Genomic DNA, 57083 nt, shown 5'->3' with positions numbered 1-57083 from the left:
CAACCGGGCATTGTCGGGCACTTATGACGACTATNCAGCGATACGGCTCGGGTCGGTGATTGGGTGATCGCGATGGGCAATCCGCTGGGGCAGGGGTTCTCGGTCTCGGCGGGCATCGTGTCAGCGCGCAACCGGGCATTGTCGGGCACTTATGACGACTATATCCAGACCGACGCGGCGATCAATCGGGGCAATTCCGGCGGGCCGCTGTTCAACATGGATGGCCAGGTGGTGGGGGTGAACACCGCCATCCTGTCACCCAATGGCGGTTCGATCGGCATCGGATTCTCGATGGCGTCCAACGTGGTGACCCGCGTCGTCGATCAGCTCAAGGAATTTGGCGAGACCCGGCGCGGATGGCTGGGCGTGCGCATCCAGGACGTGACCGACGAAATCGCCGAGGCGATGGGCCTGGAAAAGGCCGCCGGTGCCCTGATCACCGATGTCCCGGACGGCCCGGCGAAAGAGGCCGGCCTGCTGTCGGGCGATGTCATCGTCAGCTTTGATGGCGTCGAAGTCGCCGATACCCGGGCGTTGGTGCGTCAGGTTGGCAATACGGCCGTCGGCAAGGCGGTGCGCGTGGTGGTTCGCCGCGAAGGCAGCTCGCAGACCGTGCTGGTGACCCTGGGCCGGCGCGAAGAGGCCGAGGGTGCGGTCCCTGCCGCCGTGGACAAACCCGAGGCGGATCGACCGGAAAAGACCGTTCTGGGCATGACCCTCAGCGGATTGACGGCCAAGCTGCGCAAAGAACTAAACCTGCCTGACAATCAGACTGGGCTGGTGGTTCTGGCGGTGGACGAGACCTCCGAAGCCTTTGACAAAGGACTGCGCGCGGGCGACCTGATCACCGAGGCCGGTCAACAGAGCGTCGCTTCGCTGGGCGAACTGGACAAGCGGATTGCCGAGGCCAAGGAGGCGGGCCGCAAGTCGCTGCTGTTGCTGGTGCGGCGTGGCAGTGATCCGCGCTTTGTGGCGCTCAGCCTGACCGAATAGCACGCTTTCCAGCCCGCAACTGGGGCCGCCGGCCGAGGGCAGCGGATGCAACCGCAGACAAAGAAAGAGCCATGTGCGCGGCACATGGCTCTTTTCCTTGGGCCGGATCAGGAAGAGACACAACGGCGCCGGCCCTTGGAACCGATAGGCTGCGGCCTTGGGGCCGCAAGCCGGACAAGTTCAGCGCCGCTCCGGCCACGACACGTGTTACCGATGGCCGCCGATCGGCCAGGGGAGGAGACCTGACGGCTTTGCGAACCGGCCAGAAGGGGGGAGAACCGGATCGGGTGCAGCGTGTCAGGGGACGGCGGCTTGTGCTGGTTTAAACTTGCCGGGGCGTCGCTGAACTTGTGCTCTTAATCTGGTGCATCTTGCGGCGCTTGTATGTGAACAAGAACACAGAGGCGAAAAAATCTGTGCCCGACCCCGGGGTTGTTTCACCGTGCCGGCAGGTTCGAAAGCATGGGCCTGCGTCAGATCTGGTCCGGCTCCGCCAGCAGAGACAGGGCGTCCCAGTCCAGGATCACCACGCCGCCGCGGGCGCTCTGGATGACCCCGTCGCGTTTCCAGCTGGACAGGATCTTGGAAACCGCCTCGCGGGTGGCGCCGACGAATTCCGCCAGTTCCGCCTGCGACAGGCTCAGCCTGAAGGGGCTGGGCTGGTCGGCGGGAGCCAGATGCTGGACCTTGCGCGCCAGCCGGGTCGGCAATGGCAGAAAGACCTGTTCGTTCAACTGCCGTCCCATCCAGCGCATCCGTTGCCCGGCCAGATGAATCATGTCGACCGCCAGGTCCGGGCGCTGGCGGATCTGCGTCAGCACGTCGGAATGGCGGATCCGCCACAGGGTCGTGTCCTGGACGGCGGTGGCCGTGGCCGTGCGCATGCCGGGATCGAACAGCGTGATCTCTCCGAACAGCGCGCCGGGGCGCATCATGTCCAGTGTCAGCTTGCGCCCGTCCATCGCCAGCACGCTGAATTCCACCGCGCCTTTGATGATCGCATAAAGTGCGTCGCCCTCGTCGCCCTGTTCGAACAGCACATCGCCCGGGGTGAGGGTGATTTCGGTCGCCAGGTCGATCAGCACCTTTTTCAGATCCGCGGAAACATCGGACAAAAAGCCGATCTCGGGCAAGCTGCGCGTTGCCATCTGTGTCTGTCTCCCGCATTGGTCCTGTCGGCGGCAAGCTAGCAAATTTCCTCGGCCGGGCAACAGCGGTATTTTGGTGCATGCGATGAATTGCGCTCAACCAGAGGGGGCGGGCTGCAGCAGACGGTCCGGCATTGGCGAGATATCCTCGATCTGTTCGGCGATCACATGGGTCACGGAATGCGCCCGCGGCAACCGCCCTGTGACCCGCAACAGCCAGCCGGCGATCACAGCACGGCGGAACCGTTCGTAGATCTTGCGCCAGACGATCACGTTGACGATGCCGGTCTGATCCTCGAGCGTGACAAAGATCACGCCCTTGGCGGTGCCCGGGCGCTGGCGCAGGATGACCGGACCAGCAACGCAGAAGCGCGCGCCTTCGGGCGGATCCGGCAGTCGCTCGGCGGTCAGGCAGGCCGGCGGGCGCGGCCAGAGGGGGCGTTCTGAGGCGCGCGGGGGCGGTATGAGAACAAGTATGGAACATCGGCGATTTTTTTCCAGACCCGCCGAAAGCGGCCAGAATGGGCTGGCATGGCCTGCGGGGCTTGGCTAGAGACAAGTCCGAGTCACGCAAGGGAACCGGACAATGGCAAAAATCACCTATATCGAGCATGACGGCACGCAGCATCAGGTTGAGGTTGCCAACGGGCTGACCGTGATGGAAGGCGCACGCGACAACAACATTCCCGGTATCGAGGCGGATTGCGGCGGCGCCTGCGCCTGTTCGACCTGTCATGTCTATGTCGATCCGGCCTGGATCGAAAAGCTGCCGGCCAAGGATGACATGGAAATGGACATGCTGGATTTCGCCTATGAGCCCGATCCCGAACGGTCGCGTCTGACCTGCCAGATCAAGGTCAGCGATGCGTTGGACGGGCTGATCGTACAGATGCCGGAAAAGCAGATCTGATCCGCCGCTGCGGGGGCGCGGCGTCGGCCGCCCCGCATATGGCGCGGTCCCGCCCGCCGCGCGAGGCCCGTGTTGCGCCCCTGTGGCCGGCGCGGTCGGACCCCGCCCGATCAACCCTGCCTCGGGTCACTTGGCGAAATAGCGCCAGAAATAGTTCAGCGGAATATCCTGCTTCACCCTTTGCGACACGCTGCTGGTGACCCCGTCACCGGTGTTGCAGATGTTGAAATGCTTGACATATTCCGACGGCACCCATTCCAGCGTCCAGATCGGAATGCGGGTGCCGCGTGGCAGGTCGGCGGTGGCCCAGGGGTCGCGCACAACGGTAAAGCCATCCAGCCGCAACCGCAGCATCAGCCCCTTGGTTTCCTTGAACACGGCACTGCACTGGCCGAAATCCATCGGCGGAATGACCCGGACATATTCCTGCCAGCGACGGTTATAACGGGGAATGAACGGGCTGCGCAATTTCAGCCAGAAGCCCCGGGTGATGGTTTTCGGGATCTGTGCCGGTGTCAGGATGTGACCGGTCTGCTCGTCCAGCACCGGGGCCAGCTGTGCGCAAATGCCACTCACCAAACTGTCGCCGACCCCGCACAGCGCGGTGTATTCCCCCAGCGCCGCGGCGACGTCCTCGATTTCCTCCAGGTGAAACTTCAGATCCGCCGCCAGCCCGGCCTGGGCCGGGCACGACTTGAGGCGCATCCTGTGGGCCAGGGCGGCGGTCACACGGGCCGCCGTCGCACTGATCACCTTGTTGGCTGACAGTGACCGGCCGGCGATGTCCAGTTCGCGCTGGCTGATGTCCGGACCGTAGAGTTCGCGGGCTTCGTCCAGGCTTTGCGGTATCTTCGACGGCAGCGGTCTTGTGCCGCCGTAGACCAGCCCGAGGGTCAGATCCAGCGCCGTCGCGACGGTCGGACAATTGTCGCCGGTTTCAAGAATCTCGACCAACTGGCCGATACGGGTTTCCATGCTGGCGAATTCGGGGGCCACGGGGCCGGTATCCGCCGCCTGTTGCGCGGCGACAGGGGCGGTCAGGGCAAGGGCCAGCAAGGCAGGGGCCACCAGATGGCAGGCGGCGTCGTGAAGTCGTGCAGATTTTCGTGCAGACATGGGTCGGTCCTCCGGAACACAAAGGACGCGCCCGCCAGCGCCGCCTGGCCGACCAGGACAGACGCTAAGCCAGCGCGCAAATTTCAACCGATGCATGCAAAGAGGACATGATTATACACCGAATCGGCGAAAAATGCCATTCCCGAGGGGCCAAGCCCCGGGTTTCTAGGATCGTTCCAGTTCGCGCCACCCGATATCGCCGCGGCAAAACCCCTCCGGCCAGTCCAGCGCGTGGACCATCTCGTAGGCCCGGGCGCGGGCCTGGGCCAGGCTGTCGCCGCGCGCGGTCAGGTTCAGAACCCGGCCGCCAGTGGCAACGATCCGGCCGTCGCGCTCGTCCGTGCCAGCGTGAAAACACATCGCAAAACTGGTCTCGGGCAGATCGTCCAGCCCGCCGATGACGCTGCCCTTTTCATAGGAGCCAGGATAGCCCTGCGCCGCCATTACCACGGTCATCGCATGGTCATCGGCCCAGTTCACCCGCGCCTCGCTCAGGCGGCCTTCGGCGGCGGCGTGCATCAGGTCCATCGCCTGCGCCCCCAGGCGCATCATCAGCACCTGGCATTCGGGGTCGCCGAAGCGGACATTGTATTCCACCAGCCGCGGTTCGCCGTCGCGGATCATCAGCCCGACATACAGCACCCCCTGATAGGGCATGCCGCGCCGCGCCATTTCCGCCATGGTCGGACGCACGATCCGGTCCAGCGCCTTTTCCGCGATGTCGGCGCTGAGCACCGGCGCCGGCGAATAGGCGCCCATGCCGCCGGTGTTCGGGCCGGTATCGCCTTCGCCGACGCGCTTGTGGTCCTGCGCGGTGCCGATCGGCAGCACCGTCTCGCCGTCGCAGAGGACAAAGAATGAAGCCTCTTCGCCCTCCATGAATTCCTCGATCACCACTTCGGCACCGGCTCCGCCAAAGGCACCGCCGAACATGTCGTCGATGGCGGCCAGCGCCTCTGCTTCGGTCATCGCCACGATCACACCCTTGCCGGCGGCCAGCCCGTCGGCCTTGACGACGATCGGCGCGCCCTTGGCGCTGACATGGGCGCGGGCCGCGGCGGCATCGGTGAAATGTCCGTATTCCGCCGTCGGGGCCTTGGCAGCGTCGCAGATCTCCTTGGTAAAGCTTTTCGACGCCTCCAGCCGCGCCGCCGCCGCCGAGGGACCAAACACCAGCAGCCCGGCATCGCGCAATCGGTCGGCCACGCCGGCCGCCAGCGGCGCCTCGGGGCCGATGATCACGAAATCGATGGCGTTTTCCTCGGCAAAGGCGACGACCGCGCCGCCATCCTCGATATCCAGCGCCGCGCAGGTGGCGATCTGGGCGATTCCGGCATTGCCCGGCGCGACGATCAGCTTGTCGCATTTGGGGTTCTGCATCACCGCCCATGCGAGGCTGTGTTCGCGCCCGCCGCCGCCGAGAATGAGGATGTTCATGAAATGCGCTCCGATCTGCTTGGCCTTGCCTGGCCCGCGTTCTAAGCTGCGCGCGAAGACGAAACAAGGCACCCTCATGTCCGATCTGATCGACGACCCGCTGCCGGGACAGAACCTGCCGGAATACTCGGTGACCGAACTGTCGGGCGCGGTGAAACGCAGCCTCGAGGAAGAGTTCGGGCGCATCCGGGTGCGCGGCGAGGTCGGGCGCGTGTTCCGGGCCCGGTCGGGGCATCTGTATTTCGATGTCAAGGACGACCGCTCGGTGCTGGCCTGCACCACCTGGAAGGGCCAGATCGCCGGGCTGTCGGTGGTGCCCGAAGAGGGGCTGGAGGTTGTTGTCACAGGGCGCATGACCGCCTTTGGCGGCCAGTCCAAATACAACCTGAATGTCGATGACGTTGCCGTGGCCGGGCAGGGCGCGCTGATGGCGCTGCTGGAAAAGCGCAAGAAACTGCTGGCCGCCGAGGGTCTGTTCGAGGCGACGCGCAAACGCCCCTTGCCCTATTTGCCGGGCGTCATCGGGGTTGTCACTTCGCCCAGCGGCGCGGTGATCCGCGATATCCTGCACCGGTTGCGCGACCGGTTTCCGCGCAAGGTGCTGATCTGGCCGGTGGCCGTTCAGGGATCGAACTGCGCGCCCGAGGTCGCCCGCGCCATCGCGGGGTTCAACGCATTGACACCGGGCGGCGCCTTACCGCGCCCGGATCTGCTGATCGTGGCCCGGGGCGGCGGGTCGGTCGAGGATCTGTGGGGGTTCAACGAAGAGATCGTCGCCCGTGCCGCAGCGGCCTCGCGCATCCCGCTGATTTCCGCCGTCGGGCACGAGACCGACACCACGCTGATCGACTATGTGTCGGACCGGCGCGCGCCCACCCCGACCGCCGCTGCCGAACTAGCGGTGCCCGTGCGGCTGGAACTGATGGCGCAGGTCGAGGCGCAGGGCGCGCGCGTCAGCCGCGCGATCAGCCATGGCGTTGCCCGGCGGCGGCAGCGCCTGGCCGATCTGTCGCGCGCTTTGCCGCGCCCGCAGGGGCTGCTCGAGGGGCCGCGCCAGCGCTTGGACCTGGTGGCCGAGAGACTGCCGATGGTGCTGATGCGCGGGGTCCAGACGCGCCGGGTTCATCTGGCGGATCTGTCCGGCAGCCTGAAACCGGCCGTTTTGCGCCGCCGGATCCGGGGCGACCGGGACCGACTGGCGACAGCGGCGCGACGTCTGGCACCCGGGCTGGTCCGCAGCCTGCGACACCGGCGCGCGGAGCTGGATCGACGGGCCGGCAGCCTGAAACCAGTGGTATTGCGCCGCCGGATCCGGGGCGATCGGGACAGGCTGGCCATGCTGGCGCAGCGTCTGGCGCCCGGGTTCACCCGCAGCCTGCGGCCCTGGCGCGCCGAACTGGATCGACGGGCCGGCCTGTTGCAGCCGCAGCGGCTGCAGTCCCGCCTGGCCCTGAAACGAACCGAATTCGCCAGCCTGCACCGTCGTCTGTCCATGGCCGCGTCCGGAAGGATCGAGCATCTGCAGAAACAGCTTGCCGCCACCGACCGGCTGCTGACCTCGCTGGGGTATCAGGCCACGCTGGCGCGGGGCTTTGCGGTGGTCAGGTCGGGGGAAACGGTCGTAACCACGCGCGCGGTGGCAGCAAAGAGCGAAGCGCTGGAAATCGAGTTTGCCGATGGCCTGTTGGATGTGCGCCACGGTGCAGGGCAGGTTTCCGAGGCGCCGGCCGGGAAACCCGCCCGCAAAGCCGCGTCAAAAGGCGCAAGGAAACCGGACAAGCCCGAGCAGGGCAGCCTGTTCTGACACCATCGGACCGGCCGCGCCCCTGATGCCGGTCAGACGCCGGTATCCGGGCCGTAACACAACATCTCCTGGCCGATATCCTGGGCCTCGTACAGTTCGGTTGCATCCGGGTTGTCTTCGAACCGGGCGATCAGGCCACCGCCGGATTGCACAAACGTCCAGCACTGCGGGTCCAGCCGGTCTTCGTAGATGAAACAGATCTGGCCGGCCTCTTCATACCAGATGCCCTCCTTGCACTGGCCATCCAGAAACGACCAGATCACCCGCCGCCCGTCGAGATAGCGCTCGACCCCATAGGCTTCGCCGTCAAAGCCATAAAACAGCGTCTTGCCGCGCGTATAGGCGTCAAAGGCGTCGGCTGACATCGGGCTCTGGGCCGCAGCCGGAGCCGTCAGCAGCAGGAGGAGAATCGTGAAAGGGCGAGTCATGCTGTCACAATGGCAGATCGGTGGCGGCCGATCCATGTTTGCGCGGGCCAAGCGCTGCGTCTGCATTGATCCGCCTCTGCCAGCGCGCCGCCAGGGAATCCATCCGGCGCCGCCACAGCGGCGGGCACAGCGCCAGAGCCGCCATGACCGGCATCGCATGCGGCCAGACCGGCATGGTTCGCGCATCCAGACGCAGCGCCGGGAAACGCCGGGCCGGATTGTCGTGGTGATCGGAGTGGCGCGGCGCATTCAGCATCATCGCCGACGAATACCAGTGCGGCGCATTCCAGGAATGCTGTGGGCCTGCTGGCTGCAAGCGCCCGTCCGGGCGCCGCACCCGGCGCAACCCGTAATGCTGGATGTAGTCGGCCAGCAGCAATTGCATCTGCGCATAGCCCGCCAGAGCGATCAGCACCGCAACTCCGGCTGCGCCCGCCAGGGCATGGCTGACCGCAAGAGTTGCCAGCGCGCCGCCGCAATAGACCAGATAGGGGTGGGACAGGACCGACGGGCGCGGCATCTGCCGGGCCCGTGCCGCCGTTTCCGCCCGCCAGCCGGCGCAAAACGATCCGGTCCAGGCGCGCGGCCAGAACCGGTAGAAACCCTGGCCCAGCCGGGCCGAATTGGGATCACCGTCGCTGGCCACATGAACATGATGCACTTTTGGATGCGCCGAGGCGTGATGGCCGAACAGCAGCGAGACAAAGACCGCCTTGCCCAACCGCCGGGACCAGCGGTCCGGCGCGTGGATCAGCTCATGGGCGTTGGAATTGCCGACCTGACCCAGATACAGACCCAAGGCGAGGCCAAGTGCCAGTTTCTGACCGACGTCCAGCGGTCCCGCGCCTGCCAGGGACCAGACCCCCAGCGCCAGCAGCGGAAAATGCAACCCGCCCAGAACCAGCGTCAGCCGGTGGCCAAAGGCCTGGCAGGCCGGGGTGTCGTACTCGGGCAGAACGTATGGCCACCAGCGGTCCAATGCCCAGACGACCAGCGTCACATGAACCAGTGCCAGCGCCGGCCAGATGCCCCCCGACAGGCAGGCGGCAACCAGAAGGGCGACGGGGCTGAGGCTGGCCATTGCGAACCGGAACATGGTCTTTATCAATACCTTTTCGGGGCCGTTCGCCGGTCGTTGCGGGGCGCGCTGCCGGCCACGCAACATCGCGCCGCGCCCGCCGCCTGTCAAACGCCCAACGACGCTGGCAGCGCCGATGGTATTCCGGTCATCCGTCGAACCGAGGCTGCCGCCATGGCCAGACCCTTTCAAACCCGCGCAAACCGCATTAGGTGAGGGCAACGATCCGTTCGGAGACCAGCATGGCGTTTTTCAAGAAGCTCAAGAACAAGCTGTTCAAATCCTCGTCCAAGATTGAAGAGGGGCTGGACGCGATTGTCGAGGATGGCGGCGAAGAGGATGTGCTGGCCGCCGACCCGGACCCGGTCGTCCCGGACCCGGAGCCGGCGCCGCAGGAAACCCCTCCGCACGAGACACCGCCACAGCCGGACACGGACCCGCCTTTGCCGCCCGCCGAGGTGCCCGCGCCGCAGCCTGAACCCCGGCCCGAACCGGCGCCTGTGCCGGTGCCGCAACCCGACCCGGTGCCGCAACCCGACCCGGTCCCGCAACCCGACCCTGTGCCCGAGCCGGTTCCGGCCGACCCGATTCCCACCGATCCGATCCCCGTGCCGATGCCGCCGGAACAGCCGGCGCCGACCCCGGTGGAACTGCCCCAGACCGAAATCCAGACCGAAATCCAGAACGAACCACAGACTCCGGGGTTTTTGGGCCGGCTGATGGGGCGTGGCAAGGCCCGCGCGGTGATCCGCCGCACGCTGGACGACGATATGCTCGAACAGCTCGAAGAGTTGTTGATCAGTGCCGACATGGGCGTGGACACCGCCCTGCGGGTCAGCGCCAACATGGCCGAGGGCCGGTTCGGCAAGAAACTGTCGACCGACGAGATCAAGTCGCTGCTGTCCGGCGAGATCGCCCGCATCATGGAACCGGTTGCCAAGCCAATGCCGATCTATCCGAAACGCCCGCAGGTGGTGCTGGTGGTCGGGGTCAACGGCTCGGGCAAGACCACCACCATCGGCAAGCTGGCCAGCCAGTTCAAGGCCGCCGGAAAATCGGTGGTAATCGCCGCCGGAGACACGTTCCGCGCCGCCGCCGTGGAGCAGCTGCAGGTCTGGGGCGACCGGGCCGGGGTGCCTGTCCTGACCGCGCCCGAAGGCACCGACCCCGCCAGCCTGGCCTTTGACGCAATGACCAAGGCGCAGCAGGATGGCGCCGATCTGTTGATGATCGACACCGCCGGTCGGCTGCAGAACCGCGCCGACCTGATGGAGGAACTGGCCAAGATCGTCCGGGTCATCCGCAAAAAGGATGAGACGGCGCCGCACAACACGCTGCTGGTGCTGGACGCCACCACCGGGCAGAACGCGCTGAACCAGGTCGAGACCTTTCGCAAGATATCGGATGTGTCCGGGCTGGTCATGACCAAGCTGGACGGCACCGCCAAGGGCGGTGTCCTGGTGGCGCTGGCGGACCGGTTCGGTCTGCCGATTCACGCCATCGGTGTCGGCGAGCAGATCGACGATCTGGCACCGTTCGATCCCGAGGAATTCGCTGCTGCCCTGACCGGGCTGGACGCGACCTGACCGCTGCAGGGACAGGCGTATGGGGAGAGTGTGAGCACCTGGCTGACCTCGCTGCAGGGCACCGAGGCCGGGCATGATCTGGCCCTTTGGCTGGCCCTGATGGCAGCGTTTCTGCATGCGGTCTTCGGGGCGCTGCAAAAGGGGCGGCACGACCCCTGGCTGTCTCGCGGCGCAATCGACGCGTCCTATGGGCTGATGGCGGCGCCGTTCGCGCTGTTTGTCGTGCCCTGGCCAGAGCCGCATATGTGGCCGATTTTCGCCACGGTCTTTTTCATTCACATCGTCTACAAGGTGCTGCAGGCGCAGGCCTATTCCAAGGGGTCCTATACCGTGGTCTATCCGGTGGTGCGTGGCACCGGGCCATTGTTCACGGTGATCGGCGCCTATCTGTTGTTCGGCGAGGTATTTACGGCGGTTCAGTGGCTGGGCGTGGCGGTGCTGCTGGCGGGAATTTTCGGTTTGGCGGCCTATAATCTGAGATATTTGCAGGCGCAGCGCAGCACGTTGAAGATTGCGCTGATTCTGGCGGTCGCGACCGGGCTGACCGTGGCGCTCTATACAACCTATGACGCCTATGGCATCCGGGCCACCGCCGACCCGTTCACCTTTCTGGCCTGGTTTTTCATGCTGGACGGGCTGGTCATGCCGGTCGTGGCGATGCTGCGCTGGCGCGCCATGACCGTTCGGCCGGAACCTCTGCCGCTGATGCTGCGCGGGGTGATCGGCGGGTTCGTGGCCTTTTTCAGTTTCGGTGCGGTGATGCTGGCAACCCGGCTGGACAAGGTCGGCGAAGCGGCGGTACTGCGGGAAACCTCGACCGTCTTTGCCGCGCTGATCGGCTGGCTGGTGCTGAAAGAGACCGTTGGACCGCGGCGAATAGGCTTAATGGCCTTGATCGCAGCAGGAGCGGTGATAGTTGAGATGGGCGGATAGGAGACCACATGGCCGAGCCGAAAGAGATCAACATGGTGCTGAAACAGGTGCTGGAACTGGGGCCCACCGTGGCCTTTTTCCTGCTCTACCTGCGCATTCAGGACGAGACCTATACATTTGCCGGCACTGCCTATTCCGGGTTCATCGTCGCCGCGGTGGTGTTCGTGCCAATTCTGCTGGTGTCGATGGCGATCCTGTGGCGTCTGACCGGGCATCTCAGCCGGATGCAGGTGTTTACCGCGTTCATGGTGGTTTTCTTTGGCGGTCTCACCGCCTGGTTCAACGATGAAAAGTTCTTCAAGATGAAAACCACCATCGTCTATGGCTGCTTTTCCGCCCTGTTGGGGATCGGGCTTTTGCAAGGCAAATCCTATCTGGCCTATGTCATGGGCGAACTGATTCCGATGCGCGACGAAGGTTGGATGATCCTGACCCGCCGGCTGTTCCTGTTCTTCATTCTGCTGGCGATCGGCAACGAGCTTGTGTGGCGCAACATGTCCGATGCGGCCTGGGTCAAGATCGAGACCTTTGCCTTTCCGGCTGCGCTGTTCGGTTTCCTGTGGTGGCAGATCCTGGCGCTGCAAAAGCACATGATCGACCCCGAGGACGCCGCCGACACCGACGCCAAGGCTTAGCGGAACGGTTTCGATCTGCGGGTTTGTCCCGTTGGGTACTTTTGCGCGCTGGGCCAGTTACAGGGGGTCCTGCACCAGTCGGAGGCGCCGGGTCGTGGCCCGGCGCGGCAGCAGGCGCGACCAGCGGCGCGCTGGCTGGCGCGGCAGGCCTGCGCGCAGGCGGTTCAGCGTCAGCGTCTCGGGCTGGCGCAGGAGGTCGCGATAGAACTGCAGGATACCGGGGCGCAGATAGGCGGACCAATGGCAGATGCGGCGCGCCGGGGGGGCGACCCTGGCGCCCAGGCGGCGCAGGTGATCCAGTGTCGTCAGGCAATCCAGCTGCAGCGTCACCGCGTTGGGCATGTCCAGTCCCTGGCCCAACGCCCGGTCGGCGCGGGCCGGCGGGGCGATCAGGCGTTCGTAGAGACAGTCAAACAGGTCGTTCTCGCGGCTGGTGACATTGACAAAGGTGGCGTCGCACCCTGCCGGCGTGCCCAGAGCTGCCGCCACGCGCGAGCGATAGCTGGCGCCGGTCAGCGAGAGAATCCGGTCCACCGAACCCGCCGGCAGGTGGTGCAGCGCTTCGGCGGCCACTTCGATTCCCATGGAATGCGCCACGATATGTACATTGCGGCGCGGTGCGTGTCGCCGCAGCTGTGTCACCACCGAGGCCAGCGCCCGCCCGGCGGCGATGGCGCGTCCCCGCGCACGCCAGATCGAACCGCGCGCAGACCAGCCAAAGGCGATGGCCAGACCTTCGGCCGGATCGGTGCCATCGAAACCCAGCCCGCGCGGCCAACTGGGAGCCGCCCAGGGCAGGGGCTGCGGATCGAGCGCCAGAATGTGGCGATGTGGGCAATGCACCGGATGGCCGGGCTGATACGAGTATCCGTGGATCATGATGACCGCCGGTCCCGGGGCGGATGCGTATTGCCGCAGGCAGGCGGCAAGGTCCTGTTCTGATCCGTGCAGGCAGCAGTTTTCGCCTGTCGCATTCACTCTGATGATCGCCATCGGCCTGGCCTCACACAAGATGATGTGGTGTCCTGGTGCATCGAGCCTATGAAACCTGCGTGAACGGTCGGTGACGGGTGCGTGACGGTGCGTTAACCTGTGCTTGACGAAACCGGTCTGACCGGGGTATTGCCCGGGCAGACGACGTGGCGATTTGTTACCGGATTGCGGGCCACGCTAAACACACCGCTAAAAGGTCAGGATGAAAGCCCCCTTTCGCTTGACCGCGTCTGGGGTTTTTTCTTGTGCCCGACAAGGGGCCGGAGGTTGACATGAGCAAAACTTGGAACAAACGTACCACCGCCGTGCATGGCGGCACGCGCCGCAGCCACTATGGCGAGGTCAGCGAAGCCATCTTTCTGACCCAGGGGTTCGTCTATGACACGGCCGAGGCGGCCGAGGCGCGGTTCATCGAGGCCGGCGCGGACGAGTTCATCTATGCCCGCTATGGCAACCCGACGGTGCGGATGTTCGAGGACCGCATCGCCGCGCTGGAGGGCGCCGAAGACGCCTTTGCCACCGCATCGGGCATGGCGGCCGTGTCTGGCGCGCTGATGGCGATGCTGAAAGCCGGCGATCATGTCGTCGCGGCCCGTGCGTTGTTCGGTTCGTGCCTCTACGTGCTCGAGGATGTACTGTGCCGGTATGGGGTCGAGGTCACCTTTGTCGACGGCACCGATCTGGCGCAGTGGCGCGACGCCCTGCGCCCGGACACCCGTGCGGTGTTCTTTGAATCCGTGTCCAACCCGACGCTGGAAGTGGTCGACATCCGTGGCGTCAGCGACCTGGCGCATGCGGTCGGGGCTCAGGTCGTGGTGGACAATGTCTTTGCCACCCCGGTCTACTCGGATGCCATTGGCCAGGGCGCCGATGTGGTGATCTATTCCGCCACCAAACATATCGACGGTCAGGGCCGTACCCTGGGCGGGGTGATCCTGGGGCGCCGCGACTTCATCCGCCAGACCGTCGAACCCTATATGAAGCATACCGGTGGCTCGATGAGCCCGTTCACCGCCTGGGTGATGCTGAAGGGGCTGGAAACCATGGCGCTGCGGGTCAATGCTCAGACCGCCAGTGCGCTGGCCCTGGCCGAGGCGCTACAGGGGCATGACGGGCTGGTGCGGGTGCTGTATCCCGGCCATCCCAGCCATGCCGACCATGCGCTTTGCATGGCGCAGATGGGCAAGGGCGGCACCGTGGTCTCGCTGGATCTGAAGGGCGGGCAGGCGGCGGCGTTCCGCTTCCTGAACGCGCTGCAGATCGCCAAGATTTCGAACAATCTGGGCGATGCCAAATCGATCATCACACACCCGGCCACCACCACCCATCAACGCTTGCCTGACGATCAGAAGGCACAGCTGGGGATCACGCCGGGGCTGGTGCGGCTGTCTGTCGGGATCGAGGATACCGCGGACCTGATCGCCGACGTGAAACAGGCGCTGGAGGTGGCCGCCGGACGCTGACAGCGCCGTCATCGCGGAACCGCCCGCGAGCGGGGCGGGGCACCCCCATGCAAAATCTGCCCGAAAAGGCGGCGAATGCCGGCCGGGCATGCTCAAATTTGTGCGAACAATATTAGAACCGGCATGTCGCTTTTCACGTAACTATGAACGGGAATGGCAATACAGGCCGGACAACCTATGTTAAGGACGGCATTTGGACCGGGCTGGGAACCGCCTAGTCGAAAGGGGAGCGTAACATGAACATTCAGCTACCGGACCTGGGCCGGTCCGCGGATCGCAGTGAAGCCGAGGTCGCCCTTCAGGTTCTGCGATCATGGGCCGAGACGGCCTCCGAGGCCGAGATCACGGCGCTGGACCCGGCGCTGGCGCGTCTGCTGTCGGACACGCACAACCCCTATCCGGCCCTGTCGCGGACCTACCCGCAGGATTTTCAGGCCGATGCCGCCTACAAGGCCGGTCTGCCGGATCTTCAGAACGGCCCGGCCAGCCTGATTCGGGGCGCGAAACAGCAGATCCAGCATGTCGGAATTTCGAATTTCCGCCTGCCGATTCAGTTCCACACCCGCGACAGTGGCGATCTGACCCTGGAGACCTCGGTGACCGGCACCGTCAGCCTGGAGGCCGACAAGAAGGGTATCAACATGTCGCGCATCATGCGCAGCTTTTACCGCCACGCCGAGCGTACGTTCAGCTTTGAAGTGATCGAAGCGGCGCTGGACGATTACAAGAGCGATCTCGACAGCTTTGATGCGCGCATTCAGATGCGGTTTTCCTTTCCGATGCGCGTGGACAGTCTGCGCTCGGGCCTGTCGGGGTATCAGTATTACGAGATCGCGCTGGAACTGGTGGAAACCGACGGCGTCCGGCAAAAGATCATGCATCTGGACTATGTCTATTCATCGACCTGCCCCTGTTCGCTGGAGTTGTCCGAACATGCGCGCGCGACCCGGGGCCAGTTGGCCACCCCGCATTCGCAACGTTCAGTTGCGCGGATTTCCGTGGAACTGGATTGCCAGGCGGGTTGTTTGTGGTTCGAGGATCTGATCGACGCCTGCCGCCGGGCGGTTCCGACGGAAACGCAGGTGATGGTTAAGCGCGAGGATGAACAGGCCTTTGCCGAGCTCAATGCCGCCAATCCGATCTTTGTCGAAGATGCCGCCCGGCTGTTCTGCGAGCAATTGCTGGCCGATCACCGCATCGGCGATTTCCGTGTCATCGCCAGCCATCAGGAAAGCCTGCACAGTCACGATGCGGTCAGCATTCTGATCGAGGGCGAGACCTTTGCCGGTCCCAGCCTCGATCCAAGGCTTTTCGGCTCGCTGGTCCATGGCGGGTGATACGATCACGACATAACTTCTGGTTGAGCAGCCTCGCCTTGTCCGGAGCGTCACAAATCTGCAACTGTTTGTCCGCGCCGGCGGCGGAATCCCGCGAAAATGCTGCACCGCAGCAAAAGTTGCTGCACATGTTCGGCTTCCGTGTTAGCAAGGCACAAAGCGAGCGTTTGCCGGTACGGATCCTCCGATGCGGTGCGTCGCTCCGGAGAATTGGAATGATGCAAGACACCATTGACCGCGTCAGCGATTTCGTTAATACATGTGTAACGATTGCACAACTGGCGGTAGATTCCCACTCGGTGATGACAATGCGTATTCTCGGGCTGACCGGTGCCTGGTCGGTGCCCGAAAGCGAAAGCGGCGATATGATCCAGGAAAAGGCGCCCGCTTTCACCGAGGCACTGGTCGCCGGTACCCTGACCGCCCTGTCGGGCCGGGGGCCGGACAGGGTCATGAAGGCAATTGTCGAACCGATCTCGGAAAAGGCCAGCGCCAACCGCGTTCGCCTGACCGACTATGGCCCGCGCTTTTTCGGAAATCCGAACAGCACGATGAGCAGCTATTGACACGTTTCTAAGACGGAGCAAGCCGAAATGACCCCGATCCCCAACCCGCTTGATATCCAGGTCGCTTATATGCGCATGGCCGGGTTTGCGTTCACCACCAACCTGAAGATCATGCAGATCGTGACCAATTCGGCGCTGCAGGCGCCGAACCTGCCGGTCCGGGCCCTGCAATCGGCTGTGGCGCGGCATTCGGTGGCCGCTCGCACGGCTGCCAAGCCGGTGGCGAAACCGGTGACCAAGATTGCCAAACCCGTGACCAAACCGGTGGCCAAGGCAAAAGCCGAAACTGCCGGCATTGCGGTTGCCAAACCTGCCGCAAAAGCCGCGCCCAAGGCTGCGGAAAAAACGGTGCTCAAGGCCGTGGCGAAACCAGCCGCAAAGCCTGCAGCGAAGCCGGCCCCCAAGGCGGCAGCGAAGCCGGCCCCCAAGGCGGCAGCGAAGCCGGCTCCTAAGGCGGCAGCGAAGCCGGCCCCCAAGGCGGCAGCGAAGCCGACTGCCCCCAAGGTGGCAGAGAAGCCGACTGCTCGCAAAGCGGTGACGCAACCGGCCCCAAAAGCAGCGGCAAAACCGACCCCCGAGGCAGCGACCAAGACTGCCGTCCAGCCGTCCGCCAATACCACCGTCAAACCGGCGGCAAAGCAGACCTCGCAGGCCGCTGAAAAGCCGATGCCTTCGGCCACCGCGCCCGCCACGGCCGTCAAAACCACCACGCCGAAACCGGTGGTGGACGTCGCGGCCAAGCCTGCCAAAACCGCTGCCGCACCGGCCAAGCCCGCTGCAACGGCCGCGGTCAAGTCGCCTGCGCCCGAGGCTGTCAAACCCCGCGCGACGCGGGGCAAGCGTACACCGTCCATGCCGCCGGCACTGCCCGAATCCCTGAGCGTTGCGGGCAAGCCCACCGAAAAACTCGGCTCCAAGTAAGTCGTCGATGCGATGGAAAACGGCGCGCCCTGCAGGCTTTGCAGGGCGCCTTTTCGTCATGTCGGCTGCTTTGCCGTGTCGGTTGCCTGACCGGCGGGTAACGGCGGTGCCGTGGGGTGCTTGACACTGTGACGCCGGCACGCCAACGCTGCTGCCCATGATTGATCTGCGTCCCGTTGGATATGTGATCGGCCTTTTGGTCGCCATTCTCGGCCTTACCATGGTGCTGCCGATGCTGGCGGACATCGCCGAGGGGCGCGAACACTGGCCGGTCTTTTTCGAAAGCAGTGTACTCACCACGTTGGCTGGTGGCCTGATCGCGCTGAGCTGTGCCAACGGCGTCAAGGACCGCCTGTCGATTCAACAGACCTTCTTGCTGACCACCGGAGTCTGGTTGGCGTTGCCGGTTTTCGGCGCGTTGCCGTTCATGTTGGGCGATACCGGGTTGAATTTCACCGATGCATTCTTTGAGGCGATGTCTGGGCTGACCACGACCGGTTCTACCGTTCTGAGCGGGTTGCAGGATCTGCCCCGTGGATTACAATTGTGGCGCGGTCTGCTGCAGTGGCTGGGCGGCGTCGGCATCATCGTTGTCGCCATGGTGTTCCTGCCCGAACTGCGCGTCGGCGGCATGCAGATTTTCCGGTCCGAAGGCTTTGATACTTTCGGAAAGATCCTGCCCCGTGCCACCGAAATCGCCAGCCGGATATCGGTGGTCTACGTGGCGTTGACCATGGCCTGCGCCCTAGCCTATGTCGCCACAGGGATGAACGCTTTTGATGGCACGGTGCATGCCATGACGACAGTGGCCACCGGCGGTTTTGCCAATTACGACAGTTCGTTCGGCGGATTCGGGGCGGGCACGGAATATGTCGCCGTGGTCTTCATGATGCTGGCGGCGCTGCCCTTTGTGCGGTTTGTTCAGATGATGGCCGGGCAAACCGATGCCTTGCTGCGGGATTCGCAGATTCGCGCCTTTTTCGGCACGGCACTGGTTCTGGTTCTTGTGTTGACCGGCTGGCAGATGCTGCATGCCGGTGTCAGCACCGAAGAGAGTTTTCGCAAGACCCTGTTCAACACCGTGTCGCTGCTGACCGGCACTGGCTATGCCAGCGCTGATTACATGCACTGGGGGCCGTTTCCGATCACTCTGCTGTTCCTCACCGGGTTGATCGGGGGGTGCGCCGGCTCGACCGCCTGTTCGATCAAGATCTTCCGCTATCAGTTGCTTTTTGCGTCGATCCGGGTCCAGCTACAGCGCATCCGCTCGCCGCATGGCGTGTTCACACCGCGATACGAAGGCCGGGTAGTCGGCGCTGATGTGCTCAACTCGGTGATGTCGTTCTTTGTTTTCTTTATCGTCACCTTGGGCATTTTCAGTTGGGGGCTGGGCCTGACCGGGCTGGATTTCACCACCTCGGTATCGGGGGCGGCGGCGGCCCTGGCCAACATCGGTCCTGGTCTCGGGTCACAGATCGGGCCGGCGGGCAATTTCGCCGGTCTCAACGATGCCGCGAAATGGATGCTGTCCATTGCGATGCTGATCGGGCGGCTCGAACTGCTGGCCGTTTATGCGATTCTGACCGTGCAGTTCTGGCGCGCTTGAGTCCACATGGGTATTCGCCGGCCTGGCCCGTACGCGGGTCAATTTCCGCGTCCAGGCCGGTGGTAAGGGGTTCCGAAGAGAAAAGACAACTCGGATCATTTCCGCATTTTGGCCGACAACCTGGCATCACGCTGCCGGTCGACCGGGGTCCAAATTGGGCGGAGCGTCCCTTGTTTTAGGCGCCTTGCGGATCGACGCCGGGATTTTTGCTATTCGGTGGATTTCATCACCGATGTTCAGCGAGCATGGCGGTGAACCCGGTGCCGGTTTGTCCTTCGGCAGGGCGACGCGCCCCGCCGACGCATTTCAGCATCCGTTGGACGCCTGTTCAGGGCGACGCCACAGTGCCAACCCCCTCGCGGGCCGACTCAGTCCCAGCAGCTGACCAGAACCGTCATGCCCGCGGCCAGGCGGTCCAGATCGCCTGGCGCGATTTCGGTGGACCCGGCGCTGTCCTCGACATGCAGACCGGCCCGGTCCAGCATCGCGCGGATCGCCTGGGCGTCGGCGGCCAGACTGACATCCGCGGGCAGTTGTTTGCCGCTGCCTTCGGCCTGCGGTGGCAGCAGCATGCCCAACACGCCGCCACCCGCGTCAATCACCGGTCCGCCGGCGTCGCCGGGCAGGGCATTCAGCGCCAGCCGGCTCAGCTCGGCCTCGCCGCGCAACCCCTTGATATCGGCCAGCGTGCCATAGGTCAGGGTCGGGGCGCCCAATATGCCCTCATAGCTGAAGCCGGCCACGGCCACGTCGGACTGCAACCGCCCTTTGGCAGGGCTGAAGCGCGCCACCGACATCGGGGCCAGCGTTTGGCTCGGGCGCAATACCGCGACGCCCAAACGATCATCCGCCGCCAGAACTTCGGCGACATATTCCTGATCCAGCGTGATCCGGCCGCAGCCGCGAACGGCGTCCGCCGTGGTCACCACCGAGCCCTGGCCGTCGACGTAAAAACCGGAACGCGACACCCGTGGCTTGCGCAATTGCAGACCCGCGACCAGATCGACATCCTGTACCCCATCGCCGCCCGCAGCCGGATCCAGCACCCCCTCGGTGCGGGTATAGCTGGTTCGCATCGCGTCCAGCACCCGCAGACGGCGGGCTTCGTCCCCCTCGGGCCAGACCAGCGTGAACCCCTTGATTTCGCCATTGGCCAGCCCCGCTTCGGTGTATGAGACGATGCCATTGCCGCGCCCCTCGAGCGTAAAGCGGTCCTTGTACCGTTTCCGGGCACCGTCAAGCGGCACGATTTCCAGTGTCTGCATGATGTCATACAGACCGAACAGCGTGGCCTGCGTGCCCGGCTGGCTGATCAGCAATACCCGGGCGCCCAGCGAGCCACTGGAGTCGTAATGCGCAAAGGGCGATTCATAGCGGCTGAACGCCACCTCGCCGGCGGGCAGATCGATTTCGATACCGGCGCGGCTGTCAATGACATGGCGCATGCCGACGCTGGTCAGGGGGGCATTATACTGGTCGATCAACTGTTTGCGCTGCGCCGTGGTCAGAACCCCGGTGCCCTCCAGGCCATTCGTGACCTGCCAGTCTGTCATGGATCGGCGGGTGCCCGGTCCAAAGGCGCCGTCGATGGCCGCATTGTAAAACCCAGCGGCCCGCAGCGCGATCTGCAGCGCCTTGCGGTCGCTTGCCGACAACTGGCGTTCGCTGCGCCGGGCCTCGGCCACGGTTTCATCAGGCGTCCCCGGCCGCACGGTGGGTTGGGGCGGTTCGGTTGGCTGCGACGGTGCCGCCGCTGCCGCGCCCTGGGGCCAGAACTGCGCACCAAGATTGTCGCCCAGTGCGACAAAAGAGTCTCGCGGGATCAATCGGTCGGCTCGATAGACCTGCAGCACCCGCTCCGCGTCTTCGCGCAGATAGGGACCCAGCAGGATGCCGTACCAGTTGCCGCCCAGGGCATACCCGTTCACATCGGCCAGCCGCCCGGCATAGTCCCGCGCGCGGCGCTGCGCCTCGCTAAGTCCGGGATGCGCCTCGATCTGCACCCAGACGGTCTGGCCGTCGGACTGTTGCGCGTGCGCGGCACCGGTCAGCGCCAGAACCGCGAATGCCAGGGTTGCGAAAAAGCGTCTCATCATGAATCCATTGCCTCAGCCTGTCTTGGGGTTGGCGCAGATAATCAGGAAAAGGTTACGAAAGCCATGATTTTCGCCGGGTTTTTCGCCCGCAGGCGATCCGGTTTGGGCCGTTGACCCCGACCGGTGACGGGCATAGGTAAAACCGGCCCATGTCCGGTCTCTGGCCCGGGCCGGGGCGCCGCCTTGCACCGGACAGACACGGGAGCCGCCGCATGACCGACCAGACCTCGACGCCGCGTTCGTTTCAGGAGATCATCCTGCGGCTTCAGACCTATTGGGCGTCCCGGGGATGCGCCATTCTGCAACCCTATGACATGGAGGTCGGGGCCGGCACCTTTCATCCGGCAACGACCCTGCGCAGCTTGGGCAGCACCCCCTGGGCCGCCGCCTATGTCCAGCCCAGCCGCCGGCCCACGGACGGCCGCTATGGCGAAAACCCGAACCGGCTGCAGCATTATTACCAGTATCAGGTGCTGATCAAACCCAGCCCGCCCGATCTGCAAGAGCTGTATCTGGGCAGTCTCGCCGCCATCGGCATCGACATGGACCTGCACGACATCCGCTTTGTCGAGGATGACTGGGAAAGCCCGACGCTGGGGGCCTGGGGATTGGGCTGGGAGGTCTGGTGCGACGGCATGGAGGTCAGCCAGTTCACCTATTTCCAGCAGGTCGGCGGGCATGACTGTGCGCCGGTCTCGGGCGAACTGACCTATGGGCTGGAGCGGTTGGCGATGTATGTGCTGGGCGTGGAACATGTGATGGACATGCCGTTCAACGACCCCGGCGCGCCGATCCCGCTGACCTATGGCGACGTGTTCAGGCAGACCGAAGAGGAATACGCCCGCTGGAATTTCGATGTCGCGGATACCGAGATGCTGCTGCGTCATTTTCAGGAGGCCGAGGCGGAATGCGCCGCCATTCTGGCGCATCCGGCAGATGACCCTAAAACCGGCAAGCGCATCGTCATGGCGCATCCGGCCTATGATCAATGCATCAAGGCCAGCCACATCTTTAACCTGCTTGATGCGCGCGGTGTCATTTCGGTGACCGAACGTCAGGCCTATATCGGCCGGGTCCGGGCGCTGGCCAAACAATGCGCCGATGCCTTTGTGACCACAGCGGCCGGGGGGCAGGCCGCATGAAACCCGGTGACGGCCTAGCCGAGCCCCGGCAGCAGTGTTTTAAGCCCGCTGGCGATCATGTCGACAGCGATGGCGGCCAGGATCATGCCCATCACGCGGGTCATGATCACCCGCGCGGTGGCGGAAAGATAGGCCCCCAGGTTGCCGGCAAAAAACAGCACCAGCCCCAGAATCGCCACCACGACCAGAAAGACGGCGCCAACGCTCAGCCACTGCCCCCAGCTTGTCGCCTGATGGGTGAACAGGATCAGCGTGGTGATCGTGCCGGGACCGACCAGCATCGGAAAAGTCATAGGGTAAAAGGCGACCGAAGCCGGATCTGGAAAGGCGGTCTGTTCCGCCGTGGTTCCATGATGCGCGCTGCTCTCCTTGCCGTTCAGCATGTTCAGCCCGATCAGCAGCACCACCAGCCCGCCGGCAACGCGAAAATCGTCGATGGAGATGCCAAACAGCCGCAGAACCTGGCTGCCCGCCACCGCGATAATCGCCCCCATGATCAGCGTAAATGCGATGGTCTTGATCGCGATCTGGCGCTGCACCGCGCGCGTCGCCCCCTCGGTCACGCCCAGAAAGATCGGCAGGTTGGTAAAGGGGTTCATGATCGCGAACAGCGCGCCGAAAAACTTGATGGCCAGAGCCGTATCCAAGATATCGATCCTTTTGCGTCGCGTTTCCCGGACGTGGTAACACGGACATCGGCCCGGTCAAAGCCGGCTTCCTTCCGCGCATTTGCCGCGCACCGGAGGGCCGCATGACGGCGGGCCGCATCCTCGTTATTCTGCTGCTGCTGGCGGCCGTCGTCGCGGGGGCGGCGCTGTATTACCTGCAGGTCTATGGTTTTTATGCCGAAGTCGCCGAACGCCCGGGCCGTGACGTGCAACTGGTTCTGCTGGAGACCGCGCAACCGGAACCGATCCTCTACAGCGATTTCCGGGCAATCGATGCCGATAGTTCGCCGATCCGCTACCGCGCCTGTTTCACGACGCCGGAAAGCCATGCTTTGCTGACCGAAACATACGTCATGGTCGATGACGCCACCCCCCGCAACGCACCAAGCTGGTTTGACTGTTTCGACGCCGCCACCCTCGGCGCGGAATTGCAGGCCGGTACCGCGCTGGCCTTCCTGTCGGCCAAGAACATCGCCTATGGCGTGGATCGCCTCGTCGCCATTACCGCGGACGGGCGCGGCTATGTCTGGCACGAGTTGAACGATTGCGGCGCCAAGGCTTATGACGGAACCGTCGTGGGCGAGGCCTGCCCGGACCGCCCCGACACGGCTGTGACGAACGGCACGGATTACTGAACCGGGAACCCGCTGATGACGGCCACTTATATTCTGCCGGATTTTCTGACCGCGACCTTGGGGTTCGCCGTCTTTCTGGTCGGCGCGGAAACCAACGCCCGGGTCGTGGTTCTGCGACGGTTCAATATTCCCGAACCGGTGACCGGTGGGTTGATGATGGCGCTGCTGGTGCTGGCGATCCATCTCGCCACCGGCTTTGACATCGGATTTGAACTGAACAGCCGGGATTTTCTGCTGGTCCTGTTCTTTGCGGGCATTGGGCTGAACGCCCGCCTGTCCGACCTTCTGGCGGGCGGCAAGCCGTTAGTTCTGCTATCTATTTTGACGATTCTAACGATCATCGCCCAGAACGTGATCGGCGCCTTGGGTGCCGGCCTTTTTGGCTATCCGCTGCAGGCCGGCGTGCTGTTCGGCTCGGCGGCCCTGATCGGCGGGCATGGCACCGCCATCGCCTGGGCGCCGGACGTGGCCCAGGCCAGCGGCCTTGCTGGGGCTGCGGAACTGGGGGTCGCGGTCGCCACGCTGGGCCTTGTTCTGGCTGCCCTGGTTGGCGGGCCGATTGCCAAATATCTGATCGAAACCCATCGTCTGAGTCCGGATCGGCCGGACGAGGTCAATACCATCGGCATCACCGCGGACCCGGACCGTGCAGGGGCGGAGATCAATCACAAATCGATCATGCGTACCCTGTTCTACCTGAACGTTGCCATCATCCTCGGCTTTTTTCTACATGCCGCGCTGCAGGAGGCCGGGCTGAAATTGCCGCTGTTCGTGCCCTGCCTGATCATGGGTATCGTCATCGCAAACCTGCGCGCCGCCTTGTTTCCCAACGCCCGTCCCGTGACCCGCACGCCGTCGCTGGCGCTGATTTCGGAATTCGCGTTGGGGGCGTTTCTGGCCATGTCCCTCATGAGCCTGCAATTGTGGACCATAGCCGAGCTGGGGCTTGCGATTGCCGTGATCATGCTGGCGCAGACCGTCTTCACCGTGCTGTTCGTGATCTATGTGCTGTTTCCGCTGATGGGGCGTGGCTATCGCGCCGCGGTGCTGTCAGCGGGTTTCGGCGGGTTTGCCCTGGGTGCCACCCCGACCGCCATCGCCAACATGACCGCCGTGACAAAACGCTATGGCCCGTCGCCTATTGCCTTTGTCGTCCTCCCCCTTGTATCCGCCTTTATCGTCGATATCGCCAATGCCGTGGTGATCCAGACGATCGTGAATTTCTGAAGGACCCGCCATGCCCGACCTGCTGATCGAACTCCTTTCCGAGGAAATCCCCGCCCGGATGCAGGCCCGCGCCGCCGAGGATCTGAAGAAACGCATGACCGACGGGTTGGTCGAGGCGGGACTGACCTATGCCGGGGCCGCGGCCTTTTCCACGCCGCGCCGCCTGACGCTGACCGTACAGGGGCTGCTGGCCGCTTCGCCGGACCTGCGCGAGGAACGCAAGGGGCCGCGTGTGGACGCACCCGACAAGGCGATCCAGGGCTTCCTGCGCGGGGCGGGCATCACCCAAGACCAGTTGGAACAGCGCGACACGCCCAAGGGGGCCGTGTTTTTCGCCTTGATCGAGAAACCCGGTCGGCCTGCGGCCGAGATCGTCGCCGAAGTGTTGGAGGCCACCATCCGGAATTTCCCGTGGCCCAAATCGATGCGTTGGGGCGCAGGCCCGCTGCGCTGGGTGCGGCCGCTGCATTCGATCCTGTGCATTCTCAGCGACGAAGGCGGCACCGAGGTGGTGCCGCTGCAAATCGACGGGATCACAGCCGGGAATCGGACTCGGGGCCACAGGTTCATGTCTCCGGGGGAAATTACTGTAAATAATTACGAAGATTACGAGGCAAAGCTGAAGCGTTCCAAAGTGATCCTGAACGCGGCTGAACGGGCGGAACACATCTGGGCCGACGCCGCCAATCTGGCCTTTGCCGCCGGGCTTGAGGTGGTCGAGGACAAGGGGCTCTTGGCCGAGGTGGCCGGTCTTGTCGAATGGCCCGTCGCCCTGATGGGCGAGATCGACGCCCAGTTCCTGGACCTGCCGCCCGAGGTGCTGCAGACCAGCATGCGCGAACACCAGAAATTCTTTTCGGTGCGCGACCCAAGGACCGGGCGCATCGAACGCTTTGTCACCGTCGCCAACCGCGAAACCGCGGATCACGGGGCGACGATTCTGGCGGGCAACCAAAAGGTGCTGTCCGCCCGTCTGGCCGATGCCAAGTTCTTTTGGCAGAACGATCTGCGCGTCGCCAAAAGCGACATCAATTTCTGGTTGCAATCGCTTGAGAACGTGACATTTCACAACAAACTCGGCAGCCAGGGCGACCGCATTCGCCGCATTGCCGCCCTGTCGCGCGAACTTGCCCCGGCCTGCGGGGCCGAGGCGGACAAGGCGGAAACTGCAGCACAGTTGGCCAAGACCGACCTTTCCAGCGAAATGGTCTATGAATTCCCGGAACTTCAAGGTCTTATGGGGCGTTATTACATCGAGGCCGCCGGTCAGGCCGCCGAGGTCGCCGCGGTCGCGCAGGACCACTATTCACCGCTCGGTCCCTCCGATGATGTGCCCACCGCGCCCCTGTCGGTCGCGGTCGCCCTGGCCGACAAGCTGGACATGCTGACCGGGTTCTGGGCCATCGACGAGAAACCCACCGGGTCCAAGGATCCCTTTGCCCTGCGTCGCGCCGCGCTTGGCGTGATCCGGCTGATCCTGACCAACGATCTGCGCCTGCCTCTGGATCGGTATATCGATGCCCAGCTGGTGCGTGTCGAAGGGGCGGTCAACGACAATCTGCAGGACGGTCCGGTCATCGAACTGATCGAGGAAATCGCCGATCACGGCGTGTTCGGGGCCGCCTTTCATGCGGTAAAGGAAAGACTGGGCGATCTGGCCGTGGCCGAGTTCCTGGAACTGGAGCAAAGAGTGCCCGATATCTCAAGCGATCTGCTGGCCTTCCTCCACGACCGCCTGAAGGTCTATCTGCGCGATCAGGGCATCCGCCATGATATCATCGACGCCTGCATCGCGATGGCGGGCAACGACGATCTGAACCTGCTGGTCAAACGCGCCCGCGCGCTGAACGACGTTCTGGCAACCGAGGATGGCGAAAACCTGCTGCAGGGGTTCAAGCGGGCCAACAACATCCTGACCCAGGCCGAGGAGAAGGACGGGGTCGAGTATTCCTATGGCGCGGACGTGAAATTTGCCGAAACCGACAGCGAGAAAGCTCTGTTCGCGGCTCTGGACATGGCTGAGGAACAGATCGCACCGGCCTTGGCGGCCGAGGATTTCCCCGCCGCGATGGTGGCCATGGCCGGCCTGCGGGCACCGATTGATGCGTTTTTCGAGGATGTGCAGGTCAACACCGATAATCAGGTGCTGCGCCGCAACCGGTTGAATCTGATCAGCCGCATCCGCGGGGTCTGTTCCGAGGTGGCCGATCTGACCCGCGTCGAGGGATAGGCCGCGCACCGGCGCGAACAGGGCACGAATTTTCACATATCGGTCGCAAAACCGCAGCTTTGTCTTGCGCCGGTGATTCGCGTGCCTATGCTGCAATGCCAGAACAACAGGTGCCGCAGAGCAGAAGGCGCGAATCAGCAACGTGCAGAACAATCCTCACACTACTCTGATCACCGCCTCCGCGCCGGTGACCGCGTCGACGCATGGCGGCCGCGCCAAATGCCTGCAGCGGCTGGTGCGGCTCGAGATGCCGGTGCCGCGCACGGTTGCCCTGTCCTTTGAGGCGGTGCACCGCATTGCCGAAGGCGAATTGCCCGATATCGCCGCGATCGTCGAACAGTTCCAGCCAGACACGCTGCTCTGTGTGCGCCCGTCGTCGGAAGACCCCGATTGGGGCGGGCCGGGGGCGGTCCTGAATATCGGCATGAACGACGCGCGCTATGTGGAACTGTGTGACAAGCTGGGGCCGGAGGCGGCGGCTGCCTTGTATCTGCGATTCGTGCAGGCCTATGCGATCAATGTGGCCCGGCTGGATCCGGACATGTTCGACGATATTGCCGAGGACGGCCCGCACGGTCTGTCCGAAACCCTGCACGCCTATGAGGCGGAAACCGACGAGGCCTTTCCCCAGGATCCCGCCGAACAACTGGCCGGTGTGCTGCGTTCCATGGCGCGGGCCTGGGAGGGCACCACCGCCCGGCTGCTGCGTCAGGCCAAGGGGGCGCCGGCGGATGCCGGGCTGGGTCTTGTGGTGCAAGAGATGATTCCCGGCGTCGGGCAGGGGGAATGCGGCTCGGGTGTGCTGCAACTGGTGAACCAGGTGACCGGCCAGCGTCAGATCACCGGTCGCTATCTCAGCCAGAGCCAGGGGCGCGACGCGCTGGGGGCGGCCTCTGGGGCGCTGTATCTGGAGAAGGATGCGCGCGGACCATCTCTGGAAGAGGCCGCGCCCACTGCCTTTGCCGCACTGAAATCCCATGCCGCGCAGATGCGTGAAAAACTGCGCGAGGAAATGCAGGTCGAGTTCGTGATCGAGAGCGGCCACGTGCACATTCTGGACGGCGTGCGCGTGTCGCGCAGCAGCCGGGCCGCGGTGCGAATCGTGGTGCAGCTGGCCAAGGACGGCATCATCACCCCGCAAGAGGCGGTGATCCGCATCGACCCGCATGCTCTGACCGAACTGCTGCACCGTCAGGTGGCGCCCGATGCCGAACGCGACGTGGTCGTCACCGGCATCGCCGCCAGCCCCGGTGCTGCCACCGGGCGCATCGTCTTCACCTCGACCGAGGCGCAGGCTGCGGCGTCGCGGCGCGAACCCTGCATTCTGGTGCGCCGCGAAACCTCGCCCGAGGACATCCGGGGCATGCATGCCGCTGCCGGGGTGCTGACCGAGCGCGGCGGCATCACCAGTCACGCTGCGGTGATTGGCCGGGGGCTGGGCCTGCCCTGCATCGTCGGGGCGTCCTCGCTGAAATTTCACACCGACAAGAAACAGATCAAGGCCCCCGACGGCCGTGTATTCAAGGCTGGCGACGTGATCACAATCGACGGCAGTTCAGGCCAGGTGCTGGCCGGCGAACCGGAGATGCTCGAGGCCGCGCTGGATGACGCGTTTCACGCGTTGATGGGCTGGGCCGACGAGGCCCGCGATATCGGCATCCGGGCCAATGCCGACAGTCCTGCCGACGCTCAGACCGCGCGCAATTTCAATGCCCAGGGTATCGGGCTGTGCCGAACCGAGCATATGTTCTTTGATCACGGCCGCCTGACTGTGATGCGCGAGATGATCTTTGCCGAATCTCCGGCGGATCGGGCCGCCGTCCTGGAACGGCTGCTGCCGATGCAGCGGGACGATTTCACCCAGCTGTTCCGCATCATGCAGGGCCAGCCGGTCTGCATCCGCCTGTTTGACCCGCCGCTGCATGAATTCCTGCCCAACACCCGGTCGGGCCAGCGCGAACTGGCCGATGCGCTGGATCTGCCTGTCAGCGATGTGGTGCGTCGCATCGAGGCGATGGAGGAATACAACCCCATGCTGGGGCTGCGCGGTGTCCGGCTGGGCGTCACGGTTCCGGAAATCTATGACATGCAAGCCCGGGCAATCTTCGAAGCCGCGATCGCCGCCGGGCAGGACAGCGAACCGGTGGTGCCCGAGATCATGATCCCGCTGGTCAGTGCCAAGCGCGAGGTCGAATTGGTCAAGGCGCGCATCGACGCCGTGGCGGCGGCGGTGCAGGCCGAGGCGAAACAGGCGTTCGACTTTCGTCTGGGTGTGATGGTAGAGACCCCGCGCGCCTGTCTGCGAGCCGCAGAACTCGCGCCCTATACCGCCTTTCTGAGCTTTGGCACCAACGATCTGACGCAAATGACCTATGGTTTGTCACGCGACGATGCCGGGCGGTTCATGTCCGACTATGTGAACAAGGATGTCTTCCCTGAAGACCCGTTTCATGTGCTGGACAGGGACGGGGTGGGTGAGCTGCTCAAACTGGGGGCCGAACGCGGTCGCGCCTCGAATCCAGGAATCACCCTGTCGATTTGTGGTGAACATGGCGGTAACCCCGAATCAATTTCGTTCTGCCGGTCGGCGGGTTTCGACTATGTGTCCTGTTCGCCCTTCCGGGTTCCGGTGGCGCGACTAGCCGCCGCACAATTGGCGATAAAACACAACATATACGAAAATAGTGGACGTGGGTAACTATATGATGTGATACCGGCTTGATCCTCTAGCTTCGAATCCGTGCAGTTTCGACACGATTTATTGCTTGCAATTCTCATGAAACTGGACCTTTGCCCATTTCTTGTTTATGGGCTGCCCTGCGCTTGTCGCGGGAGGGTCCGGCGCGGATCGTTCTTTGGGGGTTGTTATGCACCGAATTCTGACCGCTTTCGCGGTATGCTCGCTTGCGGCGTTATCTTCAGGGCTGCTCATGTCTGAAGCCCGTGCCGAAGCCGAAGTGACCAATCAACTGGAAAACCGACTGGAAACCGGGGCCAAGCCGCGGAATGCCTTTCTGGGGCCCTATCTCAAATCTCTGCTGAAGGCGACGCAGCCCAAGGCCGAGGTCAAGCCCATCGCGGCCAGCTATTCCAAGAGCTGGCTGGACGCACAGCCGGCTGCCACCGGCAGCGCGCAATGGCGCTGCCTGGCCGAAGCGCTGTATTTCGAAGCCCGCGGCGAAACCGTCAAGGGTCAGTTCGCCGTGGCCGAGGTGATCCTGAACCGGGTCAAGAGCGAGCGCTTTCCCGACACGCTGTGCGGCGTGATCAACCAGGGTACCGGGCGTAAATACCAGTGCCAGTTTACCTATACCTGCGATGGCCACAAAGAGGTCATTTCCGAGCGCAAGGCGTTCGAGCGGGTCTCGAAAGTCGCACGCGCGGCAATCGACGGCATTGATGTGCAACTGACAGATGGTGCGACGCACTATCATACCACCGCAGTGCGTCCGTCCTGGGCAAAGGTCTATACGCAGACCGCGCGGATCGGGGTGCATGTCTTTTACCGCCACACCTATCGCACGGCCAGTAACGACTGACCGGCGCACAAACACGTCGCGTCCATGGGAAGCAGGGCAGGGAGATTGGTCTGTTCACAGACCTGAGGGGGTCCTGATCCCACGCAGACGCGACATGCCGGCGCCGCTGATGGCAGGATCCGCGTGATCCCGCCACCGCGCCGCCTGGCCTGGGACCAGTTCTGAAAACGGGGAGGGTTTTCAGCAACTGGTCCTTGATATTTTTGCAGTCCGGCAGGCGCCTTGCATACACGGCTGGGCGCCGCGCGAGAGCGCTGGCGCCGCGGTTTGTCGGCTGCTAGGATACGCACAGGTCCGGCCATCGCCGGACTGACACTTCCAGAGGCCGATCCCCATGAGTTCTGAAGTCCGCCTCGCCTTTGCGCATCCTTCAGAGCGCGCCGAGGCCACCGCGTCCCTTGGACCGCTGGACCGGATTTCCTTGCGCGACCATATCGTCGAGGTCGAGATCGGTGCCTTTCAGGCCGAGCGCGGCACCACCCAGCGCATCTGTTTCAACATCGTTGTCGAGGTACAGCCACTGACCGGGCCGATCGACGACGATGTCGACCGTATCCTGTCTTATGATCGGGTGACCGAAGCGATTGCCCATGAACTGTCCGCCGAGCGGCTGAACCTGTTGGAAACCCTGGCCGAGCGCATCGCCGAACGTATCCTGCTGGAACCCCAGGCGATGCGGGTCTTTGTGCGGATCGAAAAGCTGGACCGGGGGCCGGGGGCGCTGGGGGTCGAGATCGTGCGCGGCCGCGATCAGGTCGATCTGGCCGGGGGCGAGGATGATCGCCCGCATCCGCGCCTGATGTACCTGTCCACGGCAGCCATCGCATCGGACAATCTGAGCGGCTGGATCGACCAGATGGCGGCGCGGGACCGGCCGCTGGTTCTGTGCGTCGGAGCGCATGACCATCCGCGGCCGGTCACCGGACACAAGATGACCCAGCGGCGGATCGACCTGCTGGCCATCGAACAGAATGCCTGGGTGCTGGCGGCGCGCGATCCGCGCTGCGTCGTGGTTTCCACCCGGACCGAACTGGACTGGGCGATGAAAAACGGCCAGATCAGCGTCTGGGCGCCCTCCAAGATCGTGCTGGATGCGGTGGACGGCCCCTCGGCGGCGCCCTCGGACGCGGTGGCGCTGGCGGCCTGGTTCGCGGCCACGTTCGAGGCCGGCGAGATGATGGTGATCGGTGCCGATCTGCCGCGGGATCCCGGCGTGCCGCTGCGCGCGGTGCCGGTGGCGCAGGCGGTGCTGTGAGCGTCTATGCCCGCCCACTGGTGCAACACGGCGCGGTGCGACCGTCCGGGGCGATGCTGCTGGCCGGTGGCCCCCTGTGGTTCACCCACGCCCAAGTGCTGCAGCGGAATGTTCCATCGCGGCTGGTACATGCGCAGGATTTGCCGCCTGAATTGTCCGCCCGCCTGACCGCGCCGCGCGCCGCGATCGCCGGTTTGGACATGAGCCAGCCCTGCGTCATGGGCATACTCAACGTGACGCCTGACAGCTTTTCCGACGGTGGCCTGCATGCTGCACCCGCAGATGCCCGCCGGGCGGCGCGGCAGATGGTTCAGGACGGCGCGGCGGTGATTGACGTGGGCGGTGAATCCACCCGCCCCGGCGCTGCCCCCGTGCCTGCGGCGGCGGAAATCGAGCGGATCGAACCGGTTCTGCGCGCCATTCGTCAGGAATTGGCGGTGCCGGTTTCCGTCGACACCCGCAAGGCGGCGGTGGCCCGGGCTGCGCTGGATGCCGGCGCGACGCTGGTGAACGACGTGTCGGGGCTGACACATGATGCGGAACTGGCCGGCCTCTGCGCAAAGCGGGATGTACCTGTCTGCATCATGCACGCGCAGGGCGATCCGCAGACCATGCAGCAGGACCCGCGCTATGATGACGTATTGCTGGATGTCTATGATTTTCTGGAGGGACGGATCCGCGCGGTCGAGGCGAAGGGTCTGGCGCGCAATCGGATCCTGGTCGATCCCGGCATCGGCTTTGGCAAGACCGAGCGGCACAATTTGACGCTGTTGCGCAATATCAGCCTGTTTCACGGGTTGGGCTGTGCCATCCTGCTGGGGGTGTCGCGCAAGCGGTTCATCGGCAGCATCGGTCGGCAGGAACGGGCCGAGACCCGCGCACCGGGTTCGATCGCCGTGGGGCTTGCGGCGCTGGGGCAGGGTGTGCAAATCCTGCGGGTGCATGACGTGGCCGACACTGTACAGGCCCTGCGTTTGTGGATGGCGGTCAGATAAGGGACATGATGAGAAAACTGTTTGGAACAGACGGCGTGCGCGGCACCGCCAACATTGCTCCGATGACCGCAGACATGGCCCTGCGCATCGGTGCCGCTGTGGGGCGCTATTTCCGGCGCGAGGCGGGCGGCGTGCACCGGGTTGTCATCGGCAAGGACACCCGGCTGTCGGGCTACATGTTCGAAAATGCCCTGACCGCGGGGCTGACCAGCACCGGCATGAACGTGTTGCTGCTGGGGCCGGTGCCGACACCCGCCGTGGGGCTGATGACGCGTTCTATGCGCGCCGATCTGGGGGTGATGATCTCGGCCAGCCACAATCCGGCCGAGGACAACGGCATCAAGTTCTTCGGCCCTGACGGGTTCAAGCTGTCCGACCAGGCCGAGATCGAGATCGAGGCGCTGATCGACGCCGGGGTCGAACCCGCCCGCGCGGTCAATATCGGCCGCGCCAAGCGCATCGATGACGCCCGGTTCCGATATGGCGAAAGGGTGAAATCCTCGTTGCCGCGCGACCTGCGTCTGGACGGGCTCAAGGTGGTGGTCGATTGCGCCAACGGCGCGGCCTATCGCACAGCGCCGGAAACCCTGTGGGAACTGGGCGCCGAGGTGATCCCGGTGGGTGTCGCGCCGGACGGCTACAATATCAACCGCAAATGCGGCTCGACCCAGCCGCAGGCGGCGGCGGAAACGGTGATCGCGCATGGGGCCGATGTGGGTATCTGCCTAGATGGCGATGCCGACCGGGTGATCATGATCGACGAGACCGGCACCGTGGCCGACGGCGATCAGCTTATGGCGCTGCTGGCCAGCCGATCTGCCCAGGACGGCCGGCTGAAAGGCGGCGCGCTGGTCGCCACGGTCATGTCCAATCTGGGACTGGAGCGCCATCTCGAAGAGCGCGGATTGCGGTTGGAGCGCACGGCGGTGGGCGATCGCTATGTGGTCGAACGCATGCGCGAGGGCGGTTTCAACCTGGGCGGCGAGCAATCCGGCCATATCGTGATGACCGACTATGCCACCACCGGGGACGGGTTGATGGCCGGGCTGCATTTTCTGGCCGAGATGGTGCATGACGACAGGCCTGCAAGCGCATTGGCGCAGCAATTCGAACCGGTGCCGCAACTGTTGAAGAACGTGCGCTACGGGGACGGACAGCAGCCGCTGGATCTGCCCGAGGTGCAGTCGGCGATTGCAGCGGCGGAATCGGAACTCTCCGGCAAGGGGCGGTTGCTGATCCGGAAATCGGGCACGGAACCGCTGATCCGGGTCATGGCCGAATCCGAGGATGCGGTTCTGCTGGAACGCGCGGTCGACCGTGTTGTTGACGCGGTTCAGGGGGCAGTCTCTGCCTGACCGTGCGATCCGTCACCTCCCCGTGCGGTCTACCGGCGAAACAGGCGTCGCAAGGCGCCGAACTGGCTGAGGGCCACGCCACACAGGATCAGCGCCATGGCACCCAGCAAACTCGGTGGCAGAGGTTCGCCCAGCAGCACGACACCCAGCAGCACCGACCAGACCGGCACCTGATAATTGACCAGCGACATGAAGACCGGCCCGGCCGTGCGCACCACCGTCACCCGCAGCAGGTTCGCTGCGGCGGTCGGCACCAGGCCGAGAAAGGCCAGCACCCACAGGGTCGTGCCGTCCACGGCGGGCGGCGGTCCCTCGACCAGCCAGGCCAGCGGGATCACCGCTGCCGCGCCGATCAGCAACAGAACCGCCGACAGACCGACCGCATCGACCGGCGGCAGGCGGCGCATCAGGATCGAACTCAGCGCATAGCAGCCGGCGGCGGCGACACAGGCCATCCGGCCCGGCATTTCCAGCGCAAGACCTGTGCTTTCAAAGGCCTGGCTGCCGATCAGCAGGGTCACGCCGACAAATCCGATCACGAAACCGGCACCGCGCCGCGCCGTGATCCGTTCGCCCGGTACAAAGAAATGCGCCAGTGGCAGCATGATCAGCGCAACGCTGGCCATCGAGACACCGGTAAACCCGGCTGTCACGTATTGTTGCCCCCAGGAAATCAGCATGAAGGGCAGCGCCGAACTGAGCAGAGCGATCAAGGTCAGATTGGCCTTTTCGCGGGCTTCGGTCGGAGCCGCAAACAGCGCGCCGCCCCGCAACTGCCAGACGATGACCGTCAGCAGCGCCCCAAAGCCGATCCGGCAGGCAGCCAGCCAGAACGGGGTAATGCCGCGCAGCGCAACCTCGATGACCAGAAAGGTGCCGCCCCAGACAAGGCCCAGAACCGCCACCATCAGCCAGCTCTTGCCGGTGATCTCGGGGGTCTCAGCGCTCATGGCGGCGGCCCGTAGGCAAGGCGATAGCTCAGCGCGACACCGCCCGCGCCGCCGATGATATTGCCCAGTGTGACAACAAGGATATTGTGCAGCACCGCACCCACGCCGGGCGTGGCGCCGGCGAAAACCCCTTGTGGGATCAGGTACATGTTGGCGATCGAATGCTCGAACCCCAGCGCCACAAAGGCAGCGATGGGCAGCGGGATCGCCAGGATCTTGCCCGCCGCGCTGCGCGCGGCCAGTGTCAGCCAGACGGCGAGGCAGACCAGGATGTTGCAGAGCACCGCGCGCGCCAGGGTCTGGGTCGTGCTCAGAACAACCTTGGCCTGGGCGATGGCGCGGGCGGTGTCCCCCATGGCGCCATCCAGCAGCCCGCTGGCCGCGACCAGTCCGGCGATGACCAGCGCGCCGACGAGATTGCCGAAATAGACGATGACCCAGGCGCGCATCAACTCGCGCGCGGTGATCCTGCGATCCACGGCCGCCATGGTCATCAGCGCATTGCCGGTAAACAGTTCCGCGCCGCCGACGATCACCAGCACCAGGCCCAGCGAAAACACCAGCCCGCCGAGAAACCGGTGCGGGCCATAGCCGGGATCGGCGCCGGTCATCACCATGGTATAGGCCGCCGCCCCCAGCGCGATGAAGGCGCCGGCCAGCAAGGCCAGCATCAGCATCTGGACGACAGGCAGACGTGCCTTGCCGACCCCCGCCGCCTCGACCAGCGCGGCGATCTCGGCGGGTTTGTAGGCGTCAATCCCGGTGGGATTGGGCTGGGACATCGCGGAGCTCCTTGCGCGGCATCAGAACGAATTGACCCCGGCACCGGGCCGGGGTCAATCGCAATCGCTCGGCCGGGGCCGCAAGGCGGGGCCGTTGCCCCGCTGTCGTCAGTTCTTTTCCTTGTCGACCATCTTGCCGGCGGAAATCCACGGCATCATGCCGCGCAGGGTCTCGCCGACCTTTTCGATCTGGTGTTCGTCATTCGCACGACGGGACGCTTTGATCGTCGGTTGGCCAACGGCGTTTTCCAGCATGAAGTCGCGGACGAATTTGCCCTGCTGAATGTCGTTCAGAACTTCCTTCATGGCCTTCTTGGTCTGCTCATAGGGCAGGATCCGCGGGCCGGTGACATACTGGCCGTATTCGGCGGTGTTGGAGATCGAATAATCCATGTTGGCAATGCCGCCTTCATAGATCAGGTCGACGATCAGCTTCACCTCGTGCAGGCATTCGAAATAGGCCATCTCGGGGGCATAACCTGCCTCGACCAGGGTCTCGAAACCGCAGCGGATCAGTTCGACCAGCCCGCCGCACAGCACGGCCTGTTCGCCGAACAGGTCGGTTTCGCATTCCTCGCGGAAATTGGTCTCGATGATGCCCGAGCGGCCGCCGCCGATGGCACTGCAATAGGACAGGCCGATTTCCAGCGCCTTGCCGGTGGCGTCCTTGTCGACGGCCACCAGGCAGGGCACGCCGCCGCCCTTGGTGTATTCGCCGCGCACGGTGTGGCCCGGACCCTTGGGCGCCATCATGATCACATCGACGCCGGGCTTGGGCTCGATCAGGCCGAAATGTACGTTCAGGCCATGCGCAAAGGCAATCGCGGCACCCTCGCGAATGTTGTCATGCACGTATTTCTTGTAGGTCTCGGCCTGCAATTCATCGGGCATGGTGAACATGATCAGGTCGGCCCAGGCGGCGGCTTCGGCAATGCCCATGACCTGCAGGCCTTCGCCTTCGGCCTTGGCGGCGCTGGGGCTGCCTTCGCGCAGCGCGACGACCAGGTTCTTGGCGCCGGAATCGCGCAGGTTCAGCGCATGGGCGTGACCCTGGCTGCCATAGCCCAGAATGGCGACCTTCTTGTCTTTGATCAGGTTGATATCGCAATCGCGATCATAATAGACGCGCATGACGGCGTTCCTTTCTCTGTCGGACGTTTCAGCGCCGGGTGTATCTCAGGGTTCAAGGCGATGTCAGTAGCGCGGGCTGGATATTTCGCTGCAAAATTGATATTGCCATTCGCGTTCTGATGGAAAATTGAAAAAATCATGCTTGATGACATGGACCGGCGTCTGTTGCGGGTCTTTCAGTCCGACCCAACCTTGACCGCGCGCGATCTGGCCGAGCGGGTCAATATCAGCGTGTCCAAATGCCTGCGGCGTCTGGACCGGCTGCAGGCGGCGGGGGTGATCCTGGGGCAAGAAGCGGTGATCGACTGGGCAGCCCTGGGCTATGCGGTCGAGGTCAGTTTGCGGGTGACTTTGGACAAGACCCAGCCGCGCGCCTTTGACGAGTTCATCGCCGCCGCGCGCGAGGTGCCCGAAGTGCTGGAGATCCAGACCTTTCTCGGGCGGGTCGATGTGCGCCTGTCGGTGATCGCACGGGACATGGCGCAGTACCAGCAGATCTATCGCAGCCGGATCCTGACGCTGCCGCATATCGCCGATATCGAGGCCTTGATGCATATCGCGCGGATCAAAAGCGACGAGATGCTGCCGATATGATCGACCTGGATGAAATCGACCGACGCCTGTTGCGGGCGCTGGGGCAGGACGCAACCCAAAGCGCCGGGGCGCTGGGGCGGCGCTTCGGCCTGTCGCAGCCCGCGACCTGGCGGCGGATCCGGCGATTGCAACAGGCCGGCGTGATCAAGGGGCGGCGGTTGCGGCTGAATGCCGAGGCGCTGGGGTTTGGCGTGACCGTCTTTCTGGGGGTGAAACTGGCCCGCAAGGCGCAGGTCAGTCTGGACGACTTTGAACGTGCCGTCAGCGCCATTCCTGAGGTTCAGACGGTCGAGCATGTTCTTGGTCTCTACGATTTCCGGCTGCGCGTGGTGGCGCGCGATCTGGCCGATTTCGAACGGGTGTTGCGGCGCCGGATCATGGCGCTGCCGGGGGCGGGCGAGCTTGAGGCCAACGTCTTGCTCAGCGAAGAACGACGGCCGGGACCGATCGGCTGACGGGTTCGGGGCGGGCGGATGCAAACAGGTTTTGCCAAATAGGCAAATGGCGGGCTATGCAGAGACACGATACTGCACGGAGATTGTCATGGCTGCTTTGCTCGATACCGTTGACCCGGAAGGTCTGGAAGAATTCTCGGTGGTCTTCACCGACCGTTCGCTCAATCACATGTCGCAGGTGTTCCAGCAGGTGATGCGCGACATTTCCGGCCTGCTGCGCGAGGTCTACAAGGCCGATGCGGTTGTGGTGATCCCCGGCGGCGGCACCTATGCCATGGAAGCGGTCGCGCGTCAGTTCGCCCGTGACAAAAAGGTGCTGGTGGTGCGCAACGGCTGGTTTTCCTATCGCTGGAGCCAGATTTTCGAGACCGGCGGGCTGACCGCGCAAAGCACGGTGATGAAGGCGCGGCGCATCGGCAACAGCGACCCGGCGCCCTTTGCGCCGGCGCCGATCGACGCGGTGGTTGCCGAGATTCGCGCCAGCCGGCCCGATGTGGTGTTTGCCCCGCATGTGGAAACCGCAGCCGGGGTGATTCTGCCGGACGATTATGTCACGGCCCTGGCAGAGGCGGCGCACGAGGTGGGTGCCCTGATGGTGCTGGACTGCATCGCCTCGGGTTGTGTCTGGGTCGATATGCAGGCCACCGGCGTTGATGTCTTGATCAGCGCGCCGCAAAAGGGCTGGAGCGCGACGCCCTGCGCCGGTCTGGTGATGCTGTCTGATCGCGCCGAGACACAGATGCAGCAGACCGAGTCCGACAGTTTCGCCATCGATCTCAAGAAATGGCGGCAGATCATGGTGGCCTATGAAAACGGCGGGCACGCCTATCATGCGACGATGCCCACGGACAGTCTGCGCCATTTTCGCGATACCATGCAGGAAACCCGCGATTACGGTTTCGAGCGCCTGCGCGCGGCCCAGTGGGCCCTGGGCGACGGGGTGCGGGCGATGCTGCGGGACAAGGGGATCGTGTCGGTGGCCGCCGACGGTTTCGGCGCGCCCGGGGTGGTGGTCAGCTATACCGACGATCCCGACATTCAGAACGGCCGCAAATTCGCCGCGCTGGGCATGCAGATCGCCGCGGGCGTGCCGCTGCAATGCGACGAGCCGGAAGGGTTCCGCAGTTTTCGGCTGGGCCTGTTCGGGCTGGACAAGCTCTATGATGTCGACGCGACGCTGGCGCGGCTCAGGCGAGTGCTCGATCAGGTGCTGTGACGGCGCCGTGCGAAAACGCGGCGGGCGTCAGCGCACGCCCAGCCCCATCTGCATCAGGCTGCGGCGCACGGGCGCCAGGGAATAGAGCGCGCTCAGTCCCAGGGCGCGGGCGTCGCGCAGCGGTCGGGCCGCGACCATCGAGGCCCGGTTCAGCAGATCGATGCCCTGCACCCGCAGTTTGACATCCTTGATCCGCGCCTGGTGATAGCTCTCCAGCATCTCGGCATCACCCAGTCCCTGGGGTCGGGCCTGCGCCAGATCCAGCAATGCGCGCAGGTCGGCCAGCGACATGTTCAACCCCTGCGCGCCGATCGGCGGCACCACATGGGCCGCCTCGGCCATCAGGGCGATGCGCTCGCCCGACATCCGCTCGGCCTGTTGGGTGATGATTGGCCAGAGGCTGCGCCGCGAGGCCAGTTTCAGCGGACCGAACAGCCCGCAGGAGCGTTCGGTCATCGCCGCTTCGAAGGCCGGTTCGTCCATTTGCATCAGACTCGCCGCTTTCGGGCCGCGCTCCATCCAGACCACGGCGGACGAAGGCGATCCCTGGTGGTCCGGCAGGGGCACCAGCGTGAAGGGGCCGCCGCTGCGGTGGATTTCGGTCGACACGTTGGCATGCGGTTCCGGGTGGGTGACCGCAAAGGCCAGAGCCTTTTGGCCATAGCGCGTGGTGTGCACGCCGATGCCGGCGGCCTGGCGCATCGGCGAGTTGCGCCCGTCGGCGGCAACCACCAGCCGGGTGCGGACACGGCCGCCATCGCTCAGGCCGACGCGGGCCTCGGCCTGTCGGGTGAACAGCGTCGTGGTGCCGGTGCCGGGTCGAAAATCGACATTGGGAATGTCCTGCAGCAGCGCCACCATCTCGCGCCGCAACAGCCAGTTGGGCAGGTTCCAGCCAAACGGTTGGTCGGAAATGTCGGCGGCATCGAATTCGCGGGTGACACGCGGTTCAGCCTGATCGCCACCGGCATCCACGATCCGCATGACCTGCAGCGGCGCGGCATGCGGTTCCAGCCGCTGCCACAGCCCGCAATCCTGCAACAGGGCGCGCGCCGGCTGTAGGATCGCCGTGGTGCGCAGATCAGAACCTGACGCGCCGGCGTTGGTGATCGGCGGTGCCGGATCGACGCAGATCACCCGAAAACCGGCATGACCAAGCACCGCAGCCGCAGTCAGGCCGGCAGGCCCGCCGCCCGAGATCAGAATGTCGCAACTGTCGTCCATCGCATTTGCCTTTCGCCGCCGGCACACCCTAGGTCCGTTGCAGCCAAAGGCCAAGCGGCAAGACGCTGCGAATCACCCGCGCGAGATCAGGACCAGCAGGGCAAACATGACCGGCACCATCGCCAGCGCCGGCAAGTACAGGCCGGGCAGGCCGAAGACCAGCCAAAGCGACATCCACAGGCTGAAAAAGGCGATCAGCGCGAACCAGACATTGTCCTTGTCGCCATGCAGCAGGTCTTTGGCGACCCAGCCGATAACCGGAATGCGAAAAAACAGCCGGCGCCACCCGGCAGCGCGGTGTTGCGGGTCTGCAAGGCTCATGGGCAATCTCCTGTTCAGCGCGTGTTGACGCTGAGATAAACCACCTGCGTGCGGTTCCCATGCGCGGATTGTCGCAACATGCATTTTCAAGTCAGGTTTTGCAGAAATCCCGCCAGATCGTCGGTGTGGTGGTGGATATGCGCGGCCGGATTCGGGTCCGGCGCGACATGCACGGTGCGCATGCCCATCGCGTGCGGCGCTGCCAGATTGCGCTGGTCGTCCTCGAACATCGCGGCGCGGGTCGGATCGACCCCGTCCAGATCAAAGATGGCCTCAAAAGCGGCCCGTTCGGGTTTGGGCAGAAACCGGGCATGCTCGACGCCATAGACCGCGTCGAAAAGCCCGTCCAGACCGCGCGCCGCAAGGACTCGTTCGGCATAGGGTCCGGTGCCATTGGTGTAGACGATGCGGCGGCCGGACAGGCGGGAGATCTGGCGGCGCAGCGCGACATCCCGATCCAGGTGATCCAGCGAAATATCGTGCACTTCGGTCAGGTAGGGGGCCGGATCGACATCATGTTCCCGCATCAAACCTGCCAGCGTCGTGCCGTAAGTGTGCCAGTAATGCCGGCGCAACCGGTCCGCTTCGGGCTGCCCGACGCGCAGCGCCTGCATCACATAGCGGGTCATCCGCCGCTCGATCTGGTCGAACAGGCGGGCCTGTGGCGGATAGAGCGTGTTGTCCAGGTCGAATACCCAGACCGTGACATGGGAAAACGCGTCCTTGACCATGCTGTGTTTCTAGGCCTGCCGGTGCGACTTATCAACGGCTTGGGTGGCAACGCGGCCGGTCTGCCTGTACACGCCCCCCCGCCGCGCGTTAGTATCTGTCTCATGTCGCAGCAAAAACACCCGCATTCAGACGCCTATAACCTGATCCTCGAGGCGATCGATATCGGCGTCTACAAGCCCGGAGATCGCCTGGTGGAGAGCGATCTGGCGGATCGGTTCGGGGTGTCGCGAACGCCCATTCGCGAGGCCTTGCAGCGACTCGAGACCCAGTCACTGCTGGAACGGGACGGGCGATCGCTGATCGTGGCCTCGCTGGATCACAACCAGATGGCCGAACTCTACGTGGTCCGGCGCGAACTCGAGGGGCTGGCGGCCCGGCTGGCGGCGCGCCATGCCAACGAAGAGGAAATCGCGGTGCTGCGGGCGATGGTGACCGCGGATGATTCCCTGGTCGGCGATCCGCCGGCGCTGGCGCGGGCGAACCGACGGTTTCACAAGCAGATTCACCTGGCCTCGCATAACCGCTATCTGGTGCAGCAACTGGATCTGGTGCACCGGACCATGGCTCTGATGGCGACAACGTCGCTGGCGGCCCAGGGACGGGGCGAGATTGCCCAGAGCGAGCATGATGGCATTGTGGCCGCGATCGAAGCCCGCGACGAGGACATGGCCGAAAAGGCGCTCAAGGATCATATCTCGGTGGCCTTCATGACCCGGCTGCAGCAGGATGCCACCGCACGGGAACGCACAGGTTAAAGCCGCGACATTTTCCGTCTGCGCCTCATTCCGAGGCCAGTTCGGATTCGGAATGTCCGTGCTGGGTCTTGTCCCAGTAATAGGGCCGGATTACCAGCTCATACAGCGCCTTGTAGGCGGCCAGCGCGGCCAGTGGAAAATACAGTATCATGGTCGGAACCCAGCGCATCAGAAAGCGCCGCTCGGGTGACGAGACGGCGACCAGTCCGATACAGATGACCATCAGTTCCGCCGCCAGAAACAGCCCGCCGACACCATAGACCATCTGGTTGGAGACCAGGGTCTGGATCGGATGCTGAAAGCCCAGCACGATCAGCCAGAACGACCAAAGCACCGGCGCCAGCAGAAACTGGCACAGCGTTCCGACAAAAAACGCCTGCAGGCTCAGGAACCGCCGAGCGCCGAGATCGTGAAACAGCTGCACGGGGCGGCGCATATGCACCAGATAGGTCACCATAAAACCCTTGAGCCAGCGCGAGCGCTGTTTGATCCAGGGCCAGATCCGGCAATTCGCCTCTTCGTAGGTGACGGTGTCGATCATCTCGGTGCGATAGCCGGCGCGGCACAGGCGGACCCCCAGATCGGCATCCTCGGTGACATTATGCGCGTCCCATCCGCCCAGTTCCACCAGTTTGTCGCGTCTGAAGAACAGGGTCGTGCCGCCCAGCGGCACCACCAGCCCCATGCGGGCAATGCCGGGCAGAACAACCCGGAACCAGCTGGAATATTCGATGGTGAAACAGCGCGCCAGCCAGTTGCTGCGCGGGTTGTAGTAATCCAGAATCCCCTGCAGGCAGACCACGTCTTCGTCGGCCCGTTCGAAACAGGCCACGACATATTCGATCTGGTCCTGCACCGGTGCGTCTTCGGCGTCCCAGACGCCAATGATGTCGCCGCGGCAGAAATCCAGCGCATAGTTCATCGCCCGTGGCTTGGTCGTCAACCCGCCATGGGCAGGTACCTGGACCACCCGAATCCAGGCCGGCAGAACGGTTTCGGCCAGGGTTGCATGGGTGATCTCGTCATGTTCTTCCAGAACCAGAATGACGTCCAGCAACGCCTTGGGATAAGTCAGTTTTTCCAGCCTTCGGATCAAGGCTCCGGCAATTTCCCGTTCGTGGAACAGGGGCACCAGGACCGATACTTTGGGCAATTGCGCCGGGGCCGGCGGGGCTGCGTTCCGGCGGCTGGGCGCGGTCAGGTGGCAATTGCCCGTCAGGTGCACCACAAAGGCACTGACCTTGAGCAGCGCAAATATCATCAAAGTGAAGATGGCGACCAGGCTCAGCGCGCCCAGAACCGAAACCGGGGCCAGAACCAATGCGCCCAGCAAAAGCAGCAGGACGGCGGGCAGGGTCAGGCGGCTGCCCGATTGCCATGTGCGGCAGCTGAAGCGCGCGTCTACACGCGAACCCGCCGCCCGCGCCATCGGCTTTGAAAAGCGCCGGGCGATGGCGTGATCGATCTGGGTTTCCGTGGCCAGCACCGGCACCACATCGGCAAAGGTATCGCGCAAGGCCGCGCGCACCGTGTCGAACTGGTCGGGCCGGGCCGTGGCGATCTGCACGGTCCGTCCGACGCGCTTCCACGGCAGCACCCGGTGGTGCAGCCAGAACCGGTGCGGCATGCGTCGGCACAATGCCGGGTCGGGGCGATGGCCCGTCATGTCGGCCTGGGCGATACCGTGCTGTTCGGTCAAGGCGGCCTGGATATCATCGCGGCTGGCCCAGCCCTCGGCGACCAGAATCTCGCCAATCGGGGCGCGCAGAGTCAGTTGCAACTGCAAGGCCCGGATCAGTTGATCAGAGGTGATCACTCCCTTGCGCACCAGACACCGCCCCAGCGGCAGCCGGGGCGTCTTGCGCTGCAATGGGGCCGGGCTGGATGTCAGCAGCCGCAAGGTCTGAGAGCGCATCCGAGGGGTCCAATACGCAGAGTGAAATCTGCGCATCAACCTGAGACAACGAGGTTAACAGCCGGTAAAGATGAGCGGAATCCGGTCGTTCTCCGATCAGATCGGATGCAGACCGCCGCCGGGCGACAGCACTCTGAAATCTGGCAACAGAGCGGCTGTTCTCAGGCCGCAGCGCGAGCGGCCATGGCGGCGGCGAACCTCTCGAACAGGTAAAAGCTGTCCTGCGGGCCGGGGCTGGCCTCGGGATGGTACTGCACCGAATAGACCGGCCTGTCAGAGACCCGGATGCCGCAATTCGATCCGTCAAACAGCGAGCGATGGGTTTCCACCACCCCCTGCGGCAGCGACTGGCCGTCGACCGCGAAACCGTGGTTCATCGACGTGATTTCGACCTTGCCGGTTTCCAGATCCTTGACCGGATGGTTGGCGCCGTGATGGCCGTGGTTCATCTTGACCGTCCGGGCCCCCAGCGCCAGGGCCAGCATCTGATGGCCAAGGCAAATGCCAAAGACCGGGATGTCGGTGCGGTCCAGAACCTCGCGGATCATCGGCACGGCGTATTCACCGGTGGCCGCCGGATCGCCGGGACCATTGGACAGGAAGACACCGTCCGGCTCATGCGCCAGGATCTCCGCCGCCGTGGCCGTGGCCGGCAGAACGGTGACATCGCAGCCGGCACTGGCCAGGCAGCGCAGAATGTTGCGCTTGGCTCCGTAATCCACCGCGACGACGCGGTGTTTCGCCGCCTCCTGCCGGCTGTATCCGGCCGGCCAGGCCCAACGCATCTCGTCCCAGCGATAGGATTGCGCGCAGGTAACTTCGCGGGCCAGGTCCATGCCTTCGAGACCGGCAAAACCGCGCGCGGCCGCGACCAGAGCCGCCAGGTCGAAATTGCCCTCGGGATCATGGGCCAGCGCGACATGCGGCGCGCCCTGTTGCCGGATCGCCCGGGTCAGGCGACGGGTATCGACGCCGCCGATGGCGATGCGGCCGCGGCGCTGCAGCCATGCCCGGATGTCCTCGGTGGCACGCCAGTTGCTGGGCACGGTCGGATCCCATTTGACCACCATGCCCGAGGCCACCGGATCGGCGGTTTCGTCATCGTCTGGGTTGACCCCGACATTGCCGATATGGGGAAAGGTAAAGGTGACGATCTGCCCGGCATAGGACGGATCAGTCATGATTTCCTGATAGCCGGTCATGGCGGTGTTGAAACACAGTTCTGCAACGGTCTGCCCGGTGGCGCCAAAGCCGATGCCATAAAATACGCTGCCATCCGCCAGGGCCAGACAGGCGGTGGGCTTGGATGGGACCGAATGGGCCATGGCGCGACTCCTGATGGGCAAAACTGACCGATGTCTAAGGTTAGCGGCCAGTCGGGTCAAGCCTGCCCGGTTTTTTGCTACATACTTGAAAATCAATGCGTTACGGGATGCTTCGCCCGGTTGTTAAACGCATTCGCATTCGTTAGTGTCTCAGCTTCGGAATCCATGGGGATGGAATGACAGACATGGACATGCGTTCTCGGGTCAATGCGGCCCTGAAACAGGCCATGCGGGACAAGGCGGCAACCCGGTTGTCGACCCTGCGGCTGATCTGTGCGGCAATCAAGGATCAGGATATCGCCGCGCGCGGCGAGGGCAAGGAAGGTGGCGTCAGCGATGCCGAAGTTCTTGCGATTCTGAGCAAGATGACCAAACAGCGCTACGAAAGTGCCCGCGCTTACGAAGAGGGCGGGCGGCTGGACCTGGCCGAGCGGGAACGGCAGGAGATCGAGATCATCGAGGATTTCCTGCCCAAACAGCTGGATGACGAGCAGGTCGCGGACGCGGTGCGCAAGGCGGTTGAAAAGACCGGCGCGCAGTCGATCCGCGACATGGGCAAGGTGATGGCCGAACTCAAAGGCAAGTACACCGGCCAGATGGATTTCGGCAAGGTCGGTCCGCTGGTCAAGGACCGGCTCTGCTCCGGCTGACAGCGACCCGGGGTCTCTGGTCGCGACTGGTGCGCGATGCACGGAACTGTCGCGGGCGGGGGCGCCGGGCCAGATGGTGTTCAGCGGTTCAGCGCCCGCACCAGATCGTCATAAAGCGCGATGCGCTCGTCCTCGGACAGAAACGCACCAATCTCGACCTCGCGCCCGCAGCCCTTGAGGGTCACGTAATGCGGTACCGGACCATCGGTCTTGTGCATCTGCGTGCTGGCCCAATAGCGGTTGCATTGCCATTCCTGGCATTCACCGTTCGGATTGCGGCGAAGAAGATGGGCGTGGTCGCTGGTCAATGTCAGCACTTCGAGGATCTGCGCGTTGCGGTGACTGCGCGACAGCGCGAACCAGATGCCGCCGACTGCGGCCATCAGAAACGGCAGAACGCCCCATAGCACCACGCTGCCCAGCAGGGGAAGCATCGGCACCAGAACCAGGGTGAACGTGCCCAGGATGAACGCCGCATAACCGCGTGGCCGCAGTGACTGGTGCGGCCAGAGATGCAGTTCGCGGCCGGTATGGGCAGGGTCGGATTTGATCCAGTTGTAAGGCATGGCGTCACAGCGATACTAGCAGCGCGGCCCCAACGGGTGAACGCCCTTTCAGTGTCCCGCCGTCAAATGTGATTGCCCGTGCGTGGCCGCCAGAAAATCGCGGCGGATATGTTCGGCCAGACATTCGGCCCAGGCGTCATATACAGCGGCGCCGGGATGGAAGCCGTCCTCGGCCATCAGTGTCGCATCCGGGGGCAGGTCCAGCGCGATATGGGTGCAATCGGGCTGCCGGTCCAGCAGTTCTTGCAGGCCGCGGTCCAGGCGCAATGCGTGGCGCCCCAGAAACCAGCGCAGAGGATGGGGTAACAGCGGAAACTGCCCGATGGGCGGCACCGCCGACACATAGATGCGGCGGGCGCCATAGTCGCGGCGCAGCAGATTCAGCAGCCGGCGCTGCCGCGACAACCAGCCGCCCAGAGTGACGGCACCGGTGGTGTCGTTGACACCCAGCGCCAGGACCACCGCATCTGCGCGTACCGGAGGTGTCTGGCGCAGCCGGGCGAGCGTGCTGCGTGTCGTCGCTCCGGTCAGGGCATCCAGGCGCCAGTGCAGCCGGAACTGCGGCGACAGGCGCCGCACCAGTTGCCCGGTCAGCGCGTGATCCTGGGTAACCACCCCGACCCCGGCGGCTGAGGAATCGCCCAGAACCAGCAGATGCAGGTCCCGGCCGGTTCCGGTGATGCCGCTGCGGGCGCCAGCGGCTTCGGGCAGGATCAGCGCCTTGCGCCGCACTTGCAGGCCCTGTGCGACCAGCAACGGCAGAAAGACGGTGCGGCCCAGAATGTCCAGAACACGGTCCATCATGCCCGGGCGCACCCGGCATCGGATGCGGGTGCCGACTGCGTCTCGGGACACGAAACGGACAGTCCGGGCCGGTGCGCGGTGCCTGTCCTGCCGGGCATTCCCGGCGCTGCCTTCGGTGCCGGTCGGAAAATGTCCGACCCGTTCGGGGCGGGCAAGGGGGCGACGAACATGAAAGCACCTTGGCTTGTGGGAGCGACGCCAGAAAACATCAAGCTCCGGGCGCCTTCAAGCCGGCGACGGACAGTCTGCCGCGACGGAACCGGGCAAGACAAAAGCCCCGGAGCAATGCTCCGGGGCTTTTGCAATTCGCGGGATGGGGCTGGCTGGCCTAGTGGGCGTGGCCCTTGTCCCAGTCTTCCTGCTTGGGCAGGGTTTCGAACGTATGTTCCGGCGGCGGGCTGGGCAGGGTCCATTCCAGCGTGTCCGCATACTCGTTCCAAGGGTTGTTCTCGGTCACCCGGGCACCACGCGTCAGCGTGTACCAGATGATGCCGAAGAACAGCAGGAACGAGGCAAAGGAGAGGAACGCGCCCAGGCTCGACCACCAGTTCCAATAGGCAAAGGCCTCGGGATAGTCGATATAGCGGCGCGGCATGCCCTGACGGCCCAGAAAGTGCTGCGGGAAGAAGGTCAGGTTGGCGCCGATGAACATCATCCAGAAGTGGATTTTACCCAGGGTCTCGGGATACATCCGGCCGGACATCTTTGGCAGGTAGAAGTAGATCCCGGCAAAGATGGTAAAGACGGCCCCCAGGCTCATGACATAGTGGAAATGCGCCACGACATAGTAGGTGTCGTGATAATAGCGGTCCACGGCGGCCTGCGACAGAACGATTCCGGTAACGCCCCCGATGGTGAACAGGAACAGGAAGCCGAACGCCCAGAGCATCGGTGTCTTGAACTCGATCGAGCCGCTCCACATGGTGGCGATCCAGCTGAACACCTTGACGCCGGTGGGCACCGCGATGGTCATCGTCGCCAGCATGAAATAGGCCTGCTGGTTCAAAGTCATGCCGACGGTGTACATGTGGTGCGCCCAGACGACAAAGCCCAGGAACCCGATGGCGATCAGCGCCCAGACCATCGGCAGATAGCCAAAGACCGGCTTGCGCGCAAAGGTGGCAATCACGTGGCTGATCAGGCCAAAGCCCGGCAGGATCACGATATACACTTCCGGATGGCCAAAGAACCACAGGATGTGCTGGTACAGGATCGGGTCGCCGCCGCCGGCCGGATCAAAGAAGGTAAAGCCGAAATTGCGGTCCATCAGCAGCATGGTGATGGCACCGGCCAGCACCGGCAGGCTGAGCAGGATCAGCCAGGCGGTGACAAAGATCGACCACGAGAACAGCGGCACCTTGAACAGGGTCATGCCCGGGGCGCGCATGTTCAGGAAGGTGGTGATCATGTTGATCGCACCCAGGATCGAGGACGCACCCGACACGTGGACTGCGAAGATGGCGAAATCCATCGACATGCCGCCTTCGTTCACTGACAGCGGCGGATACAGAACCCAGCCGACCCCCGAGCCCAACTGATCGTTGCCGCCGGGCGTCAGGACCGAGCAGACCGCCAGGGTGGTGCCAAAGACATACAGCCAGAAGCTGAGATTGTTCATCCGCGGGAAGGCCATGTCCGGCGCACCGATCTGCAGCGGCATGAAATAGTTGCCGAACCCGCCGAACAGGGCGGGAATGACCACAAAGAACATCATCAGGATGCCGTGCGCGGTCACCAACACGTTCCACAAATGGCCGTTGGGGGTACAGGTTCCGGCGGAATCGGCAATCAGCCGCGCGCCTTCCATGCACATGTACTGAACGCCGGGGTCCATCAGTTCCAGCCGCATGTAGACGGTGAACCCGACCGAGATCAGGCCGACCAGGGCCGAGACGACAAGATAGAGTATCCCGATGTCCTTGTGGTTTGTGGACATGAACCAGCGCGTAAAGAAACTGCGCTCGTCCGCGTGCTCGTGACCATGAATGGCTGCGTCTGCCATTTGGCGCCTCCTGTTGCATATGAGCGCGCGCCGGGAATACGGCGCGCGTTGAATTCCATATCGGTTTAGAATGGCTGACGGTGCGCTTCAATGGCCGAGTTTGACATGGATCAAGAAAAATTGCCGCGCGACCCTTGAATTTGTGCCATTTCGGGGCGGGCTTGACGCCACCGGGCCAGCGGATCACAAGCTTGCGCGACACGGTTTGCAGAAAGGTTTCGCGATGCAATACGATCCCGACAACATCTTTGCCAAGATCCTGCGCGACGAAATACCGTCGACACGGGTCTACGAGGATGACGCGACGCTGGTTTTCATGGACATCATGCCGCGTACGCCGGGGCATTGCCTGGTGATCCCGAAAACGCCCTGTCGCAACGTGCTGGATGCCAGCCCCCGGCAACTGGCCGACGTCATGGCGACGGTGCAAAAGATTGCCAATGCGGTGATGCCGGCCTTTGACGCCACGGGTGTCACGGTGCAGCAGTTCAACGAGGCCGATGGCGGGCAAGAGGTGTTCCACCTGCATTTCCATGTGCTGCCGCGGCATCCGGGACAGCGTATGGGACCGCCGGGCCAGATGGGGGACATGGACGAGATCGCCGCGAATGCCCAGCGGATCCGGGCTGCGCTGGCCGGCTGATCCGGTCCGGTTCAGCGATTGCGCGGGAACGGATGATCCCGAGCGCGCGCGGGCCCGGCCACGAGCGGAAATTTTTCCTGGGCCTCTTGAACCTCTAGCCGCTAGAGAGATTATCTGGCGGTCATGCACCAGCGAGGACAGAGAAAATGCCGCATGATCAGCCGCATGAACACAAGCACGCGCATGGGGGCGGGGGCCACCATCACCACCATATAGATCCGGATGCCGGCGATGCCCGTGTCGCCTGGGCGGTGGCCGTCAACATGGGCCTGACGCTGGCGCAGGTCGTCGGAGGCCTGTTATCGGGCTCGCTGGCGCTGATCGCGGATGCGCTGCACAATTTCTCGGACGCGGTGGCGCTGATCATCGCGTTTTTCGCGCGCAGGATCGCCCGCCGTCCCGCCGATGCGCGGATGAGTTTCGGGTATGGCCGGGCCGAGGTTGTTGCGGCGCTGGTCAATTACACCACGCTGGTCGTACTGGCCCTGTACCTGATCTATGAAGGTATCCTGCGGTTTTTTGACCCGCAGCCGATCGACGGCTGGCTGGTGGTCTGGATCGCGATGATCGCGCTGGCGGTGGACCTGGTGACCGCGGCGCTGACCTATTCGATGTCAAAATCCAGCATGAACATCCGGGCGGCCTTTCTGCACAATGTCGCCGACGCGCTGGGGTCGGTGGCGGTGATCGTGGCCGGGACACTGGTGATACTGAACGGCTGGACCTGGGTCGACCCGGCGGTGACGCTGATGATTGCCGGCTATATCTTGTGGCACGTAAAATCCGAGATCGGCGGCGTCATTCGCATTCTCATGCTGGCCAGCCCGGCCGGAATGCAGGTCGAGGCTGTGCTGCGCGCCATCGAGGATGTCGTCGATGTCGACAGCGTGCATCATCTGCACCTGTGGTCGATGCAAGAGCATGAACCGGCGCTGGACGCGCATCTGGTGATCGCGCCGGGCGCCTGGGACCAGGCCGACCGCATCAAGGCCGAAGTCAAGCGGGCGCTGGAACAGGGGTTCGGCATCCGGCACACGATGCTGGAACTGGAATGCAGCCGCCATGCCTGTATCGCGCCGCAGCGCATCGGCCATGGCTGAGACACGCGCCAGTCAGTCGCTCACCTGCGGTGGTTCGCTCCAGGCCAGGCCGCGATAGTCGAAATCGCCGCTGAGCGTCGGCTTGATCACCTCGAAATACGGTGACAGGTCGAAATCGCGCGGCGTGAACAGCGAATGGTGCCGGATGTGATAGATCTCGCGGCGCGCGAAATCGCCGCTGGCATCCTGCACCCGCACCGTCGGCAGGATCGGATAGTTGATCGACTGATAGGCCCGGGCGATCAGCGAGGAACAGATCGCCCGGGTTGGATCGCCGGATCCCACCGCCAGCATCCGCCGCCGCCAGCGCACCGGGACCGGCGGCGTCGGCAGAAAATAGCGCAAAAGATCAAAGATGTGGCGATGATCATAGCTGAGGCCGATCCGGTCGATCATGAAACGCACCACCTTGTCCCGGTCGGACGGGCTCAGCCCCACCGCGCGGCAAATGCGGGTATTGTAGGATTCGTATTTCGTCAGCGGCACCGCAACGCAGCCCTGCCCGAGATTGACCTCAACCAGTTGTGGACGCGGCGAACCGTCCCGAGGTCGGGGCAGGGCATCGCCGACAAAGATGGCGGCATGTGACCAGGTCGACTGGGTCAGGTATTTGATCGCGGTCGAGATCCGCTCGTTGCCCTCGATCAACAGGATATCGCCGGCGATCAGCGTGCGGCTGAGAGTATCGAAATCCGAGGGGGTATAGGGCTGATAACCGGAACTGGGCCGCTGCAGTTTTACCGCCAGCCGGTGCCCGAACCAGTCCAGAAAGCGGTCGAACCGGGATTGGGTCGCATGTGCCATTTGTCCTCCGGTGGGCTTTGTGACTCATCAAAGCGCACCGGGCGTGAAAATCAAATCGCCTGCGTGTCGCGCACCGTAATTTGAACGGCCCGGATCAGGCCCTTTCGACCGCGCCAAAGACCTGCTCGAAACTGCGGCGCAGCGCCACATCCAGATCGTGCATCGTCACCGGCAGGCCCAGATCGACCAGGCTGGTGACGCCGTGTTCGGTGATGCCGCAGGGTACGATGCCGCCAAAATGGTCCAGGTCGGGTTCGACATTGATCGAGATGCCGTGAAAGCTGACCCATTTGCGCAGGCGGATGCCGATGGCGGCGATCTTGTCCTCGGCTTTGGTGCCTGCGGCGGTCAGGGGCTTGTTGTCGCGCTCGACCCAGACGCCGACGCGCCCGTCCCGGATATGGCCGGTGACGTTGAATTCGGCCAGCGCCGCGATGACCCAGGACTCGAGCTGTTTCACAAAGGCGCGCACGTCATGGCCGCGCCGCCCGACATCGAGCATCACGTAAACCACCCGCTGGCCCGGGCCGTGATAGGTGTATTGCCCGCCGCGCTTGCTGGGATAGACCGGAAACCGGTCGGGGTCGGTCAGATCCTCGATCCGCGCACTGGTGCCGGCGGTATAGAGCGGCGGGTGTTCCAGCAACCAGACGCATTCTTCGGCGGTGCCGGCGGCAATCGCCGCAGCACGCTGCTCCATGAAGGCAACCGCCTCGTCGTAATCGGTCAGCCCGTCAGTCGTGATCCATTCAACCATGTTGCCTGATTAGCGTCTGAGCGAGCCGGGGAAAAGGGCCTAGACTTCCTCGTCGCGACAGCGTTGCAGCAGGCTGGCATATTGATCCACGCCCTGCGCGCCGGTCAGCAGGTACTTGCCGGCAAAAATCATCGCCGGGACGCCGGTTATCCCGCGCCGGTGCCAGAACTGCTGTTTCTCGCGCACTGGTGCGGCATGACTGCCGGTGCTCAGAACCTGGCGGGCGGCTGCGCCGTCCAGCCCGACGGCAACGGCGATCTCGATCAGGATTTCGGGGTCGGAAACATCGCGGTGCTCTGTGAAATAGCCAGCGAACAACGCCAGTTTCAGCGCCGTTTGGCGCCGCTGTTCGTCGGCCCAGTCCAGCAGCTGATGCGCGGCAAAGGTGTTCAGGATGCGTATATCGTCCGAAAAATTGAAGTCAAAGCCCAGTTCGGCGCCCAGTTCGGTCAGCCGGTCGCGGGCCTGATCGCTCTGTTCCGCGGTAATGCTGTATTTTCCGATCATATGCGCGCGCAGGTTCTGCCCTTCGGGTGGCATGTCGGGATTCAGTTCGAACGGATGCCAGCGCAGGGCCACCGAAAGCCCGGTGCGTGCCATTGCCTGGTGCAGTTGTTTGAACCCGACGATGCACCAGGGGCAGACGACATCGCTGACGATGTCGACTTGGATCGGGACATCGGGGGACGGGGCGTGCGGTGAAGACATGGCGTCCCCTATGGAACTGTTCGGGAAAGAAACGGACGGGTTATACAATCAGGTGGGCGCGGCAGCGGCCAAGTCAACCGCGCGTTCCCGCGCGGCGGCTTTTCCTCTTCACAAGCTGCGGGCCTTGGTCTATAGCCCGGCGACACCAAGCCCAGGCGTGCGGCCGTGGCGGAATTGGTAGACGCGCAGCGTTGAGGTCGCTGTGGGGTAACACCCGTGGAAGTTCGAGTCTTCTCGGCCGCACCATAAAATCAAAAAAATGCAATAAGTACAATGGAATAGATGCTGGAGTGAGATTTTCGTTCACCCACGTATCTACCTTTGACCTCATCACGTGAGCACTGGTGTCGATCAGCGACCACTAGACGTTCAGAGGTTTATGAAACTCTGGCAACATTCCTGCGCCTGCCCCATGGAAATTCAACAAGGCGGAGCGGAATACAGCCGCGTAACTTTTGATCCGGTCATCATCTCTGACCCGCCGCAGCGGCATTTCGTGCCCTTCTAGGCAGGTGTAGCAGTCCCGCGTGGGGTCGTACTGGAAATGGCCGAGGTCGTACTTGCCCTTGGTTTTGATGTTGGCGGTCTAGCACCGGAACATGCGGTGTGACTTCACGCTTCAGGAGCCAAGCGAGGTAGAGGCCAGTGCCGTATGATTCATCCGCTGCCACCCGATCCGGGCAGAAGTCGTGACGGGTCTGGCTGCGGTCCGGCATTCTCTTGGCCGCGACGATCTCCTGGCTGAGCCGACGTCGCCAAGGCAAGGTATCACGAGATGCTGCGCCGCCTTAAAGGTCCGCCTGGAGCCCAAAGTGCAAAATGCTGCATGAGGCATGAATGACGGAGGTCGCCGGAAGCGGTCGTGAATACCAATGCTCGCCCAGATGGTCTAAGTAGCCCTTGACGGTAATGCCATCAAAATGGACAAATTCACGCAGCCGTTTCACTATGAAGACGACTCGATCCCGATCCTGCCCACCTAAGTGTGGTGCATCGTGAACCGTTTTTCGTTATCCCCCGGAGTTAAATATGAAATTTCGCTTTCCGATCGTCATTATCGACGAGGACTTCCAGTCAGAGAATTCCTCCGGCCTGGGGATCCGCGCCGTCGCCGAGGCGATCGAAAAGCAGGGTTTCGAGGTCCTAGGTACGACTAGCTATGGCGACCTTTCGCAGTTTGCACAGCAGCAATCGCGCGCAAGCGCCTTTGTTCTGTCGATAGACGACGAAGAATTCACACCCGGTCCCGACCTTGATCCGGCAGTCCTCGACTTGCGGAAATTCATTGAGGAAGTCCGCTGGAAAAACGAGGATGTTCCGATTTACATCTACGGCGAAACCAAAACCAGTCGCCACCTTCCCAACGACATCCTGCGCGAGCTGCATGGCTTCATTCACATGTTCGAGGACACCCCAGATTTCGTGGCTCGCCATATCGTCCGGGATGCCAAGACTTATCTTGAAAGCATCCAGCCACCGTTTTTCAAAGCGCTGCTCGATTATGCCGAGGACGGGTCGTTCTCCTGGCATTGCCCGGGGCATTCCGGCGGCGTGGCCTTCCTCAAAAGCCCCATCGGCCAGATGTACCACCAGTTCTACGGCGAAAACATGCTGCGTGCGGATGTCTGCAACTCAGTGGAAGAGCTTGGTCAGCTCCTGGAGCACAACGGCGCAATCGGCGCGTCCGAGCGCAATGCGGCGCGAATCTTCAATGCCGATCACTGCTTTTTCGTGACCAACGGCACCAGCACCTCAAACAAGATAGTCTGGCACCATGCGGTTGCCCCCGGTGATGTCGTCGTGGTGGACCGCAACTGTCATAAGTCCATCCTGCACAGCATCATCATGACCGGGGCCATCCCGGTGTTTCTCAAGCCGACACGCAATCACTACGGGATCATCGGACCCATTCAGAAGGCGGAGTTCGAGATCGATGCGATCAGGGACAAGATCAGGGCCAATCCGCTGTTGAGCCATGTCGATGCCAACACGGTCAAACCGCGTATCGTCACCCTGACGCAATCGACATACGATGGTGTGCTTTACAACACAGAGACCATCAAGGAAATGTTGGATGGCCATGTAGACAACCTGCATTTCGACGAAGCCTGGCTGCCGCATGCCGCATTTCACCCCTTTTATGGCCGTTTTCATTCGATGGGCCGCAACCGCGACCGGCCAAGACATTCGGTCACCTATGCAACGCAATCCATCCATAAACTGCTGGCCGGGATATCCCAGGCAAGCCACGTGCTGGTGCAGAACAGTCAGGGCACGAAACTGGACCGGCACCTGTTCAACGAAGCCTACCTGATGCACACGTCAACCAGCCCACAGTACAGCATTATCGCAAGTTGCGATGTGGCGGCGGCGATGATGGAACCGCCGGGCGGTCGCGCACTGGTCGAGGAAAGCATCCTTGAATCCCTCGATTTCCGTCGCGCGATGCGCAAGGTGGACGAAGAGTATGGCCCCGACGACTGGTGGTTCGAGGTGTGGGGCCCGGCCGAACTGGAGGACGAAGGCGTTGATCACCCCAACAACTGGGTGCTGCGCAGGACTGACGCCGAAGGCGTTCAGGAAGCCGACGGCAAGGACAGCTGGCACGGCTTTGGCGACATGGCGCGCGGATTCAACTTGCTTGATCCGATCAAGGCAACGATTATCACGCCAGGTCTGAACATGGATGGACGTTTCGAGGCAAGCGGCATCCCCGCCTCGATCGTCACCAAATTCCTGGCAGAACACGGCGTCGTTGTTGAAAAGACCGGGCTTTATAGCTTCTTCGTGATGTTCACCATCGGGATCACCAAGGGGCGATGGAACTCACTTCTGACTGAATTGCAGCAGTTCAAGGACGACTACGACAAGAACCAGCCGCTTTGGCGTTCCATGCCAGAGTTCTGCGCCAAGCAGCCACATTACGAAAACTTCGGCCTGCGTGATCTGTGCCAGCATGTGCATTCGCTTTATGCGAAATACGACATCGCGATTCTGTCAACCGAAATGTACCTGAGCGACCTGACCCCCGCGATGAAACCCTCGGACGCGTTCTCGCATATCGCTGCGCGCACTACAAAACGCGTACCCATTGACGACCTCGAAGGACGGATCACCACCAGCCTTATCACGCCATATCCTCCCGGCATTCCGTTGTTGATACCCGGCGAGGTGTTTAACAAGACGATCGTTGAATATCTCAAGTTCAACAGAACCTTTGCGCAGGAGTGTCCGGGATTCGAGACAGATATCCACGGGCTGGTGCAGGAGGTGAGCGCTAATGGCAACATCGAGTACTTCGCCGATTGCGTTTCGGAACAGTAAATAGGCCGCCTTCAGTGCTGACATGCAACGGCATCTCTTTGAAACCGATGCAGTGCCCCGGTCGGTCGGTGTGGTGGTGCCGCAAGATTGGCACAACAGCTATCGTCTGATTTTGGCCCAGCCCGGGCTGCCAATGTCGTTAAACGCCGAAACCAGCCATGCGTGCCGGTTCAGTCTGGGTCCGTTTCGTCCCGCTGTCCGACGTTTGAACGTAAGCGTCCGGTCTGAC

General features: G+C 63.7%; 50 protein-coding genes, 1 tRNA gene, 1 pseudogene and 1 riboswitch (1 of these 53 running past the window's edge). Of the genes and pseudogenes, 29 read left to right on the top strand and 23 right to left on the bottom strand.

What is annotated here, in order from left to right:
* Positions 1-993, top strand: a pseudogene (locus ACFMPD_RS13950) (trypsin-like peptidase domain-containing protein) (it extends 518 nt beyond the left edge of the window).
* A 473-nt stretch (positions 994-1466) separates the two neighbouring features.
* Here ACFMPD_RS13950 and ACFMPD_RS13945 read toward each other — a convergent pair.
* A complete protein-coding gene (locus ACFMPD_RS13945) occupies positions 1467-2141 on the bottom strand; it encodes a Crp/Fnr family transcriptional regulator (RefSeq protein ID WP_380995510.1) in 675 nt (224 codons plus the stop codon).
* Positions 2142-2237: 96 nt separating this feature from the next.
* Entirely contained in the window at positions 2238-2618 is a 381-nt protein-coding gene (locus tag ACFMPD_RS13940) for an OB-fold nucleic acid binding domain-containing protein (RefSeq protein WP_380995552.1), read from the bottom strand.
* Positions 2619-2727: 109 nt separating this feature from the next.
* Here ACFMPD_RS13940 and ACFMPD_RS13935 point away from each other — a divergent pair, with 109 nt between their 5' ends.
* Entirely contained in the window at positions 2728-3051 is a 324-nt protein-coding gene (locus ACFMPD_RS13935; protein ID WP_380995507.1) for a 2Fe-2S iron-sulfur cluster-binding protein, read from the top strand.
* A gap of 126 nt (positions 3052-3177) precedes the next feature.
* On the opposite strand, the gene ACFMPD_RS13930 is transcribed toward ACFMPD_RS13935, so the two are convergent.
* Positions 3178-4167, bottom strand: a complete 990-nt coding sequence (locus ACFMPD_RS13930) for a hypothetical protein (RefSeq protein ID WP_380995505.1) — start codon at positions 4165-4167, stop codon at positions 3178-3180.
* A 165-nt stretch (positions 4168-4332) separates the two neighbouring features.
* Positions 4333-5604: a phosphoribosylamine--glycine ligase gene (gene purD / locus ACFMPD_RS13925; protein WP_380995503.1), complete on the bottom strand. Its 1272-nt coding sequence runs from the start codon at positions 5602-5604 to the stop codon at positions 4333-4335.
* A 76-nt stretch (positions 5605-5680) separates the two neighbouring features.
* On the opposite strand from purD, the gene xseA reads away from it, so the two are divergent.
* Positions 5681-7408, top strand: coding sequence for an exodeoxyribonuclease VII large subunit (gene xseA, locus ACFMPD_RS13920; RefSeq protein ID WP_380995501.1), 1728 nt, complete (start codon positions 5681-5683; stop codon positions 7406-7408).
* 32 nt (positions 7409-7440) lie between these two features.
* Here xseA and ACFMPD_RS13915 read toward each other — a convergent pair whose 3' ends face one another.
* Together ACFMPD_RS13915 and ACFMPD_RS13910 are read right to left on the bottom strand one after the other, a co-directional pair.
* Positions 7441-7836, bottom strand: a complete 396-nt coding sequence (locus ACFMPD_RS13915) for a hypothetical protein (protein WP_380995498.1) — start codon at positions 7834-7836, stop codon at positions 7441-7443.
* A gap of 4 nt (positions 7837-7840) precedes the next feature.
* Entirely contained in the window at positions 7841-8932 is a 1092-nt protein-coding gene (locus ACFMPD_RS13910; protein ID WP_380995495.1) for an alkane 1-monooxygenase, read from the bottom strand.
* A 224-nt stretch (positions 8933-9156) separates the two neighbouring features.
* Here ACFMPD_RS13910 and ftsY point away from each other — a divergent pair, with 224 nt between their 5' ends.
* From ftsY to ACFMPD_RS13895, 3 genes are read left to right on the top strand one after another with little or no spacing between them, the layout of a single operon-like run.
* Complete coding sequence (gene ftsY, locus ACFMPD_RS13905; protein WP_380995492.1) at positions 9157-10500, top strand: signal recognition particle-docking protein FtsY; 1344 nt, start codon at positions 9157-9159, stop codon at positions 10498-10500.
* A gap of 30 nt (positions 10501-10530) precedes the next feature.
* On the top strand, positions 10531-11433 hold the full coding sequence (locus ACFMPD_RS13900; protein WP_380995490.1) for an EamA family transporter: 903 nt from the start codon (positions 10531-10533) through the stop codon (positions 11431-11433).
* A gap of 8 nt (positions 11434-11441) precedes the next feature.
* Positions 11442-12068, top strand: a complete 627-nt coding sequence (locus ACFMPD_RS13895) for an inner membrane-spanning protein YciB (RefSeq protein ID WP_380995488.1) — start codon at positions 11442-11444, stop codon at positions 12066-12068.
* Between the two features lie 57 nt (positions 12069-12125).
* On the opposite strand, the gene ACFMPD_RS13890 is transcribed toward ACFMPD_RS13895, so the two are convergent.
* Positions 12126-13061, bottom strand: a complete 936-nt coding sequence (locus ACFMPD_RS13890) for an alpha/beta hydrolase (RefSeq protein ID WP_380995486.1) — start codon at positions 13059-13061, stop codon at positions 12126-12128.
* Between the two features lie 136 nt (positions 13062-13197).
* A riboswitch (SAM riboswitch) is annotated at positions 13198-13274 on the top strand.
* Between the two features lie 59 nt (positions 13275-13333).
* On the opposite strand from ACFMPD_RS13890, the gene metZ reads away from it, so the two are divergent.
* From metZ to ACFMPD_RS13865, 5 genes are all read left to right on the top strand, one after another.
* On the top strand, positions 13334-14524 hold the full coding sequence (gene metZ / locus ACFMPD_RS13885) for an O-succinylhomoserine sulfhydrylase (protein WP_380995484.1): 1191 nt from the start codon (positions 13334-13336) through the stop codon (positions 14522-14524).
* 236 nt (positions 14525-14760) lie between these two features.
* Positions 14761-15861 carry a GTP cyclohydrolase FolE2 gene (gene folE2 / locus ACFMPD_RS13880; RefSeq protein WP_380995481.1) on the top strand — a complete coding sequence of 367 codons (1101 nt, stop codon included), beginning with the start codon at positions 14761-14763 and terminating at the stop codon, positions 15859-15861.
* A 302-nt stretch (positions 15862-16163) separates the two neighbouring features.
* Entirely contained in the window at positions 16164-16427 is a 264-nt protein-coding gene (locus ACFMPD_RS13875; protein ID WP_380995478.1) for an antifreeze protein, read from the top strand.
* Positions 16428-16454: 27 nt separating this feature from the next.
* The gene (locus ACFMPD_RS13870) at positions 16455-17348 is read left to right on the top strand and encodes a hypothetical protein (protein ID WP_380995476.1); all 894 of its coding nucleotides are present in this window, start codon (positions 16455-16457) and stop codon (positions 17346-17348) included.
* Positions 17349-17505: 157 nt separating this feature from the next.
* Positions 17506-18954, top strand: coding sequence for a TrkH family potassium uptake protein (locus tag ACFMPD_RS13865; RefSeq protein ID WP_380995473.1), 1449 nt, complete (start codon positions 17506-17508; stop codon positions 18952-18954).
* A 368-nt stretch (positions 18955-19322) separates the two neighbouring features.
* On the opposite strand, the gene ACFMPD_RS13860 is transcribed toward ACFMPD_RS13865, so the two are convergent.
* Positions 19323-21047, bottom strand: a complete 1725-nt coding sequence (locus ACFMPD_RS13860) for a serine protease (RefSeq protein WP_380995471.1) — start codon at positions 21045-21047, stop codon at positions 19323-19325.
* A gap of 215 nt (positions 21048-21262) precedes the next feature.
* Between ACFMPD_RS13860 and ACFMPD_RS13855 the strand changes: the two genes are divergently transcribed.
* Positions 21263-22192 (top strand): glycine--tRNA ligase subunit alpha, encoded by a 930-nt coding sequence (locus tag ACFMPD_RS13855; protein WP_380995468.1) that lies wholly within the window; start codon positions 21263-21265, stop codon positions 22190-22192.
* A 14-nt stretch (positions 22193-22206) separates the two neighbouring features.
* Here ACFMPD_RS13855 and ACFMPD_RS13850 read toward each other — a convergent pair whose 3' ends face one another.
* Positions 22207-22839 carry a MarC family protein gene (locus ACFMPD_RS13850; protein WP_380995465.1) on the bottom strand — a complete coding sequence of 211 codons (633 nt, stop codon included), beginning with the start codon at positions 22837-22839 and terminating at the stop codon, positions 22207-22209.
* Positions 22840-22943: 104 nt separating this feature from the next.
* On the opposite strand from ACFMPD_RS13850, the gene ACFMPD_RS13845 reads away from it, so the two are divergent.
* The 8 genes from ACFMPD_RS13845 to glmM all read left to right on the top strand — a co-directional run bounded on the left by ACFMPD_RS13845 (position 22944) and on the right by glmM (position 34096).
* Complete coding sequence (locus tag ACFMPD_RS13845) at positions 22944-23495, top strand: DUF6446 family protein (RefSeq protein ID WP_380995462.1); 552 nt, start codon at positions 22944-22946, stop codon at positions 23493-23495.
* Positions 23496-23510: 15 nt separating this feature from the next.
* The gene (gene gltS, locus ACFMPD_RS13840; RefSeq protein WP_380995459.1) at positions 23511-24722 is read left to right on the top strand and encodes a sodium/glutamate symporter; all 1212 of its coding nucleotides are present in this window, start codon (positions 23511-23513) and stop codon (positions 24720-24722) included.
* 10 nt (positions 24723-24732) lie between these two features.
* Positions 24733-26952: a glycine--tRNA ligase subunit beta gene (gene glyS, locus ACFMPD_RS13835; protein WP_380995456.1), complete on the top strand. Its 2220-nt coding sequence runs from the start codon at positions 24733-24735 to the stop codon at positions 26950-26952.
* A 142-nt stretch (positions 26953-27094) separates the two neighbouring features.
* Complete coding sequence (locus tag ACFMPD_RS13830) at positions 27095-29650, top strand: putative PEP-binding protein (protein ID WP_380995454.1); 2556 nt, start codon at positions 27095-27097, stop codon at positions 29648-29650.
* A gap of 232 nt (positions 29651-29882) precedes the next feature.
* The gene (locus ACFMPD_RS13825) at positions 29883-30491 is read left to right on the top strand and encodes a cell wall hydrolase (protein WP_380995451.1); all 609 of its coding nucleotides are present in this window, start codon (positions 29883-29885) and stop codon (positions 30489-30491) included.
* 334 nt (positions 30492-30825) lie between these two features.
* Entirely contained in the window at positions 30826-31746 is a 921-nt protein-coding gene (locus ACFMPD_RS13820; RefSeq protein ID WP_380995448.1) for a dihydroneopterin aldolase, read from the top strand.
* Between the two features lie 53 nt (positions 31747-31799).
* The gene (gene folP, locus ACFMPD_RS13815) at positions 31800-32741 is read left to right on the top strand and encodes a dihydropteroate synthase (protein ID WP_380995550.1); all 942 of its coding nucleotides are present in this window, start codon (positions 31800-31802) and stop codon (positions 32739-32741) included.
* An 8-nt stretch (positions 32742-32749) separates the two neighbouring features.
* Positions 32750-34096: a phosphoglucosamine mutase gene (gene glmM, locus ACFMPD_RS13810; protein ID WP_380995548.1), complete on the top strand. Its 1347-nt coding sequence runs from the start codon at positions 32750-32752 to the stop codon at positions 34094-34096.
* Between the two features lie 29 nt (positions 34097-34125).
* Here glmM and ACFMPD_RS13805 read toward each other — a convergent pair whose 3' ends face one another.
* The 3 genes from ACFMPD_RS13805 to ilvC all read right to left on the bottom strand — a co-directional run bounded on the left by ACFMPD_RS13805 (position 34126) and on the right by ilvC (position 36959).
* A complete protein-coding gene (locus tag ACFMPD_RS13805) occupies positions 34126-35046 on the bottom strand; it encodes a DMT family transporter (RefSeq protein WP_380995445.1) in 921 nt (306 codons plus the stop codon).
* Entirely contained in the window at positions 35043-35828 is a 786-nt protein-coding gene (locus ACFMPD_RS13800) for a formate/nitrite transporter family protein (RefSeq protein WP_380995442.1), read from the bottom strand. Before ACFMPD_RS13800 ends, ACFMPD_RS13805 begins: the two co-directional genes overlap by 4 nt.
* 108 nt (positions 35829-35936) lie before the next feature.
* The gene (ilvC, locus tag ACFMPD_RS13795) at positions 35937-36959 is read right to left on the bottom strand and encodes a ketol-acid reductoisomerase (protein WP_380995439.1); all 1023 of its coding nucleotides are present in this window, start codon (positions 36957-36959) and stop codon (positions 35937-35939) included.
* Between the two features lie 138 nt (positions 36960-37097).
* Here ilvC and ACFMPD_RS13790 point away from each other — a divergent pair, with 138 nt between their 5' ends.
* The 3 genes from ACFMPD_RS13790 to ACFMPD_RS13780 all read left to right on the top strand — a co-directional run bounded on the left by ACFMPD_RS13790 (position 37098) and on the right by ACFMPD_RS13780 (position 39224).
* A complete protein-coding gene (locus ACFMPD_RS13790) occupies positions 37098-37553 on the top strand; it encodes an Lrp/AsnC family transcriptional regulator (protein ID WP_380995437.1) in 456 nt (151 codons plus the stop codon).
* Entirely contained in the window at positions 37550-38008 is a 459-nt protein-coding gene (locus ACFMPD_RS13785; protein WP_380995435.1) for an Lrp/AsnC family transcriptional regulator, read from the top strand. Before ACFMPD_RS13790 ends, ACFMPD_RS13785 begins: the two co-directional genes overlap by 4 nt.
* An 88-nt stretch (positions 38009-38096) precedes the next feature.
* Positions 38097-39224: an aminotransferase class V-fold PLP-dependent enzyme gene (locus ACFMPD_RS13780; RefSeq protein ID WP_380995432.1), complete on the top strand. Its 1128-nt coding sequence runs from the start codon at positions 38097-38099 to the stop codon at positions 39222-39224.
* A gap of 27 nt (positions 39225-39251) precedes the next feature.
* Here the strand turns inward: ACFMPD_RS13780 and ACFMPD_RS13775 are convergent, their stop codons facing one another.
* The 3 genes from ACFMPD_RS13775 to ACFMPD_RS13765 all read right to left on the bottom strand — a co-directional run bounded on the left by ACFMPD_RS13775 (position 39252) and on the right by ACFMPD_RS13765 (position 41500).
* On the bottom strand, positions 39252-40448 hold the full coding sequence (locus ACFMPD_RS13775) for a UbiH/UbiF family hydroxylase (RefSeq protein ID WP_380995429.1): 1197 nt from the start codon (positions 40446-40448) through the stop codon (positions 39252-39254).
* Positions 40449-40520: 72 nt separating this feature from the next.
* The gene (locus ACFMPD_RS13770; RefSeq protein WP_380995426.1) at positions 40521-40769 is read right to left on the bottom strand and encodes a hypothetical protein; all 249 of its coding nucleotides are present in this window, start codon (positions 40767-40769) and stop codon (positions 40521-40523) included.
* 86 nt (positions 40770-40855) lie between these two features.
* Entirely contained in the window at positions 40856-41500 is a 645-nt protein-coding gene (locus tag ACFMPD_RS13765; RefSeq protein ID WP_380995424.1) for a pyrimidine 5'-nucleotidase, read from the bottom strand.
* Positions 41501-41602: 102 nt separating this feature from the next.
* On the opposite strand from ACFMPD_RS13765, the gene ACFMPD_RS13760 reads away from it, so the two are divergent.
* Entirely contained in the window at positions 41603-42256 is a 654-nt protein-coding gene (locus ACFMPD_RS13760) for a GntR family transcriptional regulator (protein ID WP_380995421.1), read from the top strand.
* A gap of 25 nt (positions 42257-42281) precedes the next feature.
* Here the strand turns inward: ACFMPD_RS13760 and ACFMPD_RS13755 are convergent, their stop codons facing one another.
* Positions 42282-44171 (bottom strand): glycosyltransferase, encoded by a 1890-nt coding sequence (locus ACFMPD_RS13755; protein ID WP_380995419.1) that lies wholly within the window; start codon positions 44169-44171, stop codon positions 42282-42284.
* Between the two features lie 161 nt (positions 44172-44332).
* Positions 44333-45496 (bottom strand): glutamine-hydrolyzing carbamoyl-phosphate synthase small subunit, encoded by a 1164-nt coding sequence (gene carA / locus ACFMPD_RS13750; RefSeq protein ID WP_380995416.1) that lies wholly within the window; start codon positions 45494-45496, stop codon positions 44333-44335.
* Between the two features lie 185 nt (positions 45497-45681).
* Between carA and ACFMPD_RS13745 the strand changes: the two genes are divergently transcribed.
* A complete protein-coding gene (locus tag ACFMPD_RS13745; RefSeq protein WP_380995413.1) occupies positions 45682-46146 on the top strand; it encodes a GatB/YqeY domain-containing protein in 465 nt (154 codons plus the stop codon).
* Positions 46147-46226: 80 nt separating this feature from the next.
* On the opposite strand, the gene ACFMPD_RS13740 is transcribed toward ACFMPD_RS13745, so the two are convergent.
* From ACFMPD_RS13740 to ctaD, 3 genes are all read right to left on the bottom strand, one after another.
* Positions 46227-46712, bottom strand: coding sequence for a DUF2244 domain-containing protein (locus ACFMPD_RS13740; protein WP_380995411.1), 486 nt, complete (start codon positions 46710-46712; stop codon positions 46227-46229).
* Positions 46713-46760: 48 nt separating this feature from the next.
* Positions 46761-47516, bottom strand: coding sequence for an SGNH/GDSL hydrolase family protein (locus tag ACFMPD_RS13735; RefSeq protein ID WP_380995409.1), 756 nt, complete (start codon positions 47514-47516; stop codon positions 46761-46763).
* 328 nt (positions 47517-47844) lie between these two features.
* Positions 47845-49518 carry a cytochrome c oxidase subunit I gene (ctaD, locus tag ACFMPD_RS13730; protein ID WP_380995406.1) on the bottom strand — a complete coding sequence of 558 codons (1674 nt, stop codon included), beginning with the start codon at positions 49516-49518 and terminating at the stop codon, positions 47845-47847.
* 223 nt (positions 49519-49741) lie between these two features.
* Here ctaD and ACFMPD_RS13725 point away from each other — a divergent pair, with 223 nt between their 5' ends.
* Positions 49742-50161 carry an HIT family protein gene (locus ACFMPD_RS13725; protein ID WP_380995403.1) on the top strand — a complete coding sequence of 140 codons (420 nt, stop codon included), beginning with the start codon at positions 49742-49744 and terminating at the stop codon, positions 50159-50161.
* A gap of 146 nt (positions 50162-50307) precedes the next feature.
* Complete coding sequence (locus ACFMPD_RS13720) at positions 50308-51261, top strand: cation diffusion facilitator family transporter (protein WP_380995401.1); 954 nt, start codon at positions 50308-50310, stop codon at positions 51259-51261.
* 12 nt (positions 51262-51273) lie between these two features.
* Here the strand turns inward: ACFMPD_RS13720 and ACFMPD_RS13715 are convergent, their stop codons facing one another.
* From ACFMPD_RS13715 to ACFMPD_RS13705, 3 genes are all read right to left on the bottom strand, one after another.
* Positions 51274-52065, bottom strand: coding sequence for a C40 family peptidase (locus ACFMPD_RS13715; protein WP_380995398.1), 792 nt, complete (start codon positions 52063-52065; stop codon positions 51274-51276).
* A gap of 94 nt (positions 52066-52159) precedes the next feature.
* A complete protein-coding gene (gene lipB, locus ACFMPD_RS13710) occupies positions 52160-52822 on the bottom strand; it encodes a lipoyl(octanoyl) transferase LipB (RefSeq protein WP_380995395.1) in 663 nt (220 codons plus the stop codon).
* A 39-nt stretch (positions 52823-52861) separates the two neighbouring features.
* A complete protein-coding gene (locus tag ACFMPD_RS13705; protein ID WP_380995393.1) occupies positions 52862-53530 on the bottom strand; it encodes a DsbA family oxidoreductase in 669 nt (222 codons plus the stop codon).
* A gap of 159 nt (positions 53531-53689) precedes the next feature.
* Between ACFMPD_RS13705 and ACFMPD_RS13700 the strand changes: the two genes are divergently transcribed.
* Positions 53690-53776 (top strand) — tRNA-Leu (locus ACFMPD_RS13700).
* Positions 53777-54559: 783 nt separating this feature from the next.
* A complete protein-coding gene (locus ACFMPD_RS13695) occupies positions 54560-56854 on the top strand; it encodes an Orn/Lys/Arg family decarboxylase (RefSeq protein ID WP_380995390.1) in 2295 nt (764 codons plus the stop codon).
* The last annotated feature ends 229 nt before the right edge of the window (positions 56855-57083 follow it).

Origin of the sequence: Sedimentitalea sediminis, from assembly GCF_042687825.1 — a bacterium.
Lineage (GTDB): Bacteria > Pseudomonadota > Alphaproteobacteria > Rhodobacterales > Rhodobacteraceae > Sedimentitalea.
This window is presented reverse-complemented; position numbering and strand designations above follow the sequence as displayed.

Bases quoted from the DNA above. Each gene is read 5' to 3' on its own strand.
- ACFMPD_RS13945 (WP_380995510.1), bottom strand. From the start codon at position 2,141: ATGGCAACGCGCAGCTTGCCCGAGATCGGCTTTTTGTCCGATGTTTCC.
- ACFMPD_RS13935 (WP_380995507.1), top strand. From the start codon at position 2,728: ATGGCAAAAATCACCTATATCGAGCATGACGGCACGCAGCATCAGGTT.
- ACFMPD_RS13930 (WP_380995505.1), bottom strand. From the start codon at position 4,167: ATGTCTGCACGAAAATCTGCACGACTTCACGACGCCGCCTGCCATCTG.
- purD (WP_380995503.1), bottom strand. From the start codon at position 5,604: ATGAACATCCTCATTCTCGGCGGCGGCGGGCGCGAACACAGCCTCGCA.
- xseA (WP_380995501.1), top strand. From the start codon at position 5,681: ATGTCCGATCTGATCGACGACCCGCTGCCGGGACAGAACCTGCCGGAA.
- ACFMPD_RS13915 (WP_380995498.1), bottom strand. From the start codon at position 7,836: ATGACTCGCCCTTTCACGATTCTCCTCCTGCTGCTGACGGCTCCGGCT.
- ACFMPD_RS13910 (WP_380995495.1), bottom strand. From the start codon at position 8,932: ATGTTCCGGTTCGCAATGGCCAGCCTCAGCCCCGTCGCCCTTCTGGTT.
- ftsY (WP_380995492.1), top strand. From the start codon at position 9,157: ATGGCGTTTTTCAAGAAGCTCAAGAACAAGCTGTTCAAATCCTCGTCC.
- ACFMPD_RS13895 (WP_380995488.1), top strand. From the start codon at position 11,442: ATGGCCGAGCCGAAAGAGATCAACATGGTGCTGAAACAGGTGCTGGAA.
- ACFMPD_RS13890 (WP_380995486.1), bottom strand. From the start codon at position 13,061: ATGGCGATCATCAGAGTGAATGCGACAGGCGAAAACTGCTGCCTGCAC.
- metZ (WP_380995484.1), top strand. From the start codon at position 13,334: ATGAGCAAAACTTGGAACAAACGTACCACCGCCGTGCATGGCGGCACG.
- folE2 (WP_380995481.1), top strand. From the start codon at position 14,761: ATGAACATTCAGCTACCGGACCTGGGCCGGTCCGCGGATCGCAGTGAA.
- ACFMPD_RS13875 (WP_380995478.1), top strand. From the start codon at position 16,164: ATGACAATGCGTATTCTCGGGCTGACCGGTGCCTGGTCGGTGCCCGAA.
- ACFMPD_RS13870 (WP_380995476.1), top strand. From the start codon at position 16,455: ATGACCCCGATCCCCAACCCGCTTGATATCCAGGTCGCTTATATGCGC.
- ACFMPD_RS13865 (WP_380995473.1), top strand. From the start codon at position 17,506: ATGATTGATCTGCGTCCCGTTGGATATGTGATCGGCCTTTTGGTCGCC.
- ACFMPD_RS13860 (WP_380995471.1), bottom strand. From the start codon at position 21,047: ATGAGACGCTTTTTCGCAACCCTGGCATTCGCGGTTCTGGCGCTGACC.
- ACFMPD_RS13855 (WP_380995468.1), top strand. From the start codon at position 21,263: ATGACCGACCAGACCTCGACGCCGCGTTCGTTTCAGGAGATCATCCTG.
- ACFMPD_RS13845 (WP_380995462.1), top strand. From the start codon at position 22,944: ATGACGGCGGGCCGCATCCTCGTTATTCTGCTGCTGCTGGCGGCCGTC.
- gltS (WP_380995459.1), top strand. From the start codon at position 23,511: ATGACGGCCACTTATATTCTGCCGGATTTTCTGACCGCGACCTTGGGG.
- glyS (WP_380995456.1), top strand. From the start codon at position 24,733: ATGCCCGACCTGCTGATCGAACTCCTTTCCGAGGAAATCCCCGCCCGG.
- ACFMPD_RS13825 (WP_380995451.1), top strand. From the start codon at position 29,883: ATGTCTGAAGCCCGTGCCGAAGCCGAAGTGACCAATCAACTGGAAAAC.
- ACFMPD_RS13820 (WP_380995448.1), top strand. From the start codon at position 30,826: ATGAGTTCTGAAGTCCGCCTCGCCTTTGCGCATCCTTCAGAGCGCGCC.
- folP (WP_380995550.1), top strand. From the start codon at position 31,800: ATGCTGCTGGCCGGTGGCCCCCTGTGGTTCACCCACGCCCAAGTGCTG.
- glmM (WP_380995548.1), top strand. From the start codon at position 32,750: ATGAGAAAACTGTTTGGAACAGACGGCGTGCGCGGCACCGCCAACATT.
- ACFMPD_RS13805 (WP_380995445.1), bottom strand. From the start codon at position 35,046: ATGAGCGCTGAGACCCCCGAGATCACCGGCAAGAGCTGGCTGATGGTG.
- ACFMPD_RS13800 (WP_380995442.1), bottom strand. From the start codon at position 35,828: ATGTCCCAGCCCAATCCCACCGGGATTGACGCCTACAAACCCGCCGAG.
- ilvC (WP_380995439.1), bottom strand. From the start codon at position 36,959: ATGCGCGTCTATTATGATCGCGATTGCGATATCAACCTGATCAAAGAC.
- ACFMPD_RS13790 (WP_380995437.1), top strand. From the start codon at position 37,098: ATGCTTGATGACATGGACCGGCGTCTGTTGCGGGTCTTTCAGTCCGAC.
- ACFMPD_RS13785 (WP_380995435.1), top strand. From the start codon at position 37,550: ATGATCGACCTGGATGAAATCGACCGACGCCTGTTGCGGGCGCTGGGG.
- ACFMPD_RS13780 (WP_380995432.1), top strand. From the start codon at position 38,097: ATGGCTGCTTTGCTCGATACCGTTGACCCGGAAGGTCTGGAAGAATTC.
- ACFMPD_RS13775 (WP_380995429.1), bottom strand. From the start codon at position 40,448: ATGGACGACAGTTGCGACATTCTGATCTCGGGCGGCGGGCCTGCCGGC.
- ACFMPD_RS13770 (WP_380995426.1), bottom strand. From the start codon at position 40,769: ATGAGCCTTGCAGACCCGCAACACCGCGCTGCCGGGTGGCGCCGGCTG.
- ACFMPD_RS13765 (WP_380995424.1), bottom strand. From the start codon at position 41,500: ATGGTCAAGGACGCGTTTTCCCATGTCACGGTCTGGGTATTCGACCTG.
- ACFMPD_RS13760 (WP_380995421.1), top strand. From the start codon at position 41,603: ATGTCGCAGCAAAAACACCCGCATTCAGACGCCTATAACCTGATCCTC.
- ACFMPD_RS13755 (WP_380995419.1), bottom strand. From the start codon at position 44,171: ATGCGCTCTCAGACCTTGCGGCTGCTGACATCCAGCCCGGCCCCATTG.
- carA (WP_380995416.1), bottom strand. From the start codon at position 45,496: ATGGCCCATTCGGTCCCATCCAAGCCCACCGCCTGTCTGGCCCTGGCG.
- ACFMPD_RS13745 (WP_380995413.1), top strand. From the start codon at position 45,682: ATGGACATGCGTTCTCGGGTCAATGCGGCCCTGAAACAGGCCATGCGG.
- ACFMPD_RS13740 (WP_380995411.1), bottom strand. From the start codon at position 46,712: ATGCCTTACAACTGGATCAAATCCGACCCTGCCCATACCGGCCGCGAA.
- ACFMPD_RS13735 (WP_380995409.1), bottom strand. From the start codon at position 47,516: ATGATGGACCGTGTTCTGGACATTCTGGGCCGCACCGTCTTTCTGCCG.
- ctaD (WP_380995406.1), bottom strand. From the start codon at position 49,518: ATGGCAGACGCAGCCATTCATGGTCACGAGCACGCGGACGAGCGCAGT.
- ACFMPD_RS13725 (WP_380995403.1), top strand. From the start codon at position 49,742: ATGCAATACGATCCCGACAACATCTTTGCCAAGATCCTGCGCGACGAA.
- ACFMPD_RS13720 (WP_380995401.1), top strand. From the start codon at position 50,308: ATGCCGCATGATCAGCCGCATGAACACAAGCACGCGCATGGGGGCGGG.
- ACFMPD_RS13715 (WP_380995398.1), bottom strand. From the start codon at position 52,065: ATGGCACATGCGACCCAATCCCGGTTCGACCGCTTTCTGGACTGGTTC.
- lipB (WP_380995395.1), bottom strand. From the start codon at position 52,822: ATGGTTGAATGGATCACGACTGACGGGCTGACCGATTACGACGAGGCG.
- ACFMPD_RS13705 (WP_380995393.1), bottom strand. From the start codon at position 53,530: ATGTCTTCACCGCACGCCCCGTCCCCCGATGTCCCGATCCAAGTCGAC.
- ACFMPD_RS13695 (WP_380995390.1), top strand. From the start codon at position 54,560: ATGAAATTTCGCTTTCCGATCGTCATTATCGACGAGGACTTCCAGTCA.